The 42,592-nt window shown below is 72.1% G+C and carries 37 protein-coding genes and 1 tRNA gene; 19 read left to right on the top strand and 19 right to left on the bottom strand.

Translation table 11 applies throughout. The annotated features are described in order from the left end of the window. Window positions 1–165: 165 nt before the first annotated feature. Window positions 166–1,515: a tetratricopeptide repeat protein gene (locus ACFYW1_RS31740; protein WP_389000951.1), complete on the bottom strand. Its 1,350-nt coding sequence runs from the start codon at window positions 1,513–1,515 to the stop codon at window positions 166–168. A 254-nt stretch (window positions 1,516–1,769) separates the two neighbouring features. Between ACFYW1_RS31740 and ACFYW1_RS31735 the strand changes: the two genes are divergently transcribed. The 5 genes from ACFYW1_RS31735 (at window position 1,770) to ACFYW1_RS31715 (ending at window position 7,535) form a co-directional block, all read left to right on the top strand. After that, window positions 1,770–2,213: a hypothetical protein gene (locus ACFYW1_RS31735; RefSeq protein WP_389000948.1), complete on the top strand. Its 444-nt coding sequence runs from the start codon at window positions 1,770–1,772 to the stop codon at window positions 2,211–2,213. A gap of 201 nt (window positions 2,214–2,414) precedes the next feature. Then, complete coding sequence (locus ACFYW1_RS31730) at window positions 2,415–3,350, top strand: spermidine synthase (RefSeq protein WP_389000945.1); 936 nt, start codon at window positions 2,415–2,417, stop codon at window positions 3,348–3,350. Window positions 3,351–3,468: 118 nt separating this feature from the next. Further along, window positions 3,469–4,182 (top strand): response regulator transcription factor, encoded by a 714-nt coding sequence (locus tag ACFYW1_RS31725; protein WP_148838134.1) that lies wholly within the window; start codon window positions 3,469–3,471, stop codon window positions 4,180–4,182. After that, window positions 4,179–5,633 (top strand): ATP-binding protein, encoded by a 1,455-nt coding sequence (locus ACFYW1_RS31720; protein ID WP_389000941.1) that lies wholly within the window; start codon window positions 4,179–4,181, stop codon window positions 5,631–5,633. The genes ACFYW1_RS31725 and ACFYW1_RS31720 overlap by 4 nt, the downstream gene beginning before the upstream one ends. A 570-nt stretch (window positions 5,634–6,203) precedes the next feature. Next, entirely contained in the window at window positions 6,204–7,535 is a 1,332-nt protein-coding gene (locus ACFYW1_RS31715; RefSeq protein ID WP_389000938.1) for an ABC transporter substrate-binding protein, read from the top strand. A 297-nt stretch (window positions 7,536–7,832) separates the two neighbouring features. Here the strand turns inward: ACFYW1_RS31715 and ACFYW1_RS31710 are convergent, their stop codons facing one another. Then, complete coding sequence (locus tag ACFYW1_RS31710) at window positions 7,833–7,877, bottom strand: hypothetical protein (protein ID WP_363329866.1); 45 nt, start codon at window positions 7,875–7,877, stop codon at window positions 7,833–7,835. On the opposite strand from ACFYW1_RS31710, the gene ACFYW1_RS31705 reads away from it, so the two are divergent. The 4 genes from ACFYW1_RS31705 to ACFYW1_RS31690 all read left to right on the top strand — a co-directional run bounded on the left by ACFYW1_RS31705 (window position 7,867) and on the right by ACFYW1_RS31690 (window position 12,359). Further along, on the top strand, window positions 7,867–8,643 hold the full coding sequence (locus ACFYW1_RS31705; protein ID WP_389000935.1) for a carbohydrate ABC transporter permease: 777 nt from the start codon (window positions 7,867–7,869) through the stop codon (window positions 8,641–8,643). The genes ACFYW1_RS31710 and ACFYW1_RS31705 overlap by 11 nt on opposite strands. 20 nt (window positions 8,644–8,663) lie before the next feature. After that, window positions 8,664–9,593, top strand: a complete 930-nt coding sequence (locus ACFYW1_RS31700) for a carbohydrate ABC transporter permease (RefSeq protein WP_389000960.1) — start codon at window positions 8,664–8,666, stop codon at window positions 9,591–9,593. Window positions 9,594–9,721: 128 nt separating this feature from the next. After that, window positions 9,722–11,185, top strand: a complete 1,464-nt coding sequence (locus ACFYW1_RS31695) for a GH1 family beta-glucosidase (protein WP_389000932.1) — start codon at window positions 9,722–9,724, stop codon at window positions 11,183–11,185. 142 nt (window positions 11,186–11,327) lie between these two features. Further along, a complete protein-coding gene (locus tag ACFYW1_RS31690; RefSeq protein WP_389000929.1) occupies window positions 11,328–12,359 on the top strand; it encodes a LacI family DNA-binding transcriptional regulator in 1,032 nt (343 codons plus the stop codon). Window positions 12,360–12,470: 111 nt separating this feature from the next. On the opposite strand, the gene ACFYW1_RS31685 is transcribed toward ACFYW1_RS31690, so the two are convergent. The 3 genes from ACFYW1_RS31685 to ACFYW1_RS31675 form a co-directional block, all read right to left on the bottom strand. Continuing rightward, a tRNA-His gene (locus ACFYW1_RS31685) sits at window positions 12,471–12,543 on the bottom strand. A gap of 126 nt (window positions 12,544–12,669) precedes the next feature. Then, entirely contained in the window at window positions 12,670–13,272 is a 603-nt protein-coding gene (gene orn, locus ACFYW1_RS31680; protein ID WP_148835548.1) for an oligoribonuclease, read from the bottom strand. Window positions 13,273–13,281: 9 nt separating this feature from the next. Continuing rightward, on the bottom strand, window positions 13,282–14,517 hold the full coding sequence (locus ACFYW1_RS31675; protein WP_389000925.1) for a helix-turn-helix domain-containing protein: 1,236 nt from the start codon (window positions 14,515–14,517) through the stop codon (window positions 13,282–13,284). Between the two features lie 963 nt (window positions 14,518–15,480). On the opposite strand from ACFYW1_RS31675, the gene ACFYW1_RS31670 reads away from it, so the two are divergent. Then, the gene (locus ACFYW1_RS31670) at window positions 15,481–16,002 is read left to right on the top strand and encodes a universal stress protein (protein WP_148835546.1); all 522 of its coding nucleotides are present in this window, start codon (window positions 15,481–15,483) and stop codon (window positions 16,000–16,002) included. Between the two features lie 536 nt (window positions 16,003–16,538). Here ACFYW1_RS31670 and glmS read toward each other — a convergent pair. From glmS to ACFYW1_RS31655, 3 genes are all read right to left on the bottom strand, one after another. Then, entirely contained in the window at window positions 16,539–18,368 is a 1,830-nt protein-coding gene (gene glmS, locus ACFYW1_RS31665; RefSeq protein WP_389000922.1) for a glutamine--fructose-6-phosphate transaminase (isomerizing), read from the bottom strand. 91 nt (window positions 18,369–18,459) lie between these two features. Next, window positions 18,460–18,735 (bottom strand): hypothetical protein, encoded by a 276-nt coding sequence (locus ACFYW1_RS31660; RefSeq protein ID WP_072489218.1) that lies wholly within the window; start codon window positions 18,733–18,735, stop codon window positions 18,460–18,462. Window positions 18,736–18,911: 176 nt separating this feature from the next. Then, complete coding sequence (locus ACFYW1_RS31655; protein WP_389000918.1) at window positions 18,912–19,820, bottom strand: DUF4429 domain-containing protein; 909 nt, start codon at window positions 19,818–19,820, stop codon at window positions 18,912–18,914. A 145-nt stretch (window positions 19,821–19,965) separates the two neighbouring features. On the opposite strand from ACFYW1_RS31655, the gene ACFYW1_RS31650 reads away from it, so the two are divergent. Next, window positions 19,966–21,597 (top strand): beta-N-acetylhexosaminidase, encoded by a 1,632-nt coding sequence (locus ACFYW1_RS31650; protein WP_389000915.1) that lies wholly within the window; start codon window positions 19,966–19,968, stop codon window positions 21,595–21,597. A gap of 61 nt (window positions 21,598–21,658) precedes the next feature. On the opposite strand, the gene ACFYW1_RS31645 is transcribed toward ACFYW1_RS31650, so the two are convergent. Further along, a complete protein-coding gene (locus ACFYW1_RS31645) occupies window positions 21,659–22,018 on the bottom strand; it encodes a hypothetical protein (protein WP_389000912.1) in 360 nt (119 codons plus the stop codon). Between the two features lie 208 nt (window positions 22,019–22,226). Then, a complete protein-coding gene (locus ACFYW1_RS31640) occupies window positions 22,227–22,682 on the bottom strand; it encodes a MarR family winged helix-turn-helix transcriptional regulator (RefSeq protein ID WP_389000909.1) in 456 nt (151 codons plus the stop codon). Window positions 22,683–22,839: 157 nt separating this feature from the next. On the opposite strand from ACFYW1_RS31640, the gene ACFYW1_RS31635 reads away from it, so the two are divergent. After that, window positions 22,840–24,288 (top strand): MFS transporter, encoded by a 1,449-nt coding sequence (locus ACFYW1_RS31635; protein WP_389000906.1) that lies wholly within the window; start codon window positions 22,840–22,842, stop codon window positions 24,286–24,288. A gap of 70 nt (window positions 24,289–24,358) precedes the next feature. Here ACFYW1_RS31635 and ACFYW1_RS31630 read toward each other — a convergent pair whose 3' ends face one another. Next, a complete protein-coding gene (locus ACFYW1_RS31630) occupies window positions 24,359–25,003 on the bottom strand; it encodes a YdcF family protein (RefSeq protein ID WP_389000903.1) in 645 nt (214 codons plus the stop codon). Next, on the bottom strand, window positions 25,000–25,794 hold the full coding sequence (locus ACFYW1_RS31625; protein ID WP_389000900.1) for a GntR family transcriptional regulator: 795 nt from the start codon (window positions 25,792–25,794) through the stop codon (window positions 25,000–25,002). Before ACFYW1_RS31625 ends, ACFYW1_RS31630 begins: the two co-directional genes overlap by 4 nt. Window positions 25,795–25,980: 186 nt before the next feature. Here ACFYW1_RS31625 and ACFYW1_RS31620 point away from each other — a divergent pair, with 186 nt between their 5' ends. After that, window positions 25,981–26,181 (top strand): hypothetical protein, encoded by a 201-nt coding sequence (locus ACFYW1_RS31620; protein WP_389000896.1) that lies wholly within the window; start codon window positions 25,981–25,983, stop codon window positions 26,179–26,181. 76 nt (window positions 26,182–26,257) lie between these two features. On the opposite strand, the gene ACFYW1_RS31615 is transcribed toward ACFYW1_RS31620, so the two are convergent. The 4 genes from ACFYW1_RS31615 to ACFYW1_RS31600 are packed head-to-tail and all read right to left on the bottom strand — an operon-like array spanning window position 26,258 to window position 32,113. After that, on the bottom strand, window positions 26,258–27,424 hold the full coding sequence (locus ACFYW1_RS31615; protein WP_389000893.1) for an acyl-CoA dehydrogenase family protein: 1,167 nt from the start codon (window positions 27,422–27,424) through the stop codon (window positions 26,258–26,260). A 30-nt stretch (window positions 27,425–27,454) separates the two neighbouring features. After that, the gene (locus ACFYW1_RS31610; protein WP_389000890.1) at window positions 27,455–28,396 is read right to left on the bottom strand and encodes a hydroxymethylglutaryl-CoA lyase; all 942 of its coding nucleotides are present in this window, start codon (window positions 28,394–28,396) and stop codon (window positions 27,455–27,457) included. Continuing rightward, on the bottom strand, window positions 28,393–30,492 hold the full coding sequence (locus ACFYW1_RS31605; RefSeq protein ID WP_389000957.1) for an acetyl-CoA carboxylase biotin carboxylase subunit: 2,100 nt from the start codon (window positions 30,490–30,492) through the stop codon (window positions 28,393–28,395). Before ACFYW1_RS31605 ends, ACFYW1_RS31610 begins: the two co-directional genes overlap by 4 nt. A gap of 13 nt (window positions 30,493–30,505) precedes the next feature. Continuing rightward, window positions 30,506–32,113, bottom strand: coding sequence for a carboxyl transferase domain-containing protein (locus ACFYW1_RS31600; RefSeq protein WP_389000887.1), 1,608 nt, complete (start codon window positions 32,111–32,113; stop codon window positions 30,506–30,508). A gap of 391 nt (window positions 32,114–32,504) precedes the next feature. Between ACFYW1_RS31600 and ACFYW1_RS31595 the strand changes: the two genes are divergently transcribed. The 6 genes from ACFYW1_RS31595 to ACFYW1_RS31570 all read left to right on the top strand — a co-directional run bounded on the left by ACFYW1_RS31595 (window position 32,505) and on the right by ACFYW1_RS31570 (window position 39,123). After that, complete coding sequence (locus tag ACFYW1_RS31595; protein WP_389000884.1) at window positions 32,505–33,113, top strand: TetR/AcrR family transcriptional regulator; 609 nt, start codon at window positions 32,505–32,507, stop codon at window positions 33,111–33,113. A gap of 42 nt (window positions 33,114–33,155) precedes the next feature. Then, window positions 33,156–33,767, top strand: coding sequence for a DUF4303 domain-containing protein (locus tag ACFYW1_RS31590; RefSeq protein ID WP_389000881.1), 612 nt, complete (start codon window positions 33,156–33,158; stop codon window positions 33,765–33,767). A gap of 142 nt (window positions 33,768–33,909) precedes the next feature. Then, window positions 33,910–34,932: a glycosyltransferase family 2 protein gene (locus ACFYW1_RS31585; RefSeq protein WP_389000878.1), complete on the top strand. Its 1,023-nt coding sequence runs from the start codon at window positions 33,910–33,912 to the stop codon at window positions 34,930–34,932. Then, window positions 34,929–36,482 carry a DUF6056 family protein gene (locus tag ACFYW1_RS31580; RefSeq protein ID WP_389000875.1) on the top strand — a complete coding sequence of 518 codons (1,554 nt, stop codon included), beginning with the start codon at window positions 34,929–34,931 and terminating at the stop codon, window positions 36,480–36,482. Before ACFYW1_RS31585 ends, ACFYW1_RS31580 begins: the two co-directional genes overlap by 4 nt. Window positions 36,483–36,578: 96 nt before the next feature. Next, the gene (locus ACFYW1_RS31575) at window positions 36,579–37,364 is read left to right on the top strand and encodes a phosphatase (protein WP_389000872.1); all 786 of its coding nucleotides are present in this window, start codon (window positions 36,579–36,581) and stop codon (window positions 37,362–37,364) included. A 127-nt stretch (window positions 37,365–37,491) separates the two neighbouring features. Next, window positions 37,492–39,123 (top strand): NACHT domain-containing protein, encoded by a 1,632-nt coding sequence (locus ACFYW1_RS31570; RefSeq protein ID WP_389000869.1) that lies wholly within the window; start codon window positions 37,492–37,494, stop codon window positions 39,121–39,123. Here ACFYW1_RS31570 and ACFYW1_RS31565 read toward each other — a convergent pair. From ACFYW1_RS31565 to ACFYW1_RS31555, 3 genes are all read right to left on the bottom strand, one after another. Beyond that, window positions 39,112–40,152, bottom strand: a complete 1,041-nt coding sequence (locus ACFYW1_RS31565) for a cation diffusion facilitator family transporter (RefSeq protein ID WP_389000866.1) — start codon at window positions 40,150–40,152, stop codon at window positions 39,112–39,114. The genes ACFYW1_RS31570 and ACFYW1_RS31565 overlap by 12 nt on opposite strands. Before the next feature lie 84 nt (window positions 40,153–40,236). Continuing rightward, window positions 40,237–41,151 (bottom strand): acyl-CoA thioesterase, encoded by a 915-nt coding sequence (locus tag ACFYW1_RS31560; protein WP_389000863.1) that lies wholly within the window; start codon window positions 41,149–41,151, stop codon window positions 40,237–40,239. Window positions 41,152–41,170: 19 nt separating this feature from the next. Further along, window positions 41,171–42,328, bottom strand: coding sequence for an acyl-CoA dehydrogenase family protein (locus tag ACFYW1_RS31555; RefSeq protein ID WP_356933631.1), 1,158 nt, complete (start codon window positions 42,326–42,328; stop codon window positions 41,171–41,173). Between the last annotated feature and the right edge of the window lie 264 nt (window positions 42,329–42,592).

The raw sequence follows: 42,592 nt of genomic DNA, 5'->3' as shown, positions 1-42,592 counted from the left end.
GACCCCACTCCTCGCTGCGTTGTCGGAACGTCCGAATACATCCAGTATGCGGACGCCCCTCCGCCTTGCGATGCACCGCATCTGACGCCGCGCGCTGATCCACCAGGGATTACGGGACAGCCCTTAGCTCCGGTCGCGGGACGGGCCCCTACGCGCCGGGCCCCGTCACTCCCGCGTGCCGCTCACTTCGTCGTGCCGTTCCAGGAACTCCCGTACCTCCCGGGTGCCCCGCTGCGGCCTCAGTGCCGTCACCGACCCGGCCAGCATCGCCCGGATGCGGGTCGACCGGACGCGGTCCAGCAGGTCGAGCACCCGGTGTCCCTCCGCCGCGGCCTGCGCGGCCTCGCCCGCGCGGGCCAGGTCCCAGGTCAGCTCGGCCCGGTACAGCGCCAGGTTCCGGGTGAAGTGCGGGTCCTGGAGCCGCACCGCACGCCGCGCATGGCGGGCCGCCCGCGACCACTCGCCCAGCACCGACCAGCACTGCGCCTCCAGGAACTCCAGCTCCGCCTCCCGGAAGAAGCTCATCCACTCCGGGTCGGCGTCGGACCGGCCGTGCCCGAACGCGGCGTGCGCCCGGCCGATCGCCCGCTCGCAGCCGACGCGGTCCCCGAGCCCCGCCCGGCCCCCGGCCTCCCGTAGCGCGAGCAGCGCCAGCAGCCGGGGCGAGCCCAGGGGCTGCGCCGCCCGCTGCCCGGCCTCCGCCGCGCGGACCGACTCCCGGGGCCGCCCGGTGTCCCGGGCCAGGAACGAGGCGTTGCAGAACGCGTGCGCCTCCAGCGCCGCGTCGCCCGCGACCCGGGCCGTGGCCAGCGCCTCCGCGTAGTGCGAGCGGGCGTCCTCGAAGCGGCCCGAGTCGTGGGCCAGCCAGCCCACCGAGATGGCCAGTTCGCCCGCTCCGGCGTGCAGCCGGCCGGCCGTGGAGCGCTTGGCGGCGGCACCGGAGTCGAGCAGCGCGTACGCGATCCGCAGCGGTCGCGAGGCCTTGCGGTACAGGCCGTCGCCGCCGTGCCGGTCGTCGAGCAGCCGGATCTGCCGTACCGCCTTCTCGACGGCGCTCACCTCGGCCTCGCCCACCCGGCGCGGGGCGGGGCGGGCGGCAGCGGCGGCGGGGGTGCCGCCGAGGCCGAGGGTCGCGGTCGCCATCGTGGCGGTGCCGCTCGTCATGAACACGCGACGCAGCACGTCGCTCTCCTCGTCGGTGTCGCGGTGGGGCGCGGTGGGCGGTGGGGTGCCGACGGTGGCCCGCGCCCCCCTGCCGCGTACGGTCTCACGCGACGAGAAGCCCAGGTCCGCCAGGGTCGTGCCGGGGAACATGTGCAGGAAGACCCGCTCGTACGCGTAGTTGGGGCAGCGGATCTCCCCGGACTCCACGCGTCCGATGTACCGGGCGTCGCACGCGACCTGTTCGCCGATCTCCCGGGCGGCCCTGCGTACCGCGGCGGCGAACTCCCCGGCGGAGCGCTGTCCGCGCAACCGCCGGAAGGCGAGGTTGGGAACTGCCCCTGTCGACACCATGGACCGGAACCTCTCTTCTGCAGCCGGGGTTCCCGCTTCCGGTGTCCCGGCGGATGTCCCGGCGGAGCAAGAACGTACCTGCTGTGACAAGTCCCACATGGAGCGTTTGCCTTCAAACCGGGCATCTTGCCCGTGATTTGCCATGAACTGCCACCCTTTGCGGCGGCGTGGCACCGTAGCCCTTGACGCAGTCGGCGCGTTGGTCCATGCGGAGACGGAACCCGGCTCCGCCCGGCGATGAGAGGAGAGGTCCCTTGTTGCATCTCGGCACGGAGACCGACGCACGGACGACTGCGACGAGCCCGGCCGCGACGGGTGCCCCGGCACCCGCGTCCACGGAGGACCACGGGGCCGCCCCCTGCGACCTGGTGACCGTCCCGGCCCGTCAGGGACTGGAGGCCGTGGACATCCTGCGCCGGGACACCGCGCGGGACATCGGCCCGGTCCTGCACGACGGCGCCTGCGACACCCTCGGCTTCCTCGTGCCGCCGGGCACCGCCGAGGCGTGGGACGTACCCGGCAGCGCCTGTACGCGGACCGCCGGCCGCGGGCTGCGCATCCCCGCCGAGCCGCCGGCCCCCGGGAGCGGCTGGCTGCTGCCGCCGGAGGAGGACGCCCCGGTCACCGACCCCGCCGTGCTGCGGGCCGCCCTCGACCAGGCCGCCCGGCTCATCGAGGCGGCCGACAACTGCCGCTGACCGCACGGGGCCCGGGCCGCGGGTCCGGGGCGGAGCCGCCGGTTCCGGGCCGCGCCCCGGCCGCACCGGGGGCCGGGCAGCCCCCTCCGCCGGACCCGCTCCGGCCCGGGCCGCGCCCATAATGGCCGGTGGGCGGGTTCCCCCGCCCGGCCGGTCGCGTACCGGCCCGGAGCGAAGAGCAGTGAGCGGGCGCGAGCAGCAGTGGCACGTCGAGGAGCGTCGAGCGGGGGTGCGGGCGGTCGCGGGCGCCCGGACCGCAGGGCCGACGGCAGGACCGAACGCGGCGCGGGACGCGCCGGGCGCCGGGCGGAGCCCCTCGCCGAACCGGTGGACGGCGGCCTCGCCGAGCTGGTGCCCGACCGGGAGCGCCCGCACGCCTGGACACTGACGCTGGACGGCGCCCCGCAGTCCCACGTGGACCTCGACGACCCCACCTTCCTGTCCTTCGAGTACCAGCGCCGCATCGGGCACATGGCCGACCTCGTCGCCCCCGCCGGGCAACCGCTGCACGTGGTGCACCTGGGCGGCGGTGCCTTCACCCTGGCCCGCTACATCGCCGCGACCCGGCCCCGCTCCACCCAGCAGATCGTCGAGGTGGACGCCGCGCTCGTCGGCTTCGTCCGCCGGGAACTGCCGCTGGACCCGCAGGCCAGGATCAGGGTCCGGACCACCGACGCCCGCGCCGGGCTCGGGAAGGTCCGGGACGGCTGGGCGGACCTCGTCATCGCCGACGTCTTCAGCGGGGCCCGCACCCCCGCCCACCTCACCAGCACCGAGTTCCTCACCGAGGTCCGGCGGGTGCTGAAGCCCGGCGGGAGCTACGTGGCCAACCTGGCGGACGGGCCGCCGCTGGCCCATCTGCGCGGCCAGGTCGCCACCGCGGCCGCGGTCTTCCCCGAGCTGGCGCTCGCCGCCGACCCCACCGTGTGGCGCGGCCGGCGCTTCGGCAACGCGGTGCTGCTCGCGTCGGACCTGCCGCCGAAGGTCGCCGAACTGACCCGCCGGGTCGCGACCGACCCGCACCCCGGCCGCGTCGAACACGGCCGGGCGCTCGCCGACTTCACCGGCGGCGCGGCGGCGGTGCACGACGCGACCGCGGCCCCGTCCCCGGCCCCGCCCCCCTCGGCCTTCCGGTAGGAAACGGCTCCGCACCGCATCCGGCGCATCCGGCACATCCTGCCCCATCGGAGCCGCCGCCCGCTCGGGTACCCCGCGGACAGGACCCGCCCCCTCCGGATGGCGTACGGTGCCGCCCATGGCAAGTGTGCTCGTGGTCGAGGACGACCAGTTCGTACGTTCCGCCCTCATCCGGCACCTGACCGAGGCCGCCCATACGGTGCGGAGCGTCGGGACCGCGCTCGAAGCCCTGCGCGAGGTCGCCCACCTCCGCTTCGACGTGGTCATCCTCGATCTCGGCCTGCCCGATCTCGACGGCGCCGAGGCGCTCAAGATGCTCCGGGGCATCACCGACGTACCGGTGATCATCGCCACCGCGCGGGACGACGAGAGCGAGATCGTCCGGCTGCTCAACGACGGCGCGGACGACTACCTGACCAAACCGTTCTCGGTGGAGCACCTGTCCGCGCGGATGGCCGCCGTGCTGCGCCGCTCGCGCGCCGCCGGGGGAGAGGCGCCGCCGCCGAGCGTCATCCGGGTCGGCGGGCTCGCCATCGATCCGCTGCGCCGCCAGGCCGAACTGGACGGGGCCGCGCTCGACCTGACCCGCCGGGAGTTCGACCTGCTGGCCTTCCTCGCCGGGCGGCCCGGCGTCGTCGTCCCGCGCAAGGAACTCCTGGCCGAGGTCTGGCAGCAGTCCTACGGCGACGACCAGACCATCGACGTCCATCTGTCCTGGCTGCGCCGGAAGCTGGGCGAGACGGCCGCCCGGCCGCGCTACCTGCACACCCTGCGCGGTGTCGGGGTGAAGCTCCAGCCGCCCGCCCCCGGTGCCCCGGAGCGGCCCGCATGAGATGGGCGCTGGTCAAGGTCTGTCTGGCCGTCACCGCGATGGTCGTGGTGGCCTTCGCCGTACCGCTCGGCATCGTGGTCGCGGAGATGGCCCGGGACCGTTCCTTCTCCGACGCCGAACGGCAGGCCGCCGCCATCGGCCCCACGCTCTCCATCACCACCGACCGCACCGAACTCGAAACGGCCGTGCTCGCCACCGAACCGGGCGTCGCGGGCCGGATGGCCGTGCACGTCCCCGCCACCGGCGAACCGGACGGCGAACCGCTGGAGATCGGCACCCGGCGCGCCGCCCCGGAGGACCTGGAGACCGTGCGCAACTCGGGGCGCGCCTCGATCAGCGAGGTCAGGGGCGGCTTCACGCTGCTCCAGCCCACCGCGCTGGGCCCCGACGAGATCGCCGTCGTCGAGGTGTTCGTGCCGCAGGACGAGGTGTCCAAGGGGGTCGGCACCGCCTGGGTGGTGCTGGCGGGCGTCGCCGTCGCGCTGATCGTGGGCTCCGTCGCGGTCGCCGACCGGCTCGGCGTCCGGATGGTGGAGCCCGCCCGCCGGCTCGCGGGCGCCGCCCACGACCTGGGAGAGGGCCGGCTGGGCACCCGGGTCGTGGAGGAGGGCCCGACGGAACTGCGCTCGGCCGCCGCCGCGTTCAACTCCATGGCCGACCAGGTCATCCAGCTCCTCGCCAACGAACGGGAACTGGCCGCCGACCTGTCGCACCGGCTGCGCACCCCGCTCACCGTGCTCCGGCTCAACGCCGCCTCGCTGGGGGAGAGCACGGCCGCCGAGCAGACCCGGGCCGCGGTCCGGCAGCTGGAGCACGAGGTGGACATCATCATCAGGACGGCCCGCGAACAGCGCCCGCAGACCCAGGGGTCGAACGGCGGGCCGGGAGCGGGCTGCGACCTCTCCGAGGTGATCCGGGAACGGATGTCCTTCTGGTCGGCGCTCGCCGAGGACGAGGGCCGCGAGGTGAGCCTGGCGGGGGTGGACCGGACGGTCCGCATCCCGGTCGCCAGGCCCGAACTGGTCGCCGTGCTGGACGCGTTGCTGGGCAACGTGTTCCGGCACACCCCGGAGGGGGCCGCCTTCGCCGTGGACGTGCACCACAGCGACGACGCGGTGATCGTGCTGGTCTCGGACGCGGGGGGCGGGATCGCCGACCCGGCGGCGGCCCTCGCCCGGGGCGGCGTCGGCCGGGGCGGGGTGGGGGGCGCCGGGGGCGCGGTGGGCTCGACCGGGCTCGGCCTCGACATCGTCCGCCGGGCCGCGGAGTCCACCGGCGGCGACGTGCGGATCGGACGCTCGGTGCTCGGCGGTACGGAGGTGAGCGTCCGGATCGGCCTCGACGGACACCGGCGGGACCGCGGCCGGCGCGCACACCGGGTGGGCCGGAGCCGGGGCCGGCGCGGGAAGACGGCACTCCGGCTCCACCGGGGAAGGACCCCGGGCCTCTGACCGGCCTTCCGGGTTCGGGGAAAGAACGCGGGCATCGCCGCAGCCGCCCCGGCCGAGCGGTACCCCGTTCATCTTCCGGCGGGCGCCCGGGGGTGAACCGGGGATGACGGCGCCCGCACCCGTCGGCGGGCGGAAACCCGGCCCGGCCCGGACGGCACGGGCCGGGCCGGCCCCGTACATCCCCTCGGTACGCCGCTGACCTGCTGCTTTCCTTCGCGGAGCGGGCTCGGTGCCGAACTCGGCCCCGGCCCCGGCGAGTTATGGCAAGACCTCGGCGGGACACGGTCCCGTGACTTGCAGGACACGCTCGGGCAACGGAAGCGTCTTCAAGTCTTGACACCCGCACCCTTCAGGCAGGAACCTTCCGGCATCGACGCATGGGAGCGCTCCCACATCGGGTGGGTCCTCCACCCGAACGGCACTGCCCGTGCCCTCCCCCCTCCGAACCTCCGGCACCCGCGCCCCACCGGCGCGTGTGCCACGCAGTCAGAACGCCGGTCCCGCACCGGAATGTCCCACCCGGAACCCCGGAACCCCGGGACGTCCCACCCCGGAACAAGGAGCAGTGGAATGCGCATCACCCGCACCGTCGCCGGCAGGGGCCGCAGAACCGCGGTCCTGGCCACCACGGGCCTGACGGTCTCGGCCCTGTTGCTGACCGGTTGCAGCGGAGACTCGGACGCGTCGGGCAGCACGGGCCCCGACGCGGACGGGAACGTCACGCTGACCATCGCCGACTTCGGACAGTTCGGCTACAAGGAGGCCGGGCTCTTCGAGAAGTACCACGAGCTGCACCCGAACATCACGATCAAGGAGGACGTCACCGCCGACGAGAAGGTCTACTACCCCAAGCTGCTCCAGCAGTTGAACTCGGGCAGCGGACTCTCCGACATCCAGGGTATCGAGGTCGGCCGGATCAAGGAGATCGTCGACACCAAGGCGGACTCCTTCGCCGACCTGAGCAAGGTGATCGACGTCGGTGAGTGGGTGCCCTGGAAGGCGAAGCAGGCCACCACCACCGATGGCGCGGTGATCGGCGCGGGCACCGACATCGGCCCGATGTCCCTCTGCTACAACACCGACCTGTTCGAGAAGGCCGGTCTGCCCACCGACCGCGAGGAGGTCGCGAAGCGGGTCGCGGGCGGCTGGGAGGACTACATCCGGCTCGGTGAGGAGTACAAGAAGAAGGCCCCGGCGGGCACGTACTTCATGGACTCGGCCAGCGCGATGTTCAACGCCGTCGTGAGCTCGAACGCCCAGCAGTACTACGACGGGAGCGGCAAGCCGATCTACAAGGAGAGCCCCAGCGTCCAGCAGGGCTGGAACCTGGCGGCCGAGGTCGCGGCCAAGAAGCTCTCCCAGGGGCTGGCCCAGTTCGACACCAACACCTGGGTCCCCGCACTGCGCAAGGGCACCGTCGCCACCGTGGTCTGCCCCGCGTGGATGGCCGGACAGATCTCGGTCAACGCCGGTGAGGGCAACAAGGGCAAGTGGAACATCACCACCGCGCCCGGTGCCACCGCCGCCAACTGGGGCGGCTCCTTCCTCGCCGTGCCCAAGTCGGGCAAGAACGTCGAGGAGGCCGGCAAGCTCGTGAAGTGGCTGACCGCCCCCGAGCAGCAGGCCGCCGTCTTCAAGGCGATCGGCGTCTTCCCCTCCAACAAGGGCGCCTACGAACTGCCCGACGTGAAGAACGCGAAGCTCCCGTACTTCAACGACGCGCCGATCGGGCAGCTCTACGCGGAGGAGGCCAAGTCCATCCCCGAGGCGGTGCTCGGCCCGAAGGACGCCGTCATCAAGGACACCATCTCCACCCAGATCACCAACATGGAGCAGCGGGGCACCGCCCCCGACAAGGCGTGGAAGGCCGCGACCGAGGCGATCGACAAGGCGATCGGCTGACCCCCGCCGGTGCGGGCGCCCTCCTCCGGGACGCCCGCACCGGCCCCCCGTGACCCCTCCCGCACACTTCCTCGCGCCGGCACGTACCCCCAGGGAAGGACTCCCGCCCGTGGCCACCTCGACTCCCACCCGGGACGCATACGCCCCGCCACCCGGCGGTTCCCCGCACGCGTCGGCCCGATCCCGCGGGCAGACCTGGCGGAGCCGGCTGTGGAGGTTCGACGACAAGGCGTCGCCGTACGCCTACATAGCCCCGTTCTTCCTCGTGTTCGGCGCCTTCGGGCTCTACCCGCTGCTCTACACCGGCTGGATCGCCCTGCACCGGGTGGAGATGACCGGCATGGACCGGATGGAGTGGGTCGGCTGGGAGAACTTCGACCGGATCCTGCACGACTCCGAGTTCTGGACGGCCGTCGGCAACACCTTCCTGATCGGGGTCATGTCGACCGTCCCGCAACTGCTGGTCGCGCTCGGCCTGGCCCATCTGCTCAACTACCGGCTGCGGGCCAGCACCTTCTGGCGGACGATCGTCCTCACCCCGTACGCCACCTCGGTGGCCTCCGCGGCCCTCGTCTTCGCCCTGGTCTTCCGGGCCGACGGCGGCCTGCTGAACTGGGTGCTGGACTTCGTCGGACTCGGCGACACCAACTGGGCCAACGGCCACTGGACGTCGAAGATCGCTATCTCCGTCATCGTGATCTGGCGCTGGACGGGCTACAACACCCTGATCTACCTGGCCGCGATGCAGGCCGTGCCGACCGATCTGTACGAGGCCGCGTCGCTGGACGGCGCCTCGCGCTGGCAGCAGTTCCGCAAGGTGACGATCCCCGCGCTGCGGCCGACGATCCTCTTCACGATCGTCGTCTCGACCATCGGCTCCATGCAGCTGTTCGGCGAGCCCCTGCTGCTGGAGGGCGGCACCCTCGGCGCGATCGGCGGCAACGAGCACCAGTACGAGACGCTCAGCGTCTACCTCTACAACTACGGCTGGAACCTGGGCCACCTCGGCCCGGCCGCCGCGGTGGCCTGGGCGATGCTCGCCCTGCTGCTGATCATCGCCGCGGTCAACTGGCTCGTCGGCCGCTTCGTACGCACACCCGCGGCCTGACCGGGAGCGATTCCATGACCATGACCCGTACCAGCACCACTGCCGGCACCGCAGGGGCCCCGGACCCCGGGGCGCCGTCCGCCCGCCGACGGGACGCCCGGCGCCCCCGCCGCTTCAGGCCCGGCGCGGGACAGCAGCTGAAGGGCGGCCCGTTCGCCTACCTCGCCCTGACCGTCGTCGGCATCGGCTCGCTGCTGCCGCTCTACTGGACGCTGGTGGCCGCGTCCCGCACCCAGGACGAAGTGCTCGCCACCACACCGCCGTTCCTGCCCGGCGGACAACTGCTGCACAACCTCGAAGCGGCCTGGACCCAGGCGAACCTCGGCAGGGCGATCCTCAACAGCGCCGTCGTCGCCGGCTGCATCACGGTGGCGACGCTCTTCTTCTGCACCCTGGCCGGCTACGCCTTCGCCAAGATGCGCTTCCGGGGCCGCGGTGCGCTGATGACCGGCGTCATCGCCACGCTCACGATCCCGCCGCAGCTCAGCGTCGTCCCGCTGTTCATGATGATGTCCGACATCGGCTGGGGCGGAAAGCTGGAGTCGGTGATCTTCCCGACGCTGGTGAGCGCGTTCGGGGTGTTCTTCATGCGCCAGTACCTGAGCGAGGCGCTGCCCTACGAACTCGTCGAGGCCGCCAAGGTCGACGGCGCGAACAACTTCCGCATCGTGCGCAGCGTGGTCCTTCCGGTGGCCCGCCCCGCGATGACGGTGCTGGGGATGCTCACCTTCGTACAGGCGTGGAACGACTTCTTCTGGCCCTACCTCGCCCTCAACCAGCAGAACCCCACGCTCCAGGTGGCCCTGGGCCGGCTGAGCGCCTCGTACACCCCCGACCAGAGCATCGTGATGGCGGGCGCGCTGATCAGCACCCTGCCGCTGCTCGTGGTGTTCGTGATCTTCGGCAAGCAGATCGTCGGGGGGATCATGTCCGGCGCGGTCAAGGGCTGACGACGCGTCACCCACCCTCTTTCGGGTGCCCGTACGGCCCCCCGCCCCGCGACGGCCGGGGTGTCGTACGGCCGCCCGCCACACCACTTCGAGTCCCCGTCCCCCTTCACTCATGGGAGCGCTCCCGCATGACTGCTGTACGACCCGACATCGCCCCGAAGCGGACGCCCGAGACGGCGGACTTCCCGACCGGTTTCGTCTGGGGGGCGGCCACCGCCGCCTACCAGGTCGAGGGTGCCGCGGCCGAGGACGGCCGCACCCCGTCCGTCTGGGACACCTTCAGCCGCACACCGGGCAAGGTCCGCAACGGCGACACCGGAGACATCGCCGCCGACCACTACCACCGCTACCGCGACGACGTGGCGCTGATGAAGCGGCTCGGGCTGCGGGCCTACCGCTTCTCCGTCTCCTGGTCCCGGGTGCAGCCCACCGGCCGCGGCCCCGCCGTCGAACGGGGCCTGGACTTCTACCGCGGGCTCGTCGACGAACTCCTCGAAGCCGGGATCGAACCCGTCGCCACCCTCTACCACTGGGATCTGCCGCAGGAGCTGGAGGACGCGGGCGGCTGGCCCCAGCGGGCGACCGCCGAGCGCTTCGCCGACTACGCCGACATCGTGGCCGGCGCCCTCGGCGACCGCGTCGGCACCTGGACCACCCTCAACGAACCGTGGTGCTCGGCCTTCCTCGGCTACGGCTCCGGCGTGCACGCCCCCGGCCGCACCGAACCCGCCGGCGCACTGCGCGCCGCCCACCATCTCAACCTCGCCCACGGCCGGGCGACCGAGGTCCTGCGCAACCGACTCCCCGCTGCCGCGCGGACCTCGGTCACCCTCAACCTCCACCAGGTCCGCCCGCTGACCGGCGGCGAGGCCGACGCGGACGCCGCCCGCCGCATCGACGCCGTGGGCAACCGGATCTTCACCGGTCCGATGCTGCGCGGCGAGTACCCGGCGGACCTGATCGCCGACACCGCACACCTGGTGGACTGGTCGGAGCTGGTCCGGGACGGCGACCTGGCCACGATCTCCGCCCCGATCGACGTCCTGGGCGTGAACTACTACACGCCGACGCTGGTCTCCGCGCCCGCGGACGGCGTCGGGGACACGCGCGACGACGGCCACGGCAACAGCGACCACTCCCCGTGGCCCGGCTCCGAGCACGTCGCCTTCCACCTCGCCGAGGGCCGCGGGCGCACCGCGATGAACTGGGCGATCGACCCCGACGGACTGTACGACCTGCTCATGGACGTCTCCCGCGACCACCCCGACCTGCCCCTGATGGTCACCGAGAACGGCGCGGCCTTCGACGACTACGTCTCGCCCGAGGGCCGGGTGGAGGACCCCGAGCGGATCGACTACCTGCACGGCCACCTGGACGCCGTGCGACGGGCGGTGGCCGACGGCGCGGACGTCCGGGGCTACTTCCTCTGGTCACTGATGGACAACTTCGAGTGGGCGTACGGGTACTCCAAGCGCTTCGGTGCCGTCTACGTCGACTACGCCACCCAGCGCCGCATCCCCAAGGCGAGCGCCCTCTGGTACGCCGACGTCATCCGCCGCCACGCCCTGCCCCCGGCCCCCGGCCGCGACTGACCCCGCACGCCCCGTCCGACCCCGTCCGAGACCCGGCCGCCGCGCCGGGTCTCCGTCGTTCCCCGCCCGGCCCGGGGCCCCGGGGTCAGGACTTGGTTTGGCCATCCCGCTGTGAGAAATTGACCGCGAACGGGAGGCAGCCATGGCGGCAGCGCGAGTACGGAGCGGTGGGCGGCCCACGCTCGAAGAAGTCGCGGCGCGGGCGGGGGTGGGGCGCGGCACGGCCTCGCGGGTCATCAACGGTTCGCCGAAGGTCAGCGCCCAGACCCGGGAAGCGGTGGAGGCGGCCGTCGCCGAACTGGGCTACGTGCCCAACCGGGCGGCCCGCGCGCTGGCCGGCAACCGCACGGACGCCATCGCCCTGGTCGTGCCCGAGCCCGAGACCCGCTTCTTCGCCGAGCCGTACTTCTCCGACATCGTCCGCGGGGTCGGCGCGGCGCTCGCCGACACCGACATGCAGCTGCTGCTCACCCTCGTCGGCAGCGACCGCGAGCGCCGCCGGCTCGCCCAGTACCTGACCGCACACCGCGTCGACGGCGTGCTGCTGGTCTCCGTCCACGCCGACGACCCGCTGCCGGACCTGCTGGAACAGCTCGGCATGCCGGCCGTGACGAGCGGCCGCAGGTCCGCCTCCGACCCGTTCGCCTCCGTCGACTCCGACAACTTCGGCGGCGCCCGCGCCGCGGTCGACCACCTCTTCTCCCGGGGCCGCCGCACCATCGCCACGATCACCGGGCGCCTGGACGTCTACGGCGCGCAGCGCCGCCTCGACGGCTACCGCGAGGCGATCGCCGGGACCGGCCTCGAACCGGACGAGCAGCTGATCGCCCCCGGCGACTTCACCGAGGAGGGCGGCGCCCGCGCCATGCGCGAGCTGCTGGCCCGCCGCCCCGACATCGACGCGGTCTTCGCCGCCTCCGACGTCACCGCCGCGGGCGCCCGCCAGGTCCTGCGCGAGGCCGGCCGCCGCATCCCCGACGACGTGGCCCTCATCGGCTTCGACGACTCGGCCGTGGCCCGCCACATGGACCCGCCTCTCACCAGCGTGCGCCAGCCCATCGAGGAGATGGGCCGCACGATGGCCCGCGTCCTGCTCCAGGAAATCGCCCGCGAGACCCAGGAAAGCCCGCAGATCGTGCTCCCCACGGAACTGGTCGTCCGCGACTCCTCGTGACGGCCGTCACACCGCCGCCCGGTGAGGGCGGCTCAGGTGCCGGGCGGCCCGGAAACGGGTGGCCCGGACACGAGAAGGGCCCCGGTCAACGACCGGGGCCCTTCCCATCAGGGTGAGTAACGGGACTCGAACCCGCGACATCCTGGACCACAACCAGGTGCTCTACCATCTGAGCTATACCCACCATGCCCGGTCTTTTTCTGACCGGCCGAGAAAAAGTGTACAGGGTCCGAGAGGGTGCTCGCGCCCCAGTTGTTCAGCCGCCGGTCCGAACCCCCGAAAGGGCTATGACCAGCGGCTTCACGAGGGCCTACGGGGCGGGCGGTGCGACGTGGGCCGCGATGGTCCTGGCGCGCTCCGAGTCCGGGCCGGGCTGCGGCACGAAGACCGCCTCGCGGTAGTACCGCAGCTCCGTGATGGAGTCGCGGATGTCCGCGAGCGCCCGGTGGTTGCCGTTCTTGGCCGGGCTGTTGAAGTACGCCCTCGGGTACCAGCGGCGCGCCAGCTCCTTGATGGAGGAGACGTCGACGATCCGGTAGTGGAGGTAGCTCTCCAGGGCGGACATGTCCCGCGCCAGGAAACCGCGGTCGGTGGAGACCGAGTTTCCGCAGAGCGGGGCCTTGCCGGGTTCCTTCACGTGCTCGCGGACGTAGTTCAGCACCTGGGCCTCGGCGTCGGCCAGGGTGGTGCCACCGGCCAGCTCGTCGAGGAGGCCCGAGGCGGTGTGCATCTGCCGCACCACCTCGGGCATGGTCTCCAGGGCCGCGTCCGGCGGGCGGATCACGATGTCCACCCCTTCGCCGAGCACGTTCAGCTCCGAGTCGGTGACCAGCGCGGCCACCTCGATGAGTGCGTCTTCCGCCAGCGAGAGCCCGGTCATCTCGCAGTCGATCCACACCATGCGGTCGTTCATGGCCCCACCCTACGGGGCGCTCCGTTGCCCCGGCAGGGTCGGGCGTCCGGCCGCGTACGCGTCGAGACCCGGTTTCCCGTGCTCCGGCTGTCCCACGCCCGCCGTCGGTGCGACGGCGGAGTGGGGACCCGGCGGGCCGGCCGGAGCCGCGGAGCGCCGGACCGGCGAGCCGCTCTGCGCGGGAACGACCGGTTCGGACGCCGCGACGACGGGTTCCGCGCCACCGCCCTGCGGGCGACGGGCCCGGTAGGCGGCCCGGTACGCGGCGGGGGAGGAGCCCAGCTGACGCCGGAAGTGTCCGCGCAGCGCGACCGGCGAGCGGAAGCCGCAGCGGCCCGCCACCTCGTCGACCGAGTACTCGGACGTCTCCAGCAGCCGCTGCGCCTGCAGCACCCGCTGGGTGATGAGCCACTGGAGCGGTGCGCTGCCGGTGAGCGAACGGAACCTCCGGTCGAAGGTCCGCCTGCTCATGTAGGCGCGCGCGGCCAGCGTCTCCACGTCGAACTGCTCGTGGAGGTGCTCCAGTGCCCAGGCCACGACCTCGGCAAGCGGGTCGGAGCCGATCTCCTCAGGTAAAGACCTGTCGAGGTAGCGCTCCTGACCGCCACTGCGCCGCGGCGGCACGACGAGCCGGCGGGCCAGTGCCCCGGCGGCCTCCGTGCCGTGATCCGTGCGGACTATGTGCAGGCAGAGATCGATCCCGGCCGCCGTCCCGGCGGAGGTGAGCACGTCGCCGTCGTCGACGAAGAGCTCACGCGGGTCGACGTGCACCGACGGGTAGCGTTTGGCCAGCGTCGGTGCGTACATCCAGTGCGTGGTCGCCGGGCGGCCGTCCAGCAGGCCGGCGGCGGCGAGCACGAACGCGCCGGTGCACAGACCGACGATACGGGCGCCCTCCTCGTGGGCGCGGCGCAGCGCCTCCAGTGCCTCGGCGGGCGGCGGCGAGGTGATCGAGCGCCAGGCGGGCACCACGACGGTGCCGGCCCTGCTGATCGCCTCCAGCCCGTAGGGCGCGGTGAGTTCGAGTCCCCCGGTGGTCCGCAGCGGTCCCTCTTCCCCGCCGCAGACGAGGAGTCGGTAGCGCGGAACACCCGCGTCCTGGCGGTCGATTCCGAACACGGAGAGCGGGATGGAACTCTCGAAGATGGGGCCGCCGCTGAACAGCAGCACGGCGACGACTTCCCGTCGTCGACGGCCACTGAGCTTCCGTACAGCCTCCGTTGCGGCGGCGGAGTCCTGGCTCATGACGCTAAGCCCCCCTCGGTGTTCGCGTCTTCCTGGTCCTTACGGGCCTGTCGCTCCTGCACTTTTCCCCTCGGTCCTGCACGAGTCCCCAGTCTTCGGTACCCAAGATCGAATCTACTGCGTCCCGTGGTGCCGTCGTGACAAGTTCACCAACCGGCGTTATGTCGACATGGCAACTTGGCGGGAAGCATTCGATCACGAAGCGTTTCATTCGTCGGCCGCGCAGGGAAGTGCGCCTCGCGCTCATGGCCCGTCCCCGTTGGGTGGAAGCGTACCGCGCGGTCTCTTCCTGCCTGGTGACAAGGGGGTTGATCGGCCAATTCGGCAAGGAATCGGAACGGCTGTGAAGTTGGCTGAAAATAGACGGTTGTGCATACGTGATTCGGTCATTGGACCGGCGCACAACTCGGATGAGGGGGTGCTTCTTTGCGCCCCCTCGGCAGGTCGGACGGTTGATCGTACGGAACGGCGCGGCGGCGGCCGGACGCGATGGGTTCCCGCCCGGCGGGCCGATGTCGTTTCCCGACCGGGCGGTCCGTCGCCGACGGGGCGGACGGGGCGCGATGCGGGCGACGAGGCAGGGGTGAACACGCATTCGGCCGTCGGTGGCCGATGTCGGTCCGGAGGGTCCGCCCGGCGCCCCGGCCGGCCCCGCCCGGGGCGCGAGGGCCCCTCCGCCGCTGAGGAGGGTGACGGATACGGCTCCGTCCGGTCACCGAGGGGAGCCGTCCGGGCCCCTCGTCGTCGGTGTACGGCACAACCGGCATTGCGATCCGGGGCCGCCTCGGGCATGCTCCGTGAAACGTCGCGCGCGCTTTGCGCGGGTCTGGGCAGTGGAGGAGTGGAGCCGTACCCTTGGGGGTAAGGGGTTGGGAAGATGATTCCCGGACACCGCAACGCCGCCCGCTGACGCACCTTCCCCAAGTCGCTCTCCTCACGAGGACTCTCTTCGCCGAGACACCGATGGCCGGTCACGAAATCCCCGAACCCGCGGACCGCAAGCAGGTAGCCGACCCCATGTCGGACCCGCAGACGGTCGAAGAAACACGTCATTCCTGCGACCCCGCGTTCCGTCACGGGGTCGTGGTCGGCTTCGACGGCTCCACCTCCAGCGAGCGCGCCCTCGCGTACGCCATCGGGATGGCCAGGAGATCGGGCTCCGGACTGATCATCGTCCACGTCGCCAACCGGCTGCCGACCACGGTCTGGGCGGGCTGCGAACCGCCCGTCTTCGTGGACGTGCCGGACCACCGCACCGAGGTGCTCGGCCTGGAGCTGGCCTGCGCCGACTACCTCTCCGAGGTGCCCTGGGTACTCGTCGAGCGGGGCGGCGACATCTGCCACGAACTGGAGGAGGTCGGCCGGGAGTACTCGGCCGACGCCATCGTCGTCGGCTCCACGCACGGCGTCGTCGGCCGCATCTTCGGCTCGGTCGCCGGCCGCCTCGCCCGCCGCGCGCAGCGCCCGGTCGTCGTCATCCCCTGAGCGTCCCGCGCCGCCGGACCGCGGTCGTTTCCCGGGGGCAGGGTGCCGGGTGCCGCTCGGACGCGACTGTTCCCCGACCGCTCCCCGAGCAGTTTTCCGTTCGGACGTGATCGTTCCCCGACCGCTCCGCCGTCCGGCCGAGAGCGCCGTCCGGGCATCTTCCGCCCGGTCGTGAGCGTTTCTTGAGCGCTTCGCCGTCCTTCGCCTTCCTTCCCGCGAGCCGGTGTGCCGCGTCCGATGCGGAGGTGGCGTCAAATCGTCTGCGGAAACCGACAGTTGGTCGGGGTACGGAGGCGGATCGCGGCCTCGCGGCGGGTGGGCGAGGGGCGCCGGGGAGCGGGGCGCGGCATGCCGCGGAGGGGCCGCCGGGGACGGTGGCACCGATACGGGTGGTTCCGACCCGTTGCCTTCGGCCATCTCTTTCCGGGAAGCACGGCCGGGAGACGCCTTCCCTCCGGCGGCGCGCCCCGCGGCGCCCCGCGACACCGTGGTGCGGCGGGGCGCCTGATCCGGAACGGTCCGGAACGATCCGGGCCCTACTCGACGGTGACGGACTTCGCCAGGTTGCGCGGCTTGTCGATGTCACGGCCCATGGCCAGCGCCGTGTGGTACGCGAAGAGCTGGAGCGGGATGCCCATCAGGATCGGGTCCAGCTCGTTCTCGTTCTTCGGCACGACGATGGTGTGGTCGGCCTTCTCCTGCACCTGGTGGGCCACGGCGAGGATGCGGCCGCTGCGGGCCTTGATCTCCTCCATCGCGGCGCGGTTCTTCTCCAGCAGGTCGTCGTCCGGCACGATCGCGACCGTCGGCATCGCGGGCTCGATCAGCGCCAGCGGCCCGTGCTTCAGCTCGGACGCCGGGTACGCCTCGGCGTGGATGTACGAGACCTCCTTGAGCTTCAGCGATGCCTCGCGGGCGACGGGGTAGCCGCGCACCCGGCCGATGAACATCATCGACTTGGCGTCCGCGTACTCGGCCGCCAGCCGCTTGATCTCGTCCTCGTTCGCGAGGATCTCGCTGATCTGGGCGGGGAGCCTGCGCAGCCCCTCGATGATCCGCTTGCCGTCGGCGACCGACAGGTCCCGGATCCGGCCCAGGTGCAGGGCGAGCAGCGCGAACGCGACGACCGTGTTGGTGAAGCACTTGGTGGAGACGACGCAGACCTCGGGGCCGGCGTGGACGTACGTACCGCCGTCGGCCTCCCGGGCGATGGCGGAACCGACCACGTTGACCACGCCGAGCACCCGCGCGCCCTTGCGCTTGAGCTCCTGGACGGCGGCCAGCACGTCGTACGTCTCACCGGACTGGGAGACCGCGACGTACAGCGTGTCCGGGTCGACGACCGGGTTGCGGTAGCGGAACTCGGAGGCGGGCTCGGCGTCCGCGGGGATGCGGGCCAGCTCCTCGATCAGCTGCGCGCCGATCTGGCCCGCGTGGTACGAGGTGCCGCAGCCCAGGATCTTGATCCGGCGGACCCCGCGCGCCTCGCGGGCGTCCAGGTTGAGGCCGCCCAGGTGCACGGTGGCGAAGCGGTCGTCGATCCGGCCGCGCAGCACCCGGTCCACGGCGTCGGCCTGCTCGGAGATCTCCTTGTGCATGTACGTGTCGTGGCCGCCCATGTCGTACGACTCGGCCTCCCACTCCACGGTGGTCGGCGTGGCCGTCGTGGACGAGCCCTCCGTGGTGTACGTACGGAAGTCGTCGGCCTTGAGGGTGGCCATCTCGCCGTCGTCCAGGGTGACGACCTGGCGGGTGTGGGCGACCAGCGCGGCGACGTCCGAGGCGACGAACATCTCCTTCTCGCCGATGCCGAGGACGACCGGGGAGCCGTTGCGGGCGACCACGATGCGGTCGTTGAAGTCGGCGTGCATGACGGCGATGCCGTACGTGCCCTCGACCGAACGCAGCGCCTCGCGGACCTTCTCCTCCAGGGTGTCCGCCTGGGCGCGGGCGATCAGGTGGACCAGCACCTCGGTGTCGGTCTCGGAGAGGAAGACGACGCCGTCGGCGACGAGCTTGGCACGGAGCTCGGAGGCGTTGTCGATGATGCCGTTGTGGACGACGGCGACCTTGTTGTCGGCGTCCATGTGCGGGTGCGCGTTCTCGTCGCTCGGGGCGCCGTGGGTGGCCCAACGGGTGTGGGCGATGCCGGTGGTGCCGGTGAAACGCTTGGGGACGCGGGCCTCCAGCTCGCGGACCCGGCCCTTCGCCTTGACCATCTTCAGGGCGGCGGGCTTCCCGGCCGACGCCTTGCCGGTGATGACGAGTCCCGCGGAGTCGTAACCCCGGTACTCCAGTCGCTGCAGCCCTTCCAGCAGCAGCGGGGCCACGTCACGCTTCCCGATGTATCCGACGATTCCGCACATGGATTCTCTGCCCCTCCATCGATGTACCTGTAGTGCTCGCCGCCCGGTCGGGTCGGCTCGTCCGGCCGCGGACCGCTCGGCCGCGGTTGCTTCAGCCGTAGACGATGCGGCGCAGCTGGCGGAGCGAGAGCTCCGGAGGCGCGACCGCGCGGTGCGGCAGCTCGGCCGCGATCCGCTCGAAGATCTCCGCGTTGACCAGGCCGCCGGACTGCAGTTCGCGGTGGCGGCGGCGGACGAAGTCGTCGGTCGTCTCGTCGAAGTACGCCAGCACGTCGAGGATCACCCGGGCGGCTTCGCCGCGCTGGAGCGCGGTGCTGCGGACCAGGTGGTCAATGAGGTCGTCATGCGACGGGCGGCGTTCGAGCACTCGTTGATATTGCGGTGGACGGGGCACTTCCGCAACAATTCTGCCCGATATCGGGCAGGAGTGGGTGTGATTGTGCTCTCGGGCGGTCGGGGAACCGGCACGGGAGCAGGGGCGGAGCCGGTGCGGGACGGGTGCGGGTGCGCCTGCCGGGGGCGCACCCGCGATGCCCCGGGCGGTTACAGGCGCTTGAGCACGGCCTGCTTGGCGGCGGCGAACTCGTCGTCGGTGAGCACCCCGGACCGGTGCAGTTCGCCGAGCTCGCGCAGCCGGCGCAACAGCGCGTCGTGATCGTCGCCGGTCGGCGCGGCCGGTGCGGGCGCGGCCGGGGCCTCGATCTCCGCGGGGGCGGCACCTGCGGGGGCGGCGCCCGCCGTCTTCCCCGTCGCGTCGGGCAGCCGCACCAGGACCGCCGCCGCGACCAGGGCCGCCGTGTACTCCTTCTTGGACAGCCCCCACAGGTCCAGCGCGTACGGGTCGTGCTCGGCCGCCCGGACCGCCGCCGGGGCGCCTTTCAGCACGAAGCGCAGGTGTCCGTTCTCCAGGCCGATGGAGGGCACCCAGTGCACGGCGGCCACGTCCGACAGCGGGAACGAGACCGGGCCGCCCGAGAGCTTGGAGTCGTTGGCCTTCCAGTTCCAGGTGAGGCGGATCGTCTCCCCGTCGAACGAGGCGGTGCCGTCCCCGCCGCCACCGGCGACCGGCACCGCGGGCCCCGGCAGCAGGAAGCCGTCCACCGGGCCGGCGGGCACCTGCTCGATCAGCAGGGCGTTGCGCACCTCGTCGACGAAGTACTCCGCCACCCCGCTGCGGTCCTTCTCCACGGTGAGCTGGTAGGGGTCCGCCGTGTCCTTGAGCCGGCCGTCGGCCGCGCGCAGGACCGGGCACGCGCCGTCGCGCAGCCGCAGTCGCAGCCGGCCGCCCTTGCGGTCCGGTTCGAAGGAGATGCCCGCCAGCGCCCGCAACGGGACGGCGCGTTCCCCCAGCTCCTGCCGGAGCGGGTGGATCCCCTTGCCCCGGCCCGGCGCGATCCACACCGTCTCGCCGTCGAAGGTCCAGGTTCCGTCGCGCTGGGTTATTTCCGCCATGCAGCAGATTCTGCCAGCCGCCCCATGAGGGACCGGCCCACACCTTGACCATACGTGAGGCAGGCGATACGCATGGTGATGGCTCGGTTGCTCAGGTGCTCCATGGACGACCCACAGATGTGAACCCGTCGAAAGGGACCGGCTCGTGAGACTGCACAGGACACGACGCGTCGCGCTTCCCCGCCTGCTCGGCTCGCTGCTGCTCGTCACCGCGGCCGGCATCTCCGGCATCGGCGCGGCCCCGGAGAGACCGGCGGCGGACGACGGCCCGGCCGCCGCCCTGCCCCGTCCGCTCGGGCAGATCGTGCCCGCGCCCGTGCGGGCGGAGCCCGGCGGCTCCCCGTACACCATCACCCCGGCCACCAGGATCCGTGTCGGCGGCGACTCGGGGGAGGTCCGGCGGATCGGCGACTACCTGGCGGGCGTGCTGCGCCCGTCCACCGGCTACGCGCTGCCGGTCACCGGCGACGGCGGGGACGGCATCCGGCTCCGCCTGGACGAGGGCGCCCCCGAACTGGGCGCCGAGGGCTACCGGTTGAAGTCCGGCGGCGACTCCGTCACCATCACCGCGCGCCGCCCCGCGGGACTCTTCCACGGCGTCCAGACGCTCCGTCAGCTGCTCCCGGCCGACGTGGAGCGCAAGGACCCGCGGAAGGGGCCGTGGAAGGTCGCGGGCGGCACGGTCACGGACGCGCCGCGCTACGCGTACCGGAGCGCGATGCTCGACGTGTCCCGGCACTTCTTCTCCGTCGCCGAGGTCAAGCGCTACATCGACCAGCTCGCCCTCTACAAGATGAACAAGCTCCACCTGCACCTCTCCGACGACCAGGGCTGGCGCATCGCCATCGACTCCTGGCCGCGGCTCGCCACGTACGGCGGGCAGACGGAGGTCGGCGGCGGACCCGGCGGCCACTACACGAAGAGCGACTACCGGGAGATCGTCCGGTACGCGGCCTCCCGTTACCTGGAGGTCGTGCCGGAGATCGACCTGCCCGGCCACACCAACGCGGCGCTCGCCTCGTACGCGGAGCTGAACTGCGACGGCGTCGCGCCGCCGCTGTACACCGGCACCCAGGTCGGTTTCAGCTCGCTCTGCGTCCCGAAGGCCGTCACGTACGACTTCGTGGACGACGTGATCCGCGAAGTGGCCGAGCTGACGCCCGGCCCGTACTTCCACATCGGCGGGGACGAGGCGCACTCCACCAGTCACGAGGACTACGTGGCCTTCATGGACCGGGCGCAGGCCGTCGTCGGCAAGTACGGCAAGACCGTGATCGGCTGGCACCAGCTCACCGGCGCCACCCCGGTGAAGGGCGCGATCGCCCAGTACTGGGGCTACGACCGCACGGGCGCGGCCGAACGCGAGCAGGTGGCCCGCGCCGCCGCGAACGGCACGAAGCTGGTGCTGTCCCCGGCGGACCGCAGCTACCTCGACATGAAGTACGACAAGGACACCAGGCTGGGCCTGTCCTGGGCGGGTTACGTCTCCGTCGAGCGCTCGTACGACTGGAACCCGGCGGCGTACCTGGACGGCGTGCCGCAGGAGGCGGTGCTCGGGGTCGAGGCGCCGCTCTGGTCGGAGACCCTGACCGACAGCGGCGAGATCGAGCAGATGGCGTTCCCCCGCCTGCCCGGCGTCGCGGAACTCGGCTGGTCGCCCGCCGCCACGCACGACTGGGAGGCGTACAAGGTGCGCCTGGGCGCCCAGGGCCCGAGGCTCTCGGCGCTCGGCGTCGACTACTACCGGGCGCCGGAGGTCCCCTGGGCGACGGAGTGAGGTGAGAGGGGGGCGGCCCGGTCCGGGCCGGACCGCCCCTGCACCCCGCTCATTCGCACGTTCACCAGACCAGGACCCCGCCGCCCACCGCCCGCGCCCGCAGGGCGGCACGCTCGATGTTGCCGAGCCGCGCGACCACGTAGTCCTCCCCGTAGCCGCTGTGCGCGCCCAGGGCCGCCGTGTTCCCGCGGAGCAGCTCGCACTCGGCCAGGAAGTCCTCGACCTCCTCCGGCTCCACGTACATGTCGTCGTCGGCGAGCCGGGGAAGGAACCGGGCCCCGAGCGCACGGGTGCGCTCCGACCCCCAGAGCTTGGTCCGGCTGCTCTCGAAGCCGGCCATGTCGCCTCCGTCGTCGGGGTCGTCGAGCAGTTGCCAGTTCCCCTTCCCGTCGTACACGAAGGTGTGCACCAGCAGTGTCATGCGCCGAACTCCTTCCGGCGGCAGTCGGTCAACTCCAGTCCCGGCAGGCGCAGTTCCAGGCGCGGCGTGCGGAGGCGGAGCCCGTGCAGGGGCCAGTGGCGGGGACTCATGCGTGGACTGTGCGGCATGCCGTGCCGGGGCGTCGAGCGGATTTCCCGGTCGGTCGCGCCGCGGTTCACTCCTCGACGCGCCGATCCGCGCGGGAGGGTCAGGGGCGCGGCCAGGGGCGGCCGCCCAGGCGCTCGATGTCGGTGTTGAAGCGGCGCAGGTAGGCGGCGAAGCCGGAGATGTCCTCGTCCGACCAGTTGGCCATGACCCGTTCCAGGGAGTCGGTGATGCCCTCGCGTTCCGCGTCGAGTGTGCGGGCGCCCTCGTCGGTGATCCGGAACTTGCGGGCCATGCCGCCCGCGGGGTCCGGGATGCGTTCCACGAGTCCGGCGCGCATGGCCGCCGCGGTCTGCCGGTTGAGGGTGGACGCGTCGAGCCCGAAGGCGTCGCTGAGCTCGCCGATCGACATCGGCCCCTGGACGCGGATGCGGCTGAGCAGGATGTAGGCGCTGTGGTCCAGCAGGCCGCCCTTGCGCCGCCCGCCCTTGTTGCGCAGCAGGCTGTGGCGGCTGAGGAGCATCTGCTCGTACTCGACCTCGTGGGTGGGCCTGGTCATGCTCCTGCCGTCTCCCGTTGTCCTCCGGGCACCCGGCGTGTTCCGGGCGCCGGTCATCATTCTCCCACAGGACTATGTAGCGTACATATAACGTGCATGATGCATTGAGTGTGTACGATGCATGGTCTTCTTCCGATACACACCCGAGGAGTCCTGGATGGGCGCGCCCCAGCCATCAACCCGCACCGGTGGCGTCGTCGCCACGCTGGCCATCGCCGGAGTCACGGCGGCGATCATGCAGACCCTGGTCACCCCGCTCATCGCGGAGCTGCCGCAGATCCTGAGCACCACCCCCTCGAACGCGGCCTGGGTGATCACCGTCACCCTGCTGGTCTCCGCCGTCTGCGTGCCCGTCTCCGGCCGGCTGGGCGACATGGTCGGCAAGCGCCGGATGCTTCTCGTCTGCTCCGTGCCGCTGGTGGTCGGCTCGGTGGTGTGCGCGCTCTCGTCGTCCGTCGTCCCCATGATCGTCGGCCGCGGACTGCAGGGCATGGGCATGGGCGTACTGCCGCTCGGCATCGCGCTGCTGCGCGACGTGGTCCCGGCGGAGAAGCTCAGCTCCTCCATCGCGCTGGTCAGCGCCTCCATGGGCATCGGCGGCGCGCTCGGCCTGCCGATCTCCGCGGCGGTCGCCCAGTACACGAACTGGCGGGTGCTGTTCTGGGGTTCGGCCGCTCTGGCCACCGTGGTCGCGGCGCTGATCTGGTTCCTGATCCCCGACGTGCCGGCCGGGGCCAGGGGGCAGCGGTTCGACGTGCTCGGCGCGCTCGGCCTCGGGGCGGGCCTGGTCTGCCTGCTGCTCGCGGTCTCCAAGGGCGCCGACTGGGGCTGGGGTTCGGCCACCACGCTCGGCCTGTTCGCCGCCGCCGTCGTGGTGCTGGTCGCCTGGGGCGGGTGGGAGCTGCGCACCCGTGACCCGCTGGTCGATCTGCGCACCACCGCCCGCCCCCGGGTGCTGATGACCAACCTCGCCTCCGTCTTCGTCGGCTTCGGCATGTACGCCAGCATGCTGATCGCGCCGCAGATCCTCCAGCTGCCGTCCGCCACCGGCTACGGCCTGGGGCAGTCGATGCTCGCGGCGGGCCTGTGGCTGGCGCCCGGCGGCATCATGATGATGATCGTCTCCCCGCTCGGCGGAAAGCTGATCGATGCCCGGGGCCCGAAGTTCACCCTGGTCTGCGGCATCCTGGTCATCGCGGCCGGCTACGGCCTGGCGCTGGTGCTGATGGGCTCGGCGTGGGGCCTGATGGTGGTCGGCATGGTGACCAGCAGCGGCGTCGGCCTGGCGTACGGGGCGATGCCCGCGCTGATCATGGGCTCGGTCCCGCTGTCCGAGACCGCCGCCGCCAACGGCTTCAACACGCTCATGCGCTCGCTCGGCACGTCGATCGGTGCCGCGGTGGTCGGTGTGGTCCTCTCCCAGATGACCGTCACCATGGGCGGCCACACCCTCACGTCCGAGGACGGTTTCCGCACCGGGCTCATGGTCGGCTGCGGCGTCGCCCTGGTCGCGGCCCTGGTCGCCGCCGCCATCCCGGCCATGCGCCGCACCGGGGACGACACCGAAACCGGCACCACTCCGGAACAGGCCACGGCGAAGGTCTGACTCCCGGCCCGCGGGCCCGCGTACCGCCACCGCCCGTTCCCCGCGTTCGCGGGGGACGGGCGGTTCTCGTTCACACCAGCCGGCTCGTGAACCCCGCGCGGCACAACCGCTCGTACGCCGCCGCCACTTCCCCGGGAACGGGGTCCTCGACCATGAAGCCCTGTGCCGGGTAGATCATCAGGCGTTGCAGTGCGCCGACCAGCATGTCGATCACCAGGCGGTCGTCCCCGATGGAGTCCACGTACTCCTCGAAGGCCATGGGGTCCGACGCGCTCACGAATTCGACGCCCGGCCACAGTTTGCGGGCGGTGGCGTGGGCGCGGCGTTCCTCGTACGGCTTGCTGATCAGGAGTACGGACGAGACGTCGACGCCCGCCCCTTCGAGCAGTTCGCGCGAGAAGCGCAGGTTCTCGCCGGTGTTACGGGCACGTGGCTCCACGAGCACGGCGCTGTCCGGTACACCGAGTTCGAGTGCCCGCTCGCGGTAGTGCACAGCTTCGCCGCGGGGCATCCGATCGCGGGTCGTCCGGCTCGTCGCACCGGTGAAGACGATGAGCGGCGCCATGCCGCGCCGGTACAGCTCCACCGCCGCGTCGGCCACACCGAGGTCATGGCTCCCGAGCCCGATCGCGACGGAGCAGGGGCGGGGGGCGTGGTGCATGAGGTGGTGGTCCCACAACCGGCGGGCGTCGGCCCATGCCTGGGCGGAGATCATTGCGTGTCGCCTTCGTTCTGTGCCGAGTCGGGAACCTTGAAGCCGTACGACCAGGTGAAGCGTGAGGCGGCATGGACGCCTATGGCGAACTCGACCACGGTTCCGTCGGCCGTACAGGCGGTCCTGTGCAACTCGACGACCGGTTCGCCGCTCGGCAGCATGAGGAGCTTCGTTTCCTCGGGCGTCGAAGCGCGTGCGAACAACTCCTCCTTCATGTGGTCGATCTCGTAGCCCGCGTCGTACAGGACACGGAATCCGCCACCACGGCCGGCAGGGCCTGGAGCGGGATCGACGAGGGGCGTTCCTTCCACATGCTCGGGACGGTAATAGCTGGTCAGGGTGTGCGTCGGTCGCCCGTCTTCTTTCACGAGCCGGGCACGTGCGTACACCGGGGCGCCGACGGGCAGCCCGTGAGCGGTGGCGACGGCAGGTGGGGCCGCGACAAGGCCCACGGTCTGAGTCTGGTCCCCGCGTTTGTGTGCTCGACCGGAGGCCACACGGTCCGCGATGAAGGCGACCTCGTCGCCGTCGCGCCACTTCGCCTTGTCGTACCGCTCCGTGCCGAGCCTCTTGAGCGGCGCGAGCGGTCGTACGACGGTTCCGTGTCCGCGTGACGAGATGACCAACCCCTCGGCTTCGAGGGCCTTGTACGCCGCGTGGACCGTGGACTTGGAGCCCTCGCCCGCCTGGACGAGATCTCTGATGTGTGGCAGTCGATCGCCCGGCGCGTACTCGCCGCTCCTGATGCGCTCGGCCAGCTTGTCCGCCAACTCCCGCCACTTGGGCGCCATGCGTCGCTCCTCTCCGACAGGAGCAGTCAAGCACAGCTCGGAGAGTGTTAACAGTCCCAGGACTGTGACATTATCTCTCCGTTGGATGTTTGCAGTCCCAGGACTGTGAACGTTGCTTGCTTGCTTGCTTGCTTGCTTGGTTGCTTGGTTGGTCTCCGTGAACGAACAGGCTGTGAGGCGAGCGATATGGCGGAAGGCAGCAAGGCCCGACGGAATCTGTCCCGGCTGACGAGGGCGTCCGGCGGCGACGGCGTTCTCATCGTGCCGAAGGACGACCCCGGCGCGGACGGTGCGGATCTCGTGCCCGGGGCCGCGCTCCGGTGGCCGCCGTGCGAGTGCGGGCACTCGTTGTGCCCGGACTACGCGGCTCCGGAGGGCGAGTCGTGAGGCCCGCGTCGGAGGGCGCGGGCATACGGAAGGGGCGGGGCTCCGGCGAGCGCCGCCCCTTTTTCGTTGCCGTGCGTCAGGACGGAAGGCCCAGTTCGCGGGCGATCAGCATGCGCTGGACCTCGCTCGTGCCCTCGCCGATCTCCAGGATCTTGGAGTCGCGCCACATCCTGGCCACCGGGTACTCGTTCATGAAGCCGTAGCCGCCGTGGATCTGGGTCGCCTCGCGGGCGTTGTCCACCGCCACCGTCGAGGAGTACAGCTTGGCGATCGCGGCCTCCTTCTTGAAGGGCTCGCCCGCCAGCATGCGCGACGCCGCGTCGCGCCAGCCGACGCGGGCCATGTGGGCGCGCATCTCCATGTCCGCGATCTTGAACTGGATCGCCTGGTTGGAGCCGATCGGCTTGCCGAACGCGTGGCGCTCGGCGGCGTACTTCACCGACTCGTCGACACAGCCCTGGGCCAGGCCCGTGGACAGGGCGGAGATGGCGATCCGGCCCTCGTCCAGGATGCGCAGGAACTGGGCGTAGCCGCGGCCCTCCTCGCCGAGCAGGTTCTCCAGCGGGACGCGGACGTCGGCGAAGGACAGCTCGCGGGTGTCCGAGGCGTTCCAGCCGACCTTGGAGTAGGGGGCCGCGACGGTGAAGCCGGGGGTGCCGGACGGCACGATGATGGAGGAGATGAGCGGCGCGCCGTTCTCCTTGCGGCCGGTCACCGCCGTGACCGTGACCAGCTCCGTGATGTCCGTGCCGGAGTTGGTGATGAAGCACTTGGAGCCGTTGATCACCCACTCGCCGGTGGCCTCGTCGCGCACCGCCGTCGTCCGGCTGCCGCCCGCGTCCGAGCCGCCGTCCGGCTCGGTCAGGCCGAACGCGCCGAGCGCCTCGCCGGAGCAGAGCTTCGGCAGCCACCGCTGCTTCTGCTCCTCGGTGCCGAAGCGGTAGACCGGCATCGCGCCGAGCGAGACCCCGGCCTCCAGGGTGATCGCCACGGACGAGTCGACCCGGGCCAGCTCCTCCAGGGCGATTCCGAGGGCGAGGTAGTCACCGCCCATGCCGCCGTACTCCTCGGGGAACGGCAGCCCGAACAGGCCCATCCGTCCCATCTCCCGCACGATCTCGTACGGGAACTCGTGCCGCTCGTAGAAGTCGCCGATCTTCGGGGCGACGACGTCGTGCGCGAACTCCTCGACGGTGCGCCGCAGTTCCTCGTGTTCGGCGGTCAGCCGGTGGTCCAGGGACATGGCAGGGGTCACTCCTTGTGGGACGGGTGTCTATCGCACCGAGAGCGCGCGGACGGTACGGGAGGGGCTGGGTCGGCCCAATTGGTCGGCGAGCCACACGCTGGTGGCGGTGAGCGCGTCGAGATCGACCCCGGTTTCGATGCCGAGGCCCTGGAGCATCCACACGAGGTCCTCGGTGGCGAGGTTCCCGGTCGCGCTCTTCGCGTACGGGCAGCCGCCGAGGCCGCCCGCGGAGGCGTCCACGGTGGTCACCCCGTGCTGGAGCGCGGCGAGGGTGTTGGAGAGGGCCTGCCCGTACGTGTCGTGGAAGTGCACGCCGATGGTGTCGGTGGGCACGCCCTCCTCGTTCAGCGCGGCGAGCAGGGCCCGTACGTGGCCGGGCGTGGCGACGCCGATGGTGTCGCCGAGGGAGAGCTCGTCGCAGCCGAGGTCCATCAGCGCCCTGGCGACCCGCACGACCTGGCGGACCGGGACGGGGCCCTCCCACGGGTCGCCGAAGCACATCGACAGATAGCCGCGGACGTGCACGTCGTCGGCCTTGGCGCGGGCGACGACCGGCTCGAACATCGCCAGCGACTCGTCGACCGTGCGGTTGAGGTTGCGGGCCGCGAAGGTCTCGGTCGCCGAACCGAACACGGCGATCCGGCGGGCACCGAGCGCCAGCGCCCGGTCCAGCCCGCGCTCGTTCGGCACGAGGACCGGCAGGGCCACGCCGTCGATGTCCGCCAGGCGGGGGAACAGGTCCTCGGCGTCGGCCAGTTGGGGCACCCACTTGGGGTGCACGAAGCTGGTCGCCTCGACGGTGGTCAGCCCCGAGGCGACCAGGCGGTGGATGAACTCCGCCTTCACCTCGGTCGGTACGACGGACTTCTCGTTCTGGAGCCCGTCGCGGGCGCCGACCTCGTGGATGCGGACCCGGGCGGGCAGATCCGGGGCCGGTACGGTCATGGGCAGGGTGCGGGGCGTCGTCATGCCTGCTCCTCGGGGGCTTCGGCGGACCCGGCGGGGGTCACCACGGCCAGGACCTGGTCCATGGCGACCGTGGTGCCCGCGGTGACGTCCAGTTCGGTCACGGTCCCGGCGTGCGGGGCGGAGATGACGTGCTCCATCTTCATCGCCTCCACCACGAGCAGGCTCTGACCGGCCACGACCTCGTCCCCGACCGCCACCTTCACGACGGTCACGGTGCCCGGCATGGGCGCGGCGAGGGTGTCCGCACCGGACCGGGCGGCACCGGCCAGCGACGCCGTCACCGGGTCGTGGTCCTGCACGTGCCAGCTGTCGCCCTCGCGGCCCAGCCAGACCCCGTCCGGGGACGCGGCATGGGTGAACGCGTGCGTGACACCGGCGAGTTCGACGACGAGGCGGTGCGGGGTCAGCTCGACGACCCTGGCCGTCTCCCGGCCGCCGGGCAGCGGGGCCAGCGGGCCGCAGGCGCCCGTCACGGGCTCCGGCGGCTGCGCGCCCTCACCGACGTGGCCGAACGCCAGCTCCGTGCCCGTCGGGCAGTCGCGCAGCGAGACCTGCACCGGGTCGTGGCCCGGGATGCGGAAGTCGAGCACCGTACGGGCCGGGGTGCCGCCCAGCCGCCAGCCGCTCGCCACCGAGAATGGGTCGACCCAGCCGGCGGCGTCGCCGACGGGGGAGGCGTCGGCCGCCGCGGACCGGCGCAGCAGCGCCGCCGCCGCGTACACCTCCTCGGGCACGCCCTCCGGCACCAGGCCGGTCACCTCGCGCTCCACCAGGCCGGTGTCCAGGTCGCCCGTCACCACCTCCGGGTGGGCGAGCAGCCGGCGCAGGAACCCGGCGTTCGTCGGGACGCCGAGGATCACAGTGTCGGCGAGCGCCGCCCGCAGCCGGCGCAGCGCGGCGGCGCGGTCGGGGCCGTACGCGATGACCTTCGACAGCATCGGGTCGTACAGGCTGCCGACCTCGCCGCCCGCGGCGAGCCCGGAGTCCGTCCGCACGCCGTCGCCCTGCGGCTCGTGCAGCGCGAGCACGGCGCCGCCGGAGGGCAGGAAGCCGCGGGACGGGTCCTCCGCGCAGATCCGGGCCTCGACGGCGTGGCCGGTGAGGGCGATGTCCTGTTGCGTGTAGGGGAGTTGCTCGCCCGCCGCCACCCTCAGCTGCCATTCCACCAGGTCCAGGCCGGTGATCAGCTCGGTGACCGGGTGCTCGACCTGGAGGCGGGTGTTCATCTCCATGAAGCAGTACGAGGCGGGGTCCTCGCCCGGGACGATGAACTCCACCGTGCCCGCGCCGACGTAGCCGCAGCTGCGGGCCGCCTGGACGGCCGCCTCGCCCATCGCCGCCCGGGTCTCCTCGTCGAGCAGGACGGACGGCGCCTCCTCGATGATCTTCTGGTGACGGCGCTGGAGCGAGCACTCGCGCTCGCCGAGGTGGACCACGTTGCCGTGGGTGTCGGCCAGCACCTGGATCTCGATGTGCCGGGGCCCGTCGATCCACCGCTCCACGAGCAGCGTGTCGTCGCCGAACGAGGCCCGTGCCTCGCGCCGGGCCGCCGCGATCTCGTCCGCGATCAGCGTCTCGTCGCGCACCAGCCGCATGCCCTTGCCGCCGCCGCCCGCCGAGGGCTTCAGCAGCACCGGCATCCCGATCTCCCGGGCCGCCGCGCCCAGTTGCTCGTCGGTGAGCCCGCTCCCGGAGGAGCCGGGCACGACCGGGACCCCGGCCGCCGCCACGGTCTCCTTGGCCCGGATCTTGTCGCCCATCAGCGAGATGGCGTCGGCGGACGGGCCGATGAAGACCAGCCCCGCCTCGGCGCACGAGCGCGCGAAGTCGGCGTTCTCGGCGAGGAATCCGTAGCCGGGGTGGACGGCTTGCGCGCCGGTGCGGCGGGCCGCGTCCAGGAGCGCGGGCACGCTCAGATAGCTCATGGCGGCGGGCGCGGGCCCGATCCGCACCGCGGTGTCGGCCTCCCGGACGTGCCGGGCGTCCGCGTCCGCGTCGCTGAAGACGGCGACCGAACGGATGCCGAGCTCCCGCAGCGTGCGGATGACACGTACCGCGATCTCGCCGCGATTGGCGACCAGAACCGTGTCGAACATCGTCATCTGTTCCTCACATCCGGAAGACGCCGAAGCCGGGGTCACCCAGCGGGGCGTTGGCACACGCGGTCAGGGCGAGTCCCAGCACCTGCCGGGTCTCCATCGGGTCGATCACACCGTCGTCCCAGAGCCGGGCCGTGGCGTAGTACGCGTTGCCCTGGGTCTCGTACTGCTCGCGGATCGGGGCCTTGAACGCCTCCTCGTCCGCCGTGCTCCAGTCGTCGCCGAGCTGGTCGCGCTTGACCGTCGCGAGGACGGACGCGGCCTGCTCGCCGCCCATGACGGAGATCTTCGCGTTGGGCCACATCCACAGGAAGCGGGGGGAGTAGGCCCGGCCGCACATGGAGTAGTTGCCCGCGCCGTACGAACCGCCGACCACGACGGTCAGCTTCGGCACGCGGGTGCAGGCGACCGCCGTGACCATCTTGGCGCCGTGCTTGGCGATGCCGCCCGCCTCGTAGTCCCGGCCCACCATGAAGCCGGAGATGTTCTGCAGGAAGACCAGCGGGATGCCGCGCTGGTCGCACAGCTCGATGAAGTGGGCGCCCTTCTGGGCGGACTCGGAGAACAGGATGCCGTTGTTGGCGACGATCCCCACTGGGTGGCCGTGGATGTGGGCGAAGCCGGTGATCAGCGTCGTCCCGTACTCGGCCTTGAACTCGGCGAACCGCGAGCCGTCCACGACCCGGGCGATCACCTCGCGCACGTCGTACGGGGTGCGCGAGTCGACCGGGACGGCGCCGTACAGCCCCGCGGGGTCGACCTTCGGCTCCTCGACGGGCCGCACGGACCACGGCAGCGCGCCCCGGTCCGGCAGGGTCGCCACGATGTTCCGCACGATCCGCAGCGCGTGCGCGTCGTCCTCGGCGAGGTGGTCGGTCACCCCCGACGTACGGGAATGGACCTCGCCGCCGCCCAGCTCCTCGGCCGTCACGACCTCGCCGGTCGCGGCCTTCACCAGCGGCGGCCCGCCCAGGAAGATCGTGCCCTGGTTGCGGACGATCACGGCCTCGTCGCTCATCGCGGGGACGTACGCCCCGCCGGCCGTGCAGGAACCCAGCACCGCGGCGATCTGCGGGATGCCGGCCCCGGACATCCGGGCCTGGTTGTAGAAGATCCGGCCGAAGTGCTCCCGGTCGGGGAAGACCTCGTCCTGCATCGGCAGGAACGCGCCGCCCGAGTCCACGAGGTACAGGCAGGGAAGACGATTCTCCAGCGCCACTTCCTGGGCGCGCAGGTGCTTCTTCACCGTCATCGGGTAGTACGTGCCGCCCTTGACGGTCGCGTCGTTGGCGACGATCACGCACTCCCGGCCGCTGACCCGGCCGATGCCCGCGATCACCCCGGCCGCCGGTGCGGCGCCCCCGTACAACCCCTCGGCGGCCAGCGGGGCCAGCTCCAGGAACGGGGAACCCGGATCGAGCAGGGTGTCCACCCGGTCCCGGGGCAGCAGCTTGCCGCGCGCCACGTGCCGGGCACGGGACCTCTCACCCCCGCCCAGCCTGGCCGCGGCGAGCCGCGAACGCAGCTCGTCGGCGAGCGCGTGATGTGCCGCCTCGTTGGCCTGCCAGGCCTCGGAGGCGGGATCGGCCGCGCTCGTCAGCACCGGTGCCTGCTGCATCGTGTCGAGCCCCCTTGCCCGTACCGCAGTAGTTAGTGACCGTTAACGTCTGCCCCAAGGTTAACGAGCGCTAACAGCCTTGTCCAGGGCTTCCGCCCGGCCCCCGGCGCCCGCGGCCGCGTACGCCACCGGGCTCGGGCTGTACGCCTGCCGGCTCGGGCCCGTGGAGTGGCTGTTGCGCGCGGTGACGCCGTGGGGCGGCCCGGCCGGGGCGGCGGGAACGGTGGAGGCGGTGGAGACACCGGAACGGCGGGAACGGCGGGAGCGTCGGGAGTGGCTGGGACTCCGGGGGCGCCTGGGGCGGTCGGGGGTGCTGGGTGGGGCGGAGCGCGGGGCGAGTGCGTCGCGCTCTGGTTAACGTTCGCTAACCCGACTGTCTAGAATCGAATCCATGACCACCAGGACGGACGCCCCCACCCGCCGCGAGCAGATCCTCAAGGAGGCCGCCCGCCTCTTTGCCGAGCGCGGCTTCCACGGCGTCGGTGTCGACGAGATAGGCGCGGCCGTCGGCATCAGCGGCCCCGGTCTCTACCGCCACTTCCCCGGCAAGGACGCGATGCTCGCCGAGCTGCTGGTCGGCATCAGCGAGCGGCTGCTGGCCGGTGGGCGGCTGCGGGTGTCGGAGGACGCGGCGGGCGAGGGCGGCTCGCCGCAGGCCCTGCTCGACGCGCTCATCGCGGGCCACATCGACTTCGCCCTCGACGACCGTCCCCTGATCACCCTCCACGACCGGGAGCTGGACCGGCTGCGGGACGCCGACCGCAAGCGGGTCCGCCAGCTCCAGCGCCAGTACGTCGAGGTGTGGGTGGAGGTCGTCCGCGACCTCTACCCGGACCTGCCCGAGCACGAGGCCCGCGCTGCCGTCCACGCCGTCTTCGGCCTGCTGAACTCGACCCCGCACCTGGGCCGTCCCGACGCCCGGCCGGACCGCGCGGACACGGCGGCACTGCTGCACCGGCTCGCGCGCGGCGCCTTCGAGGCGGCGGCGGTACGCGCCTGACGGCTGTGCCGTGATCCCCGCAGGGGGAGTCGACAATGAACCATGGATCTTGAGTTCTGCGCATGGGCACGCGACTGGTCCGATCGCCTCGGACCGGCGCTCGAACGGGCCGTCGCGGCGGTCGCGGGACAGTTGCCGGCGGAGGGCGTGGTCGGCGTCGGCATCGCGACCAGTGCCGATGCCACGTCGATCGTCGCCTTCGCGCACTCGCGGCACCATCTCGACGAAATGACCGCCGAGGACCCGGAGTTCGCCATCGACGTGAAATGGCACCTCGGCGAGTGGGACATGGACATCGTCGGGGCCGAAGGGATCGACGACCCGCTGGAGCCGATCCGTGCCGAGGCGGAACGGGCAGGGCGACGCTTCACCGGTTCGGACACCGGCCCCCTCGCGGTGCCGGGCCTTCGTGAATTCCGCAGGACGGTGTGGGACTCGATCTCACGGGCGTTGACGGACTCGGTCGCCCGTGGGTTCTTCGAGCAATGGCCGAACGCCGTCCGGGTCTTCCTTCCCCTCGACGCCGACGTCCCGGAAAGCGACATCGCGCAGTGGAACGCCGCGCTGAACGATCGGGCCGGCACGGCGGAGTTCCGGGAGTTCCTGCAGATCGACCCTGTTCGAGGCGGGGGAATGCCGCCGGCCGCGCCTTGAGCCATGAATTAATACGGAAATCCGAAGGGGTCGGCTGAATTCCTTCGTCTTTTCTCCGCAGTGCCCCCTCCGGACGGGGTGTCGCGAAGATCCACGGGCATATGGTTCGAGTTGTCTCGCCCACGCCTGATGGGGAATTCACATGGAAACATGTCAGGTTTCGGTCGTCGTCCCCTGTTTCGACGAGGACGAAGTGATCGAGGCGTTCCACCGTGCGCTGCTCGCCGTGCTCGAACCGATACGGCGCACCTTCGAGATCTGTTACGTCGACGACGGCAGCGGCGACCGGACCGGGGCCCGGATCAAGGCGCTCGCCGCCGAGGACCGGCGGGTCCGCTACGTCTCCTTCAGCCGCAACTTCGGCAAGGAGGCCGCCATGCTCGCCGGGCTGCGGATGTCCCGGGGCGAGGCCGTCGTCCTGATGGACGCCGACCTCCAGCACCCGCCCGAACTGCTGCCCCGCATGCTGGAGTTGCGAAAACGCGGATACGACCAGGTCGTCGCGCGCCGGGACCGTACCGGCGAGGGCGCCCTGCGCGCCCTCCTCAGCGTCGCCTACTACCGGGCCATGGGGCGCTGCATGGACGTCGAAGTCGTCGACGGCGAGGGCGACTTCAGGCTGCTGTCGCGCAAGGCCGTGGACGCGGTGCTCGCGCTGCCCGAGACCGACCGGTTCTCCAAGGGGATCTTCTCCTGGATCGGATTCGACACCGCGTCCTTCGCCTACCGGAACGTCCGCCGCGCGGCGGGGAGTTCGAAATGGGCCGGCAGGCATCTGCTCAATTACGGGATCGACGGGCTGGTCTCCTTCAACAGCCGCCCCCTGCGCCTGGCCATCCACGCCGGTCTCGCCCTCGCGCTGACGGCCTTGGGATACGCGCTGTGGATCATCGCGGACGTCGCCCTGCACGGGGTCGCCGTACCCGGTTACACGACCCTGCTGACCGCCGTCGTCGCGCTCGGCGGAATTCAGCTCGCCACACTGGGCGTCATCGGCGAGTACGTGGGACGCATCTATTCCGAGGCGAAACGCCGGCCGCATTACGTGGTGCGGGAGACGAGCGAATGCCCGGACCGGACCGTACGACCGCCCGGCGCCCGGCCCGGCGACCTGTCCGAGGCACCGTCCGTCGTCCCGGCGTACGAAGGACACCGGTGCACATGAGCACGGACACCGACGCGGCTCCGGAGACGGGCGGGAAGACGGACACGGACGCGGGCGGCCGTCCGCGTCCCGTGCGGCGGCGGGCGGTGTCGTGGACGGCGGTCCTCGCCCCGGTCCCGTTCGCCCTGCTCGGCGCCGCCTTCTGGTTCGGGAGACTGGTCCGGCCGGGCGCCGACGACTGGTGCTTCCTCCCGGTCGTACGGGACGAGGGCGCCCTCGGGATGCTCGCCAAGTTCTACCTGCACGACAACGGGCGCGTCGCCAACGCGCTGCTGGTCGTCGGATACGGCGCGTTCGGCGTCCCGGGGCACCAGTGGTTCGCCCCGGTCAGCGGGACGGTGGTGCTCGCCGTCCTGTGGGCGCTGCTCGCCGCCGCGCTCGGCAGGGCGGGACTGACCGCGCCGCGCGGGGCCGTACCGCTCGTGGCCGCCACGGCGACGGCGGCCTTCCTGCTCGCCGCGCCGGACACGTACAAGACGTTCTACTGGCCCGCCAACTCCGTCTCGCACACCCTCGCACCGGTACTGGCCTGCGCCGCCGTGATCCCCCTGCTGCGCGCCCGCACCCGCCGGGGGCACCTCCTCGCGTCGGCCACCGCCCTCGTGGCCGGGGTGTTCATCGGCACGCTGTCGGAAGAGACGACGGCCGTCGCGTGCGTCGTGCTCGGCACCGTCCTGCTGACCGGTCCGCGCACGCCCCCCGGCCCCGGCCGGGCCCGTGTCCGGTCCTGGTGCGCGGTCGCCCTCGCCGGGCTCGCGACCGGGACGGCCGTCCTGTACTTCTCGCCCGGCGCACGCACCCGGCGCGCACGCTTCGGCGCCGACACCGGCTCCATGTTCGATTTGGGGGCCCTGGGCGCGGCGCTGCGGGCCTTCGGGGAGATCCTGGGCACCGTCCTCACGACCTGGCCGTACCTGGGAGCGGTCGCCGCCGGCGTACTGCTCGGCCTGTCGGCCCGCGGGGGAGACCGGCCGGCGCACCGGCGACGCCCCCTCCTGCCGGTCCTGGCGGGCCTCCTCGCGTTCCTGGTCTCCGGTTACCTCTGCGTCGTCCTCACCCGCCCCGTCTTCGGCGCGGACGTGGTGACCGCCTCGCGCGTCTGGGGCGACTTCCTCCTGCTGTACGTGCTGCTGCTGACCGGCGTCGGCGTCCTGCTGGGCCGGGCGGTGGCATCGTCGGCAGCCCCGGTGGCGCCACGGGGCCGCCGCCCGGCGTCCCGTACGGTCGCGGCGGCCGTCGCCGCCACCGTGTGCGTCCTGGCCTGCACGGGCCTGGCCGGCCCGCTGCTCCGGCTGGAGACGGAGATGGCGGTGCGCGCCCACGACTGGGACCACCAGGACCGGTGGCTGAGGGACCGGGCGGCGCGGGGGGCCCGGGTGCTGCCGTACACGCCGGTGCCGGTGGGCGGGATGCTGGAGCCGTTCGGCGGGCACGGCCGGCGGGTGTGGCCGGCCCCGTGCGTCGCCCGGTACTACCACCTGGACGAGGTCACGTACGCGCCGAGGCCGCCCCGGCACGGGTCCGGTACGACCGGGCCGGGCCCGTCATGAACGGGACGGACCCGGCGCGACCCGCGTGACCGTTCCGGTATGTCCGTCGTGCAAGACATCCGGCACACTGCGCACACCTGACGGCACAATGGGTTCATGCCGATACCCAGCCGTGCCGCCCTCGTCGAACACCTCGTCCGTACGCGTATCGCCGGAGACGTCGCCACCCCGCGCGACAACAACCTCTCCCACTACCGCAAGCTCGCCAACGGCGACCGTCACTACTGGCTGGGTCTGGAGCTCGGGGACCGGTGGCGCGACGAGCAGGACGTGCTGGCGGTGATGGCCGAACGCTGCGGCGTCAGCGACGACCCGGAGCACCGGTTCGGGCAGGACACCATCGACCCGGAGCTGACGGTGGAGGCCCTGGAGCGGATGGCGGCCCGGCTGCGGAAGGCGGCGGCGGACTCGGAACGGGTGCTGTTCGCGACCGGGCACCCGGGCGGGCTCCTCGACGTGCACCGGCAGACCGCGGCGGCGCTGCGGACCGCCGGATGCGAGATCGTACGGATTCCGTCGGGGCTGATCGCCGACGAGGGCATGGTCTTCCAGTTCGCGGACGTCGCCGTGCAGGAGCGCGGCGCGACGCTCTGGCACACGCACTCGCCCGCCCCGATGGCCGCCATCCTGGACGGCCTGGAGCGGGAGGGCCGCCCGCTGCCGGACCTGGTGGTCGCCGACCACGGCTGGGCGGGCTGCGCGGGGCAGCGCGGCCTGGACGCGGTGGGGTACGCGGACTGCAACGACCCGGCGCTGTTCCTCGGCGAGGCGGAGGGCACGCTCCAGGTCGTCGTCCCGCTGGACGACCACGTGATGGACCCGCGGTTCTACGACCCGATGACGGACTACCTGCTGGGCGCGGCGGGGCTGCTCCCGGGCTGATCCCGGGCCGCTGCCGACCGGCCGGCAGCGGGAGTGGGAGCGGCGGTCGGCCCCGGCGCCACAACTCCACTTCCCGCCCCCGCAATTGCTACTCTGCGCCACGAATGTCCAGTGTCGTGGGGGGCGCATGTTCACACCGGGGCAGCGGTCCCGCAGGGGCGGACCGAAGTCGGTTCTCGTCGGACTGCTCATCGTGCTGGCCCTTTTCATCCTCCAGGAACTCGGGGCCGGGCTGCTGCCCGACATCTACAAGGGCTTCGCGGGCGAGGACCGCAAGACGCTCGTCATCGGCGCGTGCGTCGCCTTCGTCCTGGTGGGCCTGCTCCTCTACATCGTGTATCTGCGGGACCTCGTCCCGCAGGAAGCGGAACCCGAACTCGGTGCCGACGAGCGGGCCAGGGCGCGTGCCGCCCTGCTGCACGCCGTGCGCCGGAGCTGGACGGACGGCACGGACCGGACCTGGGAACGCTCCGTACGGATCGAACTGGGCCTGGCCGAGCACCGGGAGGCCGTGCACGACCCCTGGGGCCCGCCCCGGCTCAGCACCGGCGGCCCGGAGGACGGGGTGCCGCTGGCCGCGGGGACCCGGATCGACGAGGTCTTCGACCGCCACCACGCCCAGCTCCTCGTCCTGGGCGCCCCGGGCGCCGGCAAGACCTCGCGGATGCTCGAACTGACCGAGAAGCTGGCCGAGGCGGCCGAACGGGACGACGACGCCCCCGTCCCGGCCGTCCTGCTGCTGACGGACTGGCACGGCGAACCGTTCGTGCGCTGGATCCTGGACGAACTGCACAGCCGGTACCGCCTCCCCCGGGAGACCGGCCGCGCCCTGCTGCGGGACAACGGCATCGCCCTGGTCCTGGACGGGCTCGACGAGGTCGCCCCGAGGCGGCGCGTCGACTGCGTCCGGGCGATCAACGGGCTGCTCTCCGCCGAGCAGTACCCGCACTGCCCGATCGCCGTCTCGTGCCGCTCGACCGACTACGACGAACTGGAGGAGCGGCTCACCGTCAACGGCGCGGTCCGGGTGCGGCCCCTGGAGGTCGCGGCCGTGCACGCCCTGCTCAACGGCGGGGGCGAACGGCTGCGCGGCCTGGCGGCCGCCGCGGCCGCCGACCCGGTGCTGGCCCGGCTGCTGACCACACCGCTCATGCTGGGCGTCGCCGTCTTCGCCTACGAGGGCGTGGCGGAGGACGAGGTCGCGGCCCCCGGCGACACGGAGGAACGCAGGGGCCGCATCTTCGACGCCTACATCGAGCGCATGATCCACCGCGACCGGACCCTCCAGGGCCGTCCGGTCGTTCCGGTACGTCCCGTCGGCCAGGTGCGGGCCGATCTGCTGCGGCTCGCCCGGGACCTGAACCAGGTCCACTCGACGGTGTACTACGCGGACGACTTCTCCAGCATGGTCCTCCAGGCACCGGACGACGTGCTCAGACGGATGGCGCCGTCGGGGACGTATCCGGTGTTCCGGTTCATGCGCGGGCTGAGCGGGTACGAGGCCGGGAACCCCGCCAGCAGGCCGAACCGGCTCTACTGGTCCATGGCCCGCTTCTGGACGCTCTCCCCTTTCATGAGGTCGGCGCTGGCGAGGCATCTCCGACGGGACTTCCTCGTCTACGCGACCGACCGGGCGATCATGCGTCGCGCGGGCGACGGGTACGCCTTCCTGCACAAGACCATCCAGGACCACCTCGCGGCACGGGCGGAACGCATGTCCGTCGCGGAACTGCGGGAGCTGGAGCGGTCACCGGCCTGATCCCGGCCCCGGACCGCGGCCCCGCCGTCTCAGGCCCGGCGTCGGGTCCAGGTACACCCGGCGCACCGACGGATAGCGCTCCCGCAGCTGCTCCTCCGCCTCCTCGCAGGCCCACTCGATCTGTCCGGCGGTCGACGCGTCCCGGAAGTCGACCTTCGCGGCGATCAGGATCTCGGCCGGGCCCTGGATGAGCGTGGTGAGTTCCAGTACGTCGATGATGTGCGGGACGGAGAGCAGTTCCTCGCGGATGCCCTCGCGCATCGACCGGGGCACGGGCCGGCCGATCAGCAACTGGGCGTTGGACCGGCCCAGCACCCAGGCGACGTACACCAGCAGCAGGCCGATCAGGACGGACGCGATGCCGTCCCAGACCCCGGAACCGGTCAGCTGCCCGCCGAGCAGCCCGCCCGCGGCGAGCAGCAGCCCCACCAGCGCGGCCGAGTCCTCCATCACCACGGCCTTGACGGCGGTGTCGGGGGTGCGGCGGAGGTAGTGGCCGACGGGCGCCCCCAGCCGTGCCGCCTCCTCCCGGACCTGCCGCAGCCCGGTGCGCAGCGAGTAGCCCTCCAGCAGGAAGGCGACACCGAGCACGATGTACGAGACGAGCGGATCGCCGAGCTCTTCGCCGCTCACCAGGGTGTGGACGCCGTCGTAGACGGAGAAGACCGCACCGCCGACGAACGTGGCGACGGAGGCGAGCATCGCCCAGATGTAGCGCTCGGGGCCGTGGCCCAGCGGGTGTTCCTCGTCGGCGGGTCTTCCGCTGCGCCTCAGCGCGGTGAGCAGCAGCAGTTCGGTGACCGTGTCGGCGACCGAGTGCGCCGCCTCGGAGAGCATCGCGCTCGATCCGCTGATCAGCCCGGCGACGGCCTTCGCCACGGCGATGCCGAGGTTGGCGACCGCCGCGACGACGACCGTGAACGCGGACCCCCCGCCACCGGACTCCGTGACGCCACCGGACTCCGTGACGCCGTCGGCCTTCGCGCCGCCGTCGGCGGTCTTCGGGTCCAGCTGGGGCTCCTCACTCATGGTGGGGAGTATGTCCGAATTGGCGCTTCCCGGCCCGTTCGGCACGGCCGTCGGGTCCCGGGCGCCCGGGGGCGTGGAGCCGGGTCAGACCCGGGGGACGCGGACCACGCCCTCCTGGATGACGGTGATCGCCAGCCGGCCGTCCTGCGTGTAGATCCGGGCCTGGCCGAGCCCGCGCCCGCCGTACGCGGACGGCGACTCCTGGTCGTACAGCAGCCATTCGTCGGCCCGGAAGGGCCGGTGGAACCACATCGCGTGGTCCAGGCTCGCCCCGACCACGTCGCCGACCGCCCAGCCCCCGCGCCCGTGGGCGAGGAGCACCGAGTCGAGCAGCGTCATGTCGGAGACGTACGTCGCCATGCAGACGTGCAGCAGGGGGTCGTCCGCGAGCTTGCCGTTGGTGCGGAACCACACCTGGGAGCGCGGCTCGCGCGGTTCGCCGACCGTGCCGAAGGGCGGGGCGTCCACGTACCGCAGATCGACCGCGGCCCGCGCCTCGATCAGCCGGTCCACGACCGTCGGGTCGCTGAAGCGGTCCGCGTACCGGGGGAGCAGCTGCGCCGTCGTGGGCAGCGACTCCGGGTCCGGCGCGGACGGCATGTCCGCCTGGTGCTCCAGGCCCTCCTCGTACGTCTGGAAGGACGCCGAGAGGTGGAAGATCGGCTGCCCGTGCTGGACGGCGACGACCCGGCGGGTGGTGAAGGAGCGGCCGTCGCGGATGCGGTCGACGCTGTAGACGATCGGCGCGCCGGGGTCACCGGCCCGCAGGAAGTACGAGTGCAGGGAGTGGGCCGCCGGGATCTCCCCGGACGGGGCCTCCCCGCCCGCCCGCGGGGAGCGGGCGGGGACGGTGCGGCCCGCGGCGACCAGGGCCTGGGCCGCGACCTGGCCGCCGAAGACCCGGGGAACGAGTGCCGAACGGCTCGTGCCCCGGAAGATGTCCCGCTCGATCTGCTCCAGGTCGAGCAGATCGAGCAGGGAGTCCAGTGCTGAGCTCATGGGAGGAACGCAGCCGCTCTCACAGGCCCATGGACTTGGCGATGATCGACTTCATGACCTCGTTGGTGCCGCCGTAGATGCGGTTGACCCGGTTGTCCGCGTAGAGGCGGGCGATCGGGTACTCGTTCATGTATCCGTAGCCGCCGTGCAACTGGAGGCAGCGGTCGATGACACGGTGCGCGACCTCGGTGCAGAACAGCTTCGCGGACGCGGCCTCGGCCGCGGTCAGCTCACCGGCGTCCAGGGCCTCCAGGGCGCGGTCGGCGACGGCCTCGGCGGCGTCCACCTCGGCCTGGCAGGCGGCCAGCTCGAACTTGGTGTTCTGGAAGGAGGCGACGGTCTTGCCGAAGACCGTGCGCTCCTGGACGTACTCCTGCGCGAACCGGATCGCGGCCTTGGCCTGCGCGTACGCGCCGTAGGCGATGCCCCAGCGCTCGGACGGCAGGTTCTGGCCGAGGTAGTGGAAGCCCTTGTTCTCCTCGCCGAGCAGGTCCGCGGCGGGCACCTTCACGTCGACGAACGCCAGCTCGGCGGTGTCGGACGTGCGCAGACCGAGCTTGTCGAGCTTGCGGCCCAGGGAGTAGCCCTCGGACTTGGTGTCCACGGCGAACAGGGAGATGCCGAAACGGCGGTCCTCGGCGGTCGGTGCCGAGGTGCGGGCGCAGACGATGACGCGGTCGGCGTGGACGCCGCCCGTGATGAAGGTCTTGGAGCCGTTGAGCACGTAGTGCGTGCCGTCGTCGGAGAGCTTGGCGGTGGTCTTCATGCCCGCGAGGTCGGAGCCGGTGCCCGGCTCGGTCATCGCGAGGGCCCACATCTCCTCGCCGGAGACGAACTTCGGCAGGTAGCGCTTCTTCTGCTCCTCGTCGGCGAGCATCTTGATGTACGGCAGGGCGAGCAGGACGTGCACGCCGGAGCCGCCGAAGTTGATGCCCGCGCGGGCGGTCTCCTCGTACTGGATGGCCTCGAACTTGTGGGTGTCCAGGCCGGCGCCGCCGAACTCCTCGGGGACGTTGATGCCGAACAGGCCGAGGTCGGCGAGCTTGGAGTAGAACTCGCGCGGCACGATGCCCTGCTGGAACCACTCGTCGTAGTGAGGGACGACCTCCGCCTCGATGAAGGCGCGTATGGTCTCCCGGAACGCCTCGTGGTCCTCGTCGAATACCGTACGGCGCACGGGGTGCCTCCTTGATCAGCTTCGGTCGGCGGTCGCCTTCGGCCGGCATCGGTGCGGTCCGCCTCGACCGGCCTGGCTAAGCGCTTGCTCAGATACATTCAAAAGTTACCCGGCGGTCATGAGGCTGTCCAGGGTGATGCGCGGCACGCCCGGCCCCGGACGTGGGGGGGGGGGGGGGGGGGGGGGGGGGGGGGGGGGGGGGGGGGGGGGGGGGGGCGCCCGGCCCGGGGGGGGGGGGGGGGGGGGGGGGGGGGGGGGGGGGAG

The organism is Streptomyces sp. NPDC002669, from assembly GCF_042889165.1.
GTDB lineage: Bacteria > Actinomycetota > Actinomycetes > Streptomycetales > Streptomycetaceae > Streptomyces.
This window is presented reverse-complemented; position numbering and strand designations above follow the sequence as displayed.

Excerpts from the sequence above, each read along its gene's own strand:
- ACFYW1_RS31740 (WP_389000951.1), bottom strand. The coding sequence starts at position 1,515 with ATGGTGTCGACAGGGGCAGTTCCCAACCTCGCCTTCCGGCGGTTGCGC.
- ACFYW1_RS31725 (WP_148838134.1), top strand. The coding sequence starts at position 3,469 with ATGGCAAGTGTGCTCGTGGTCGAGGACGACCAGTTCGTACGTTCCGCC.
- ACFYW1_RS31720 (WP_389000941.1), top strand. The coding sequence starts at position 4,179 with ATGAGATGGGCGCTGGTCAAGGTCTGTCTGGCCGTCACCGCGATGGTC.
- ACFYW1_RS31715 (WP_389000938.1), top strand. The coding sequence starts at position 6,204 with ATGCGCATCACCCGCACCGTCGCCGGCAGGGGCCGCAGAACCGCGGTC.
- ACFYW1_RS31705 (WP_389000935.1), top strand. The coding sequence starts at position 7,867 with ATGACCGGCATGGACCGGATGGAGTGGGTCGGCTGGGAGAACTTCGAC.
- ACFYW1_RS31700 (WP_389000960.1), top strand. The coding sequence starts at position 8,664 with ATGACCCGTACCAGCACCACTGCCGGCACCGCAGGGGCCCCGGACCCC.
- ACFYW1_RS31695 (WP_389000932.1), top strand. The coding sequence starts at position 9,722 with ATGACTGCTGTACGACCCGACATCGCCCCGAAGCGGACGCCCGAGACG.
- ACFYW1_RS31690 (WP_389000929.1), top strand. The coding sequence starts at position 11,328 with ATGGCGGCAGCGCGAGTACGGAGCGGTGGGCGGCCCACGCTCGAAGAA.
- orn (WP_148835548.1), bottom strand. The coding sequence starts at position 13,272 with ATGAACGACCGCATGGTGTGGATCGACTGCGAGATGACCGGGCTCTCG.
- ACFYW1_RS31675 (WP_389000925.1), bottom strand. The coding sequence starts at position 14,517 with ATGAGCCAGGACTCCGCCGCCGCAACGGAGGCTGTACGGAAGCTCAGT.
- ACFYW1_RS31670 (WP_148835546.1), top strand. The coding sequence starts at position 15,481 with ATGGCCGGTCACGAAATCCCCGAACCCGCGGACCGCAAGCAGGTAGCC.
- glmS (WP_389000922.1), bottom strand. The coding sequence starts at position 18,368 with ATGTGCGGAATCGTCGGATACATCGGGAAGCGTGACGTGGCCCCGCTG.
- ACFYW1_RS31655 (WP_389000918.1), bottom strand. The coding sequence starts at position 19,820 with ATGGCGGAAATAACCCAGCGCGACGGAACCTGGACCTTCGACGGCGAG.
- ACFYW1_RS31645 (WP_389000912.1), bottom strand. The coding sequence starts at position 22,018 with ATGACACTGCTGGTGCACACCTTCGTGTACGACGGGAAGGGGAACTGG.
- ACFYW1_RS31640 (WP_389000909.1), bottom strand. The coding sequence starts at position 22,682 with ATGACCAGGCCCACCCACGAGGTCGAGTACGAGCAGATGCTCCTCAGC.
- ACFYW1_RS31635 (WP_389000906.1), top strand. The coding sequence starts at position 22,840 with ATGGGCGCGCCCCAGCCATCAACCCGCACCGGTGGCGTCGTCGCCACG.
- ACFYW1_RS31630 (WP_389000903.1), bottom strand. The coding sequence starts at position 25,003 with ATGATCTCCGCCCAGGCATGGGCCGACGCCCGCCGGTTGTGGGACCAC.
- ACFYW1_RS31625 (WP_389000900.1), bottom strand. The coding sequence starts at position 25,794 with ATGGCGCCCAAGTGGCGGGAGTTGGCGGACAAGCTGGCCGAGCGCATC.
- ACFYW1_RS31620 (WP_389000896.1), top strand. The coding sequence starts at position 25,981 with ATGGCGGAAGGCAGCAAGGCCCGACGGAATCTGTCCCGGCTGACGAGG.
- ACFYW1_RS31615 (WP_389000893.1), bottom strand. The coding sequence starts at position 27,424 with ATGTCCCTGGACCACCGGCTGACCGCCGAACACGAGGAACTGCGGCGC.
- ACFYW1_RS31610 (WP_389000890.1), bottom strand. The coding sequence starts at position 28,396 with ATGACGACGCCCCGCACCCTGCCCATGACCGTACCGGCCCCGGATCTG.
- ACFYW1_RS31605 (WP_389000957.1), bottom strand. The coding sequence starts at position 30,492 with ATGTTCGACACGGTTCTGGTCGCCAATCGCGGCGAGATCGCGGTACGT.
- ACFYW1_RS31600 (WP_389000887.1), bottom strand. The coding sequence starts at position 32,113 with ATGCAGCAGGCACCGGTGCTGACGAGCGCGGCCGATCCCGCCTCCGAG.
- ACFYW1_RS31595 (WP_389000884.1), top strand. The coding sequence starts at position 32,505 with ATGACCACCAGGACGGACGCCCCCACCCGCCGCGAGCAGATCCTCAAG.
- ACFYW1_RS31590 (WP_389000881.1), top strand. The coding sequence starts at position 33,156 with ATGGATCTTGAGTTCTGCGCATGGGCACGCGACTGGTCCGATCGCCTC.
- ACFYW1_RS31585 (WP_389000878.1), top strand. The coding sequence starts at position 33,910 with ATGGAAACATGTCAGGTTTCGGTCGTCGTCCCCTGTTTCGACGAGGAC.
- ACFYW1_RS31580 (WP_389000875.1), top strand. The coding sequence starts at position 34,929 with ATGAGCACGGACACCGACGCGGCTCCGGAGACGGGCGGGAAGACGGAC.
- ACFYW1_RS31575 (WP_389000872.1), top strand. The coding sequence starts at position 36,579 with ATGCCGATACCCAGCCGTGCCGCCCTCGTCGAACACCTCGTCCGTACG.
- ACFYW1_RS31570 (WP_389000869.1), top strand. The coding sequence starts at position 37,492 with ATGTTCACACCGGGGCAGCGGTCCCGCAGGGGCGGACCGAAGTCGGTT.
- ACFYW1_RS31565 (WP_389000866.1), bottom strand. The coding sequence starts at position 40,152 with ATGAGTGAGGAGCCCCAGCTGGACCCGAAGACCGCCGACGGCGGCGCG.
- ACFYW1_RS31560 (WP_389000863.1), bottom strand. The coding sequence starts at position 41,151 with ATGAGCTCAGCACTGGACTCCCTGCTCGATCTGCTCGACCTGGAGCAG.